This window comes from Corallococcus exiguus, assembly GCF_009909105.1.
Taxonomy (GTDB): domain Bacteria; phylum Myxococcota; class Myxococcia; order Myxococcales; family Myxococcaceae; genus Corallococcus; species Corallococcus exiguus.
This window is the reverse complement of sequence record NZ_JAAAPK010000001.1, coordinates 226,028-283,698: the sequence shown is the minus strand read 5'-3', so window position 1 is coordinate 283,698 and position 57,671 is coordinate 226,028. Positions and strand designations below refer to the sequence as shown.

Here is a 57,671-nt window from a genome sequence, read left to right as displayed (position 1 = left end):
GTGCGCCTGCGCTTGCACCACCTCTTCCTGGACGCACCCGACACCGTGGTGCGCGCCCTGGCCCTCTACGTGTCCGGCGACACCGCCGCCGGCGAGGTGCTGGAGGCCTTCAGCCACGCCCACCACGGCCAGGTGCGCCGGGAGCGCAGGCCCGGCGCCCCGCTGCGCACTCGCGGCCGTTGCTTCGACCTCAAGGCCGTCCACGCCCGGCTGGGCGCGGCGTACTTCGACGGGCGCGTGCACGCCGTGGAGGTGGGCTGGGCCCGCCGCCCCGCCCGCCGCACCCGCCGCACCATCCACCTGGGCGGCTACGACGCGCGCCTGCGCGAGGTGCGCGTCCACCCCGCGCTGGACCGCCCCTCCGTGCCCGCCTTCGTCGTGGACTTCATCGTCTTCCACGCCCTGCTGCACGCGGACCTCGCCGCCACCGACGCCGGCCCCGACGCCCACGACGACGCCGGCCGCTGCGCCGCGGAACACACCCCCGCCTTCGTCGCGCGCGAGGCCGCCTTCCCCCTGCGCGAAGCCGCCTGGCGCTGGCTCCTGGAAAACCTGTCATCGCTGCGGCGCGGGTGACCGCCCGTCCCACCCGCTGCCATGTTTCAGACATGTCACGGCCGCCGTGACACACCCTCCCGCCCCCACCCCGAAGGGAGTGGCCTGCGGAGGGCTCACACTGCATGCTGTCTCCTCGATGCGCTTTTTCAGCGTGGAAGAGGCCAGCCGGCTGGTGCCGTTGCTGACGAAGACCTTCGGGCGCGTGCGCCCCTGGGTGGAGCGCGTGCAGAAGCTGGCGGAGGTGCTGGACGGCCCGGAGGCTCCGCCCGACACCCTCGAGGTGCGCTCCTTCCGAGAGGAGCGCGACGAGCTGCTGGAGCGCATCCGCGGTGAGCTGGGCCCGCTCCAGGAGATGGGCCTGGAGATAAAGGGCGCGGACGGCCTGGTGGACTTCCACGCGCGGCGCGGCGAGGAGCCCGTGTACCTCTGCTGGCGCTACGGCGAGAACGCCGTGGCGCACTGGCATGACTTGAAGGCCGGCTTCTCCGGACGCCGCCCCATCGACAGCCCGGACGACTTCGAGCCCACCTACCTCAGCTGAAACACCCTCACTTCGACAGGCTCTGGTGCAACAGGCCCAGCTTGTTGCGCGCGGAGAGCAGCTGCTGTCGCAGCGAATCCGCCTGCCGGCCGATGTCGGTGAACTTCGCCTCCTCCGCCGCGAGAGTCAGCGTGGCCGCGTCGTCCGCCACCTCCGCCATGCGCGCCTGGAGCGCGGTGAAGACCTCCGTGAGCCGCGTGTCCTCCTCCGCCGTGCGCGTGGCCTGCTGGCGCAGCGCCGCGAACTCCTGCATGCGCCCGTTGAGGTCCGCCGCGCTCTGCCCCAGCGCCCCGTAGCGCGTGAGCAGCTCCTTGAACACCTCCGTGCGCTGCTGCAGCTCCTGCGCGCACACGTTGACCGCGTCCGCCTGCGCCTGCTGCCGGTTGCGCACCCCGGTGATGGCCTGCACCAGCGCGCCCACGCGCATCCGCAGCGCGTCGTCCAGGTCCGCCAGGTCCTTGAGCGTCTTCGACGCGCGCTCCAGGTGCTTCTCCGATGTCAGGGGCGCCTCCTTCAGCTGCTCCGACAGCGCCTCGAAGCGCAGCAGCTCTGCGTCGAGCGACTGTGCGGCGGAGACCAGCTCGGAGGACGGGGGCGTGTCACGCTTGCTCATGGGGCCGGGAGGATGCCATGCCGCCTGTCCCTCCCTTCCGGTCGCCTGCCTGCCTCGGGAGCCTGTGCTCGGGGGAGGACACTGCGGCTTCCAGACCTCGCCAATGGAAGGGAGCGTCTCCAGCTTTCCGTGACACGTCGCGTCCGGAGGTCTGAAGCCATGCCCGTGGATTTCTCCATCACCGTGCTCGTCACTGGCGCCACCGGCCAGCAGGGCGGTGCCGTCCTCCGCAAGCTCGCCGACCGGGGGCACCACGTGGTGGCGCTGGTGCGGGACGCGGACGCTCCGGCCGCCCGCGCCCTGCGCAGGCCCGGCGTCACCCTGGCCCAGGGCGACTTCGACGACCCCGTCTCGCTGGAGAGCGCCATGCGCGGCGTGGACGCCGTCTACGCCATGGCCACGCCCTTCGGCGCGGGCGGCGTGGACGCGGAGGTCCAGCACGGCAAGAACCTGGCGGACGCGGCGAAGCGCGCCAGCGTGCGGCACTTCGTGTACTCGTCCGTGGCGGGCGCGTCGGAGCTCACCGGCATCCCGCACTTCGACAGCAAGCACGCCGTGGAGCTGTACCTGCGGCGGCGGGACATGCCCTTCACCATCCTGGGCCCCACCTTCTTCATGGAGAACCTCCTCCAGCGGCCCACGCGCGACATGCTGGCGGCGGGGAAGCTGGCCCTGGGGCTGCCCGCGACGCGCGGCCTCCAGATGGTCGCGGTGGAGGACCTGGCCGGCTTCGCGATGCACGTGCTGGGAGACCCGGAGCGCTTCATCGGCGAGCGCATCGAAGTTGCCTCCGACGAGGTGACGGGCCAGCAGGCCGCCGCGCTGCTCTCCATGGTGAGCGGCCACCGCATCAATTTCGAACAGATTCCCCTGGATCAACTCCAACAGCAGAGCGAGGACCTGGCGGCCATGTTCGAGTGGCTGGACCGGGTGGGCTACCACGCGGACATCCTCACCCTGCGCAACAGCCACCTGCGCGTGAGCTGGCAGACCTTCGAGACCTGGGCGCGCCATCAGGACTGGGACTTCGTCAACGCGCCCGCCTGGCCCGCCACCGCCGCCGAGCCGGTGACGCCCCAGCCGTAGAGTCCCCGGCCGCCGGCCCCCCCTCCGGGTGGGAGCACGAGGCATGTCATGCCCTGAACGCCGCACGCCCTACCTTGAAGTACGAGGAGGCATACGATGCGTGAAGCATTGGGAGTGGGGGCCCTGGGGTTGATGCTGATGGCGGGCTGCGCGGCGGAGACGAAGCTGCGGCCCGTGCCAGAAGCGGGAGTCCTCCAGGGCGGCAAGAGCAGCGCCATCAAGGAACAGGAGGGCGTGCGGCTCACAGCCGACGGCTCGGCCTGGAAGGGCTCACCGTCCGACCTGGAGCGCCGGGTCACCCCTGTCTACGTCCGGCTGGAGAACAATGGGGACCGCCCGCTCCGCCTCCAGTACAAGGACTTCGCGCTGGTGGGCCAGGAGACGCACTTCCGCTACAGCGCGCTGCCGCCCCTGTCGCTGCGGCAGGCCACGTCCTCGAATGAGTCGGAAGCGCCCGCGCGCATCAGCCCGGTGATGTACCCCGGGGGCAGGGCGTGGGCGGGCGGCGGCTACGGCTACGGGCCCTGGCGCGGCGGCTGGGGACCAGGCTGGTACGGAGGGCCCTGGGGCTGGGGAGGCAACTTCTACGGGGGGCCGTACTACTACGATCCGCCACTGCCCACCGCGGACATGCTCAACAACGCACTGCCGGAGGGCACACTGGAGCCCGGCGGCACGCAGGAGGGCTTCCTCTACTTCCAGGGCGTGGCCCACCGGGAGGACGCGGTGACGCTCCAGTTGAACCTGGTGGACGCGGAATCAGGGGCGCCGTTCGGTTCGCTCGGCATCCCCTTCCAGGTGAGCACGAAGTAGCTAGTGCAGCAGCGTGCTGGGCGGCGCGTAGGGGGAGCGCCCCCCGTCGTGCGCCAGGTCGAGCAGCGGTGCGTCCTCCGGCTGCCCCAGCGCGCGCCGCACGTCCGCGCCCTTCACGGGCAGGCCCATCAACGGCCCCACCAGGAACAAGTCCAGCGCGCCGGTCAGCAGCGGCAGCAGGCCCGTCAGCGCCACCAGCGCGCCCCGGGGCGTGCCCGTGCCCAGCCCGCCCAGGACCATGCCCGTGCCCGCCAGAATCCGAATCCACCGTCCGTTGCGCGAATTGATGAAGCCGACCATGAACACCTCCCCACGCCGAAGATGAACACGCGGAAGGGAGCGACCACGGCCGGTGTCCACCCGGCGACCCTCCCCGCCCGGGGCCCGCCCGCCCGCTCGGCGTCCGGGGAGCCAGCGGGGGGACGCCCGCGCGGGCATACTGCGGCCCCGTGAGCGAGACCGAAGCGAAGGCCCCCACCCACCCCGGTGACCTGCGAGCGGCCCTGGCCGCGTGGCGGGAGGCCGTGGGCGAAGCGCACGTCATCCTGGAACCCGAAGCGCTGGAGGCCGCCCAGACGGCCACCTTCGCCACCACCCAGCGCATCCCCGCCATCGTGCGGCCGGCGGACACGGCGCAAGTGCAGGCGTGCCTGCGCATCGCCAGCGAGCACCGCGTGCCGGTGTACCCGGTGAGCGCCGGCCGCAACTGGGGCTACGGCTCGCGCGTGCCTCCCGGCGACGGCAGCGTGCTGCTGGACCTGGGGCGCATGAACCGCATCCTCGCGCACGACGAACAGCTCGCGTACCTCACCGTGGAGCCCGGCGTGACGTTCCGCCAGGCCTACGAGTACCTGCGAGACAAGGGCTCCTCCACGTTCATCACCACCATCGGCGGGTCGCCGGACGCGAGCATGGTGGGCAACGCGCTGGAGCGCGGTGACGGGGCCGGTCCCAACGCGGACATCTTCCAGCACGTGTGCGCGCTGGAGGCCGTGCTCCCCACGGGCGAGCGCGTGGAGACGGGCCACGCGCGCTTCCCCGGCGCCCGCTCCGCCCCGGTGTTCCGCTGGGGCCTGGGCCCGGTGCTGGACGGCCTCTTCAGCCAGTCGTCACTGGGAGTGGTGACGCGGATGACGTTCTGGCTGGCGCGCAAGCAGCCCTGGCTGCGCGACTTCTTCTGCGCCGTGAACGACGACGCCCAGCTCTGGGACATGGTGGACCGGCTCCAGGCCCTGGCCCTGGACGGCACGCTCAAGGGCAGCTTCTTCTTCTGGAACGACATCAAGGCCTACAGCATCACCCAGCAATTCCCCTACCCCTCCGTGGGCCGGGCGCCGCTGCCGGACTGGGCCCGCGAGAAGCTCCGCGAGGGCTTTGGCCGCTGGGCCATCAGCGGCACCCTCATCGCCCCGGACGCGGAGATGGGCGCCCTCTTGGAGAAGCGGCTCGCACGCGCCGTGGAAGGCGCCTTCCGCCCCCTGTCCTTCGGCCCGGTGGCCCCCTTCGGCGAGGGCACGCTCCAGGGCGTCCCCACCGAAACCAACCTCGCCATGGCCTACTGGCGAAAGCGCACGCCCAAGCCGGAGGATCCGCACCCGGACCGCGACCGCTGCGGCTTCATCTGGTGCTCCGTCGCCGTCCCCTTCACTGGCCCGGAGGCGAAGCGCGCCACGGACATCGCCGACCGCGTTCCCCGCCTCTTCGGGTTCGAACCCAACCTGGCGCTCCTCGCCCACTCCCCGCGCTGCGTCTACCTGGTCACCGCGCTCGCCTATGACCGGGACGTCCGCGGCGAGGACGCCCGCGCCCAGGCCTGCTACCGCGCCCTCTCCCGAGAACTGGCGGACGCGGGGTACCACCTGACCCGAGCCGGACTCCAGGCGCAGGACGCCGCACCGCCCGTGCGGGACGACTCCGCGGAGGTGCGAAAGCGGCTGAAGGCGGCGTTCGACCCAGAGGGAATCCTGGCTCCCGGGAGATCCGAGCCCTGAGGGCGCGGCGGATCAGAAAGAAAAAAGAGGAGCGGAAACTTTCTCGGGTGCGCCCCCGATACTCTCTCAAGTCACAAGATTTCCCACCGCGCATCGCGCCCGCCGGAGCCCCCTTCCATGGCCATCGAGACCAACCGCTACCGCCCCGTGTTCCGGAACCCCACGACGCCCGCTCCGGCCAACGGGACGCAGGTGCGCCGCGAGGTGCAGGCCCAGACGCAGAACCGGGCCCAGGGCGAGGCGACCATCGACCTGAACCGTGGCGTGCAGGGCAACCGCGTCACCACCAGCAACCAGGCCAACCCCAGCACCACGACGGACATCCAGAAGCAGCTGGAGACCAGCCGCTTCGACCAGACGGTGGCCTCCGGTGAGTGGAACAAGAGCTGGACCGCGGCTTCCGGCTCCCACACCTCCGGTGACGTGAACGGCAACTTCCACAACACCGTGGAAGGCCAGGCGCTGACGGCGGACGTGTCCGCGCAGGGCAACGTCTCCATCGACCCGCTGCACGGCAAGATTGGCGCCGAGGGCTCCGTCGACGTGAAGGCGGACCTGGTGCGCGGCTCCGTGGAAGGCCACGTGGACAGCGCCGTGGGCCGCACCGAGTGGGGCGCGGAGGGCAACGTGGGCGCCGAGGCGACCGCCACGGGCCAGGTGGTGCTGGACCCGCTGCACGGCCAGGCCGCTGCCTCCGTGCACGGTGAGGCCTTCGCCGGCGCCCGCGCCAGCGCGGAAGTCACGCAGGAGATTGGCCCCGCGACCGTCACGGCCGGCGCGGAAGCCTTCGCCGGCATCGGCGTGGAGTTCGAGGCCAACGTCGGCCTGAAGGACGGCAAGCTGTCCGCCAACTTCGACGTGGGCGCGGCGCTGGGCATCGGCGCCAGCGTGGAGTTCGGCTTCTCCGTCGACGTGGGCAAGGTCGGCGACGCCGCCAAGGCCGCCGTCGAGGGCGTGGGCAACGCGGTGCAGAACGTCGGCGAGGGCATCAAGAACGTCGGCGAGGGCATCAAGAACGTCGGTGAAGGCATCAAGGACGCGCTGAGCAAGTGGTAGTGGCGGGCCCCGTCCGGCCGCCTCCCACCTGAAGCTCTTCCCAGGGCCTCGTCCATCCGGGCGAGGCCCTTCCTTTTTCCCCGTTGCTCGACAGCCCCCGCCCCCTGGGGGACACTTTCCATCATGAACTCTCTGGAAACCCTTCTCGCGCAGGGTCAGGTGGCCCAGGCCAAGGCCGAGGCCGAGAAGCTCCTCGCGAAGAACCCCAACCACCGCGACGCGCTGGTCGTGATGGCCAAGCTGGCGCTGGTGGAGAACAAGGTGCCCCAGGCGGAAGGACTGCTCGCCAAGGCGGAGGCCCAGGGCGCCACGGCGGAGACCGGCCTGGTGCGCGCGAACATCGCCGCCCAGAAGGGCCAGCTCGACGCCGCGCTCAAGGCCTACCAGGGCGTGCTCGCGGTGGAGCCGAACCGCGCCGAGGCTCACTTCGGCAAGGGCATGATGCTGATCAAGCAGGACAAGGCGCCCCAGGCGCTGGAGGCCCTGTCCCAGGCCGCGAAGGCGGCGCCCCAGAACCCGGTGTTCCGCTACCGGCTGGGTCAGGTGCAGCTGGAGGCGGGCCAGACGGACGCCGGCCTCGCCACGCTGCGCGAGGTCCTCACGCTGGCGCCGCGCTTCGTGCCCGCGTACCTGAGCCTGTCGCACGCGCTGTCCGCCCAGGAGAAGCTGGTGGACGCGCGCAAGGTGCTGGAGCAGGGCCTCAAGGCGGTGCCCAACCAGCCGCGCATGCTCGCGTCCGTGACGGTGCTGTCCATGGCGCTGCGCGACCTGCGCACGTCGTACCAGGCGGCCTCCGCGCTCGCGGCCCAGCGCCCGAAGGACGCGGACGCCCAGGCGAACCTGGCGCAGCTGATGCTGGCGCGCGGTCAAATCGAACAGGCCCGGCACCTGTGCCAGACCATGGCGTCGCTGGGCGTCGCCAGCGAGTCGCTGAAGATGGCGGAGGCCACCTGCTTCGAGTCGCAGGAGCCGCCCGCGTACGACAAGGCCATCGCCGCGTACGAGCAGGGCATGGGCCTGGCGCCGGACGGCTGGCGCGCGGCGAACAACCTGGGCCAGCTGCTCCTGCGCGTCCCCGCGGAGCCGGCGAACGCCCACCTGCCGCGCGCGGTGACGGTGCTGGAGGAGGCCGTGCGCCGCGCCCCGGACCGCCCGGAGCCGCTGCTCAACCTGGCGCTCGCGCAGGCGCGCCTGGGCCAGGAGCAGAAGGCGAAGGAGCTGGTACAGAAGGTGCTCGCCATGCCTCTGGCGGAGGACACCGACCTGCACGAGGAGGCCGTGCGCCTCTCGCAGACGCTGTCCAAGGCCTGAAGCAGGCCGGACTGGACGGACGGCCCGCGCTACTCGTTGAAGTCGAGCGTGGGCACGTCCTCGTCGCCGGTCGCCGACTGGTACACGTGCCAGGCGGTGGCCAGGTCCTGGAAGGGCAGGCCCACCCCGGCGAACACCGTCACCTGGTCCTGGGACGTGCGCCCGGGCTTGAGGCCCGCGAGGACCTCGCCCAGCTCCGCGTGGATGGCGGCCTCCGTGAGCCCCACCGCGCCCGCCGCGCCGGTGGAGACACTCAAGCCGCGGTGGTCGCAGACGAACAGCGATTGCTCGAGCAGGTCCTGGGACAGCTCCGCCTTGCCCGGCTCGTCCGCGCCCAGCGCGGTGATGTGCGTGCCCGGCTGCACCATGCCCGCGTGCAGGAAGGGCTGGTGGCTCCACGTCGCCGTCACCACGATGTCCGCGTCCGCGACGGCCTCCGCCACGGACGTCTCCACTCGCACGGGCAGGTTCAGCTCCTGGTACATGCGCTGCGCGTAGGCGTTCGCGTGCGCGATGTTCGTGTCGTAGACGCGCACCTGGCTGAGCGTGCGCACCAGCCGCAGCTGCTTGAGCTGGAGCACGCCCTGGCGGCCGGCGCCAATCACCGCCACGCGCGTGGCGTCCGGCCGGGCCAGCACGTCCGCGGCCAGCGCGCCCACCACGCCGGTGCGCACGGCCGTGAGGTGGCCGGAGTCCATCACCGCGAGCAGCCCTCCCGTCACCAGGTCGTGCAGGTGCACCACGCCCTGGATGGCGGGCTTCTGCGCGGGGAACTTCGCGTGCACCTTCACCGTGTACGCGGGGATGCCGGGCACGCAGCCGGGGAAGAGCACCAGCGCGGTGCCCAACGAGTGCAGCGGCGCGCGCACGCGCTGCGGGGCCACCGTGCGGGCCAGGACGTCAGTGCGGAAGGCCTCGCGCAGGTCGTCCAGGAGCAGGAGCGCCTGGATGTTGCGGGCCACGGCGGAGCGGTTGAGCAGGAGGGTGGGCATGCTTTGACGGCCACCCTACCCGAGCATGCGCATGCCCTGGGGCGCGAACGTCCCCAGGGCTGGCCGAGCGCACGAAGGTGAACGGCGCGCCGGGCGGTGCGTCCGAGGCCTGGCCCGGGACCCGCGGCCGAGGGCTCGTGGCGGACCCCCATCCGACGCGAGGGCGAAGCGAACAGGGAGCACCATGCGCAGACTTTCCGCGAGGGGCGGCGCGACCGGGCGAGGGGCCCGGGGAGACGGGCGATGCAGGAGCCGGATTCACACTCCGTGGACGAGCATGCGCGCGGCGGCTCCCGCCTGCCCGCGGCGGAGTTCCTGCGCGCGAATCACGACGCGCTGCTGACCGACTGGCAGCAGGCGGTGTTCGAGCGCCTGAACCGGAAGGACTCCACCCGCCCGCCCTGGCTCATCGACCACATGCCGGAGCTGCTCACCGCGCTGACGGAAGCAATGGAGGTGGGGCCGGAGGCGCTGGACGAGCGCCTGGAGGCGGCGCACGCCGCGGCCCGCCTGGACGCGGGCTTCAACCTGGGCGAGGTGGCCCAGGAGTACGCGCTCCTGCGCCGCTGCATCCTCCACCGGCTGGAGGCGCTGGAGCAGCGGCTGCGGCCCGGAGACCTCACGCGGCTGGAGGAGACGCTCGACCGGGTGGTCACCCGGACGATGACGTTCTTCTGGGACATGAAGCAGCGCATCCTCCAGACGCTGGACCGCATGTCCGAAGCGACGCTGGACGATCCGGACATGGAGACGCTCCTGGAGCGCCTGCTCACCCGGCTGATGGAGTCCGCGCTCACCGTGGACACGGCGGCGGTGATGCTGCTGGAGGACGACGCGTTGGTGGTCCGCGCCGCGATGGGATTGAGCACGGACGAGGTGAAGGGCCTGCGCGTGCCGGTGGGCCAGGGCGTGAGCGGGCTGGCGGCTCTGGAGCGGCGGCCCTTCTTCGTCCGCTCGGCCGCCACCGACCCGCGCGTCCTTGTCGGGCCGCTGCGCCGCGCGGGGCTGCGCGCGCTGTACGGCCTGCCGCTCATGGACGGCGAGCGGCTCCTGGGCATGGCGTACATGGGCTCGCGCACGGCCTTCGCCTTCTCCGACTCGGACGTGCTGCTCTTCCACGCCGTCGCGGAGCGGGCGTCCGCGCACATCGCCCAGGCGGAGCTGCACGCGCGCGAGCACGCGGCACGCAAGGAAGCCGAGCGGTCGCTGGCCCTGCTGGACTCGCTGCTGGACGCGGCGCCCGTGGGCATCGCGTTCTTGGATCCGGACCTGCACTACCTGCGCATCAACGACACGATGGCGCACCTCAACGGCCACCCCGTGGAGGCGCACCGGGGTCGCACGGTGCGCGAGATGGTCCGTGAAGACGTCGTGGAGTCCGTCGAGCGGCCGATGCGGCAGGTGCTGGAGACCGGGCAGCCCGTGCAGGACGTGCTCATCCAGGGGCCGGATCCGGTGCGGGGCCGCGCGGGGTCCTGGCGCGTGGACTACTTCCCGGTGCGCACCCCGGACGGCGTGCTGCTGGGGGTGGGCAACACCGTGGTGGACGTCAGCGACTACAAGCGCGCGGAGACCGCGCTCCAGCAGGCCATCGACTTCCGCGAGGAGCTCATCGCCGTCCTGGGCCACGACCTGCGCAACCCCCTGCACGCGGTGAACGCGTCGGCGTTCATGCTGGGGAAGATCCCGGCGCTGGACACGCCGGCGCGCCGCTCCGTGGACCGCATCCGCAAGGCCACGGCGCGGATGGCTCGGATGATCAACGACATCCTCGACTTCGCGCGCAGCCGCCTGGGCGGGGGCATCCCGGTGACGCGCCAGCACGTGAACATGGAGGAGCTGTGCCAGGGCATGCTGGAGGAGCTCCAGGTGGTCTACCCGGAGCGGCCCCTCGTGCTGGAGGTGCACGGGGACGACCTGTGGGGGGACTGGGACCCGGACCGGGTGACGCAGGTGCTGGGCAACCTGGTGGTGAACGCGCTGCAACACGCGAGGAACGACTCGCCCGTCGTCACCACGCTCACGGGCGAGTCCGCGGAGGTGGTGATGCAGGTGCGCAACGAGGGCAACCCCATCCCGCCGGAGCTGCTGCCGCACCTGTTCGACCCGTTCAAGCAGTCGAGCGTCCCGAACGCGGGCAGCAAGCACCGCAGCCTGGGGCTGGGGCTCTACATCGTGAGTGAGATCGTCCAGGTGCACCGGGGCAGCGTCCGCGTGGAGACCGCCGCCGGAGATGGAACGACCTTCACCGTGCGCTGGCCCCGGGTCCCCCCACCCCTGGGCTACCTGACGCCGTGAGCCGCCGTCACGGCGCGGCCTTCACCTCGGACGGGGGCGCGATGGCGAGCGTGTGCACGGCCTCCGCGAGCATGCGCGTGCTCAGGTCCAGCGTCTCCAGCGCGATGGATTCATCCGGGGCGTGGCCGGTGTAGGGCTCGTTGGGGAACGCGGGCCCGAAGTCCACGGCGCGAGGGAACAGCCGCGCGTAGGTGCCGCCGCGGATGGAGCCGGGCACCGCGTCCGGCGCCTTGCGCTGCCGCTGGTAGATATCCATCAGCGTCTTCACCAGCGGACCGGACGTGTCCGCCACGTGCGGGTCGCCCAGGTAGCGGCCGGCGCCCTCCTTCACCTGGCCACCGGAGTCCTCGCCCACGCGCTTCGCGGCGGCGTCCAGCGACGCGTTGAAGGCCGCCGCGTCCTGGCCCTGAGGCCGGCGCATGTTGACGCCCAGGGACACGGTGCCGTCCTTCACGCGCAGCACGGTGGGCGCCACGAGCAGCGGGCCCATCAGCGCGTCCTGGTACTTCAGGCCCAGCTTCTCGCCGTGGTGGTCGCCGTCGAAGCGCTTCGACACCACGCGCAGCAGCGCCGCGATGCCGTTGTCCTCCAGTGACAGACGCGAGGCCACGGCGGACAGGTCCCAGAGCGCGTTGTGGCCCTCGTCCGCGGTGGACGAGTGCACCGCCACGCCGTGGGCGGTGAGCACCACGGTGTTGCCCTCGCGCTTCGCGTCGGCCTTCAGGTCCTTGCGGGAGGGGGACTCCTGGGCGATGGCCGCCTTCACGGCGGCGAGCACGGTCTCCGGCGTCTGGCCCTTCACGGGCGTGAGCTTCAGCGTGGCGGTGCCGGGCACCTGGGTGAGGAACTCGCCCGCGCTCACGTCCACGGCGCGCGCGACGGTGCCCTCCTTCGGCGTGGCGAGGGCCGTGCCCACGGGCGCCTCCAGCGTCCACGCGACGAAGCCGGACTGCGCGGCCATCACCGGGTAGCCGGAGTCCACGGAGATGACGTGCGTGGGCTTGGGCTGCGTGTCCGCGTAGTTCTTCATGCCGGACCAGTCGCTCTCCTCGCCGTTGCCGATGATGATCAGCACCTTGCCCTGGGGCTTGAGGCCCAGGTCCTTCGCCATGGCCAGCGCGACGAGCCCGGAGGCGATGGGACCCTTGTCGTCCTCCACGCCGCGGCCGTACAGGCGGCCCTTCTCCACCACCGGCTTGAAGGGCGCGCGCTTCCATTCATGGGCGGGCGCGGGGACGACGTCGCCATGGAACACGAGCCCCAGCAGCGGCTCGCCTTCACCCCAGGACAGCTCGAAGACGTCGTTGTCGCCCACGGTGCGGAAGCCGAAGCCGTGCTGCTTCGCCCAGGTCTCCAGGGCGCGGCCCATGGCGGCCACCTCCGGGTTCTTCGCGGCGGGGGCTTCGCTGCTCACCGTCTTGAAGCGGACGAGCGTCTGGGTGAGGGCCACCACGTCATCCAGTGCACAGGCCTGGACGTAGGCGGCGTAACGCTCCGCGGCGGAGGCGCCCTTCAGGGCGGCGTCGGAGAAGCGGGCGGCGCGGGCGGCGGGCTTGCCGGCGCAGCGCGGGTCCTTGGCGGCGAGGGCGGCGGTGGGGGCCAGGAGGCAGAGAGCGGCGAGGAGACGGGTGCGCATGGGAGGCCTGGGGAACCGTCGGGAGGACGGGGCATTCCTGGTGGGACGGGGGGCGGGAGGGCGGGCGTGCGCCGGGCGTGAAAATGGGGAGGCTCGGGGCTAAAGCTAGAGCATGTTCTTCACGTCCCCGAAGAAGTTGAGGCTCCCCACTCCGCAGGAGGCGCTGCCGGGCCGTCCGCAGGAGATGCCGGTTCCGCAGAAGCACACCGTGCTGGGCACCCCGCTGAAGGGGCCGGTGCCGGAGGGCTTTGAAACGGCCGTCTTCGGCATGGGCTGCTTCTGGGGCGTCGAGCGCAAGTTCTGGCAGGTGCCCGGCGTGTACTCCACCTCGGTGGGCTACGCGGGCGGGCTGACGCCGAACCCCACGTACGAAGAGGTCTGCTCCGGGCTCACCGGCCACAACGAAGTGGTGCGCGTGGTGTTCGACCCGGCGAAGGTCACGTACGCGCAGCTCTTGAAGGTGTTCTGGGAGAACCACGACCCGACACAGGGCATGCGCCAGGGCAACGACGCGGGCACGCAGTACCGCTCCGGCATCTACTTCGCGAACGACGCGCAGAAGCGCGCCGCGGAGGAGACGCGGCAGGCGTATCAGGCCGCGCTCAACGCGAAGGGCCTGGGCGACATCACCACGGAGGTCCTGCCCTCGCCGGCCTTCTATTACGCCGAGGATTACCACCAGCAGTACCTGCAGAAAAACCCAGGGGGTTATTGCGGCGTTGGCGGCACCGGCGTGAGCTGCCCGATTGGCATTGGCGTCAGCGCGTAACGCTCGCGCGCACGACGTGAAACACGCGCGCGGAGCGGATCCACCGTCACGGGTTCCGCTCCGCGGGCACCCTTCACGTAAGAGAGGAATCCTTTAAACTCGCGTTCGTCATGAACACGACGGATGCACCTTCCCGACGCGAGTTTTTGGAGCAGTACCTGCGTGATTCCCAGGTCGCTGCGACGCTGATCAACCCCGGCGCGGACATGCCCACGGTGCCGCTGGCGGCGGCGGCGCTGGGCGTGATGCCCGCGCAGATCGTCAAGACCATCGTCTTCGAGGGGAAGAAGGATGCGTCTCGCGCGTGTCTGGCCATCGCGCCCGGCGACATCCGCATCGCCACCGCGAAGGTGGCCGCCGCGCTCCAGCTCACGCAGCTCAAGCTGGCCAGTGCGCAGACGGTTTTGCGGCTGACGGGCTACGCCGTCGGCGGCGTCCCTCCGGTGGGGCACGCGACGCCGCTGCCCGTGGTCATCGACTCGCGCGTGCTCCAGTACGACGTCGTCTTCGGCGGCGGCGGGGATGATCAGCACATGCTGCGCATCTCGCCGCGGGACATCCAGCGGCTCACCGGCGCGGTGGTGGGCGACATCGCCGCGGAGGACGCAGCGGCTTCCCCGGTGGACGCACGATGAGCGCGCAGACCCTGGGCCGCGTTTCGCTGCCGCCCCACCCCGTCCTCTTCCGGCTGTTCTACGAACCGGGCTTCGCGGACGACCAGCGCACGGTGCTGCCGCACCTGTTGCGCATCGACGCGGCCCACCTGGTGATGCTCGCGCACCGGAGCATCCTCCCCGCGGAGACCGTGGCGCGCCTGTTGTCCGTCAACCGCGACCTGCGGCTGCGCTCGGACGCGGGTGAGACCGTGTTCGAAACGCCCGCGTCGCACCGCGGCCTCTACCTCACGTACGAGAACGAATACATCCACCGGCTGGGAGGCGAGGTCGGCGGATCCGCGCACGTGGCCCGCAGCCGCAACGACATCAACGCCACCGTGACGCGGATGCGGCTGCGCACGGAGCTGCTGGGCGTGCTCGCCGGCTGCGAGTCCCTGTCGCGCACGCTGAGCACGCAGGCGCACGCGCACGCGCGCACGGTGATGAGCTCCTTCACCCATCAGCAGCCCGCGCAGCCCTCCACGTTCGGCCACTACCTGACGGCGGTGCTGTCGGAGTTCGTCCGCGGCACCGCGTGGCTCGCCGCCAGCTACGGCACCGTCAACCGCAGCCCCATGGGCGCCGCGGCTGGAGGTGGCACGTCGTTCCCCATCGACCCGCACGAGGTCGCGCGGCTGCTGGGCTTCTCCGCGCCGGTGCTCAACTCCGCGGACGCCGTCGGTTCGCGGGACTTCGTCATCCAGGTGCTCGGGCCCCTGGCGCTCATGGGCACCACGCTCACGCGGCTGGCCAACGACCTGCAGGCCTGGGCCAGCATGGCCTACGGCTTCCTCGACTGGCCGGATGACCTGGTGAGCACCAGCTCCATCATGCCGCAGAAGCGCAACGCCTTCGTCCTGGAGCACATCCGCGGACAGGCGGTGCACCCCACCGGCGCGCTGATGAACGCCTTGATGGGCCTGAAGAACACGCCCTTCACCAACAGCGTGGAGGTCAGCGGTGAAGTCTCCGCGCACCTGTGGCCCGCGCTCCGGGGCATCAGCAAGGCGGTCCAACTGATGGACCTGCTGCTCCAGCACGTGCGCGTCCGCCCGGACGCGATGCGCGCCTTCCTGGTCCACGCGGACACGACGATGACCGCCGTCGCGGACCACCTGGTCGCGCGGCACGGGCTCGCGTTCCGCACGGCCCACGACGTGGTGGCCCGGCTCGTGGCGCGCAAGACGGGCGACGCGCCCCTCACCGCCGCGGAGGCCCGGCACGGGCTGGAGGCGTTGCTCCTGGAAGTCACCTCGCGCGCCTTCACGCTCGACGAGGCGGAGCTGGCGCGCGCGCTGGAGCCCGCCACCTGCGTGGAGGCGTCCGCCCATGGCGGAGGCCCCGCGCCCGCCTCCGTCCTGGCCCAGCTCGCCGCGCTGGAAGACCCGGGCCTCGCCGCCTCCCTCCAGGCATGGCGCGTCGAACAGGAAGACGCGCGCGGACAGCTGGAGCAGGCCGTCACCGCGCTTCTCACCGCCTCCGGATTCCCGACCCCCTAACCCCGCCCGCCCTCCGCCATGCTCAAGGTCTCGTCCGTCCTGGAGTTGATGAAGAACACCCCCCTCGTCTCGCTGCGGGGCCGCGCCGTGAACCGGCCGCGCGCGCAGCTGTGGGGCAAGCTGGAGCTGTCCATGCCCGGGCAGATGAAGGACCGGGTCGCGCTCAAGATGGTGACCGACGCGGAGGCCCGGGGCGACCTTCAGCCCGGCGGCACCATCGTCGAAAGCTCCTCCGGCACCATGGCGGAGGGCCTGGCCCGCGTGGGCACCCTCAAGGGCTACCGGGTCATCATCATCACCGACCCGCGCATCGACGTGAGCACCGCCGCCAAGCTGCGGGCGCTGGGCGCGGAGGTCCTGGTGGTGGACGCCTATCACCCCACCGGCGGCTGGCAGCAGTCGCGGCTGGAGCGCCTGCGCGACGTGCTGCGCGACGTGCCCGGCGCCTACTGGCCGCGCCAGTACGACAGCCCCAGCAACCCGGGCGCGTACAACAGCGCCATGGCCCAGGAGTTGACCGAGGCGCTGGGCGGCAACATCGCCGCGCTGGTGGCCAGCGTGGGCAGCGGCGGGTCCCTCAGTGGAACGGCCGCCGCGCTCAAGCAGCGCCTGCCGCACGTGCGCGTGGTGGCCGTGGACGCGGTGGGCTCCGTGCAGTTCCACCAGCCCAACCGCCCCCGTCTCCAGAGCGGCCACGGCAACAGCATCATCGCGGGCAACATCAACTACCGCGTCATCGACGAGGCCCACTGGCTGTCCGACGGCGAGGTGTTCCAGGGCTGCCGCGAGTTGGCCCGGCGCGAGGGCATCTTCGCGGGCGGCTCGTCCGGCGCGGTCTACATCGTGGGCTCGTGGCTGGCGGAGCAGTTCGGCCCGGACGCCCACGTCGTGGGCATCTTCCCGGACAAGGGCGACCGCTACGGGGAGACCATCTACTCGGACGACTATCTGGCGAAGCACCACATCGCCGGCCCGGAGTGCGCCGCCGCGGCGGCCCCGCACGCCATCCGCTACGGCGTGGACGTGGCCGAGCGCTGGAGCCACGCGCCGCTGCCCCACGACGGCGGCGTCCCGTACCACGCGCCCGACATCACCCTCAGCGGCGACCTCACCCGGGAGCTGGGGCTGTGATGCGCGCCCACTTCGCCTTCATCGAGAGCAACACCACGGGCACCGGCAAGCTCGCCGTGGAGCGGCTGGTGGACCAGGGACAGCAGGTCACATTCATCACCCGTCAGCCCGGCAAGTATCCCTTCCTCGCGAAGCTCGCGGGCAGCCCGGGGCTCCAGGTGCTGGAGGCGGACACGAACGACCAGGAGGCGATGGACGCCTGCGTGCGGGCCCTGACGGCGCGCACGCGCGTGGACGCGCTCCTGACCTTCTCCACGTTCTACGTGCCCCTTGTGGCCTGGCTGGCCGCCCGGTACGGCTTCCGCTACCTGCACCCGGACGCGGCCCGCATCTGCCATGAGAAGCACGAGGCCCGGAAGGTGCTGCGCGCCGCGGGCCTGCCCACCCCGGAGTTCTGGCTCGTCACCTCCGAGGCCCAGGCGCTCCAGGTGAGCCGCGAGGCCACCTACCCCTGCGTGGTGAAGCCCACCGCGGAGAGCGGCAGCACCGGCGTACGGCGCGTGGATTCGCCCGAGGCGCTGCTCGCGCACTACCGGGCGCTCGCGTCGCGCCGGGTGAACGAGCGCGGCCAGGCGCTGGCCGGCGAGGTGCTGGTGGAGGGCTTCCTCACCGGGCCCGAGTTCAGCGTGGAGACCGTGACGCTCGCCCGGGGCGACACGCGCGTCATCGGCGTCACGCGCAAGCACCTGTCCGCCCCGCCCCACTTCGTGGAGCTGGGCCACGACTTCCCGGCGCCCCTCGACGACAGTGAGCGCCAGGCGCTCGAGCGCGCCGTGGTGGCCGCGCTGGACGCGGTGGGCTTCGACCTGGGCCCCGCGCACACGGAGATCCGCCTCTGCGCCCAGGGCCCGGTGGTCATCGAAATCAACCCGCGGCTGGCGGGCGGGATGATTCCGGAGCTGGTGCGCCACGCGACCGGCATCGACCTGCTGACGGTGCTGCTGGAGCAGCTGCTGGGGCGGCCCGTGGACCTGACGCCCCGCCAGAAGGCCACGGCCTCCATCCGCTTCCTCACCGCGTCCGGCGCGGGGCGGCTCGCGGCGGTGCACGGCGTGGAGGACGCACGCCAGGAGGACGGCGTGCGCGAGGTGTCCGTGGACAAGGCGCCGGGCGTCACCGTGCGTCCACCGGAGAGCTCTGGCGACCGGCTGGGCCACGTCATCGCGAGCGGCGAGGACCGCGCCCACGTGGAGCGCGCGGTGACGCAGGCGCTGGGGCGGATCCGCTTCGACGTGGTGGCCCCGGAAGCGGCGGCGTGAAGGCCCGCGCGTGAGCCCCCGCATCGCCAGCCTCGCGGCCGCGGTCATCACCGCGATCACCGCCGCCCTCGCCCTGCACTTCGCCTCCGCGCCCACCGCGCTGCCCGCGACAGCGCCCCCGGAGGTGTTCTCCGCGGGGCGTGCGCGGGAGCACCTGGCGCGCATCGCGGCCCGGCCACACCCCGTGGGCTCGCAAGCCCACCGCGAGGTGCGCGAGTACCTGGTGGACACCGTGCGCGGACTGGGCGTCACGCCGGAGGTGCAGGCCACGGCCGCCATCCACCCGGACATGGAGGAGAACTCCATCCCGGGCGCCACCGTCCACAACGTGCTTGCCCACGTGAAGGGCCAGGACAGCCGTGGCGTCATCGCCATCGTCGCGCACTACGACTCCGTGCCCACGTCGCCCGGGGCCTCGGATGACGGGGCCGGCGTGGCGGCGATGCTGGAGACGCTGCGGGCGCTGCGCACGGGCCCGCCGCTGCGCAACGACGTCCTCTTTCTCTTCACGGACGCGGAGGAGACGGGGCTCGTGGGGGCGCGGGCGTTCGCGTTCCATCACCCGCTGGCGGACCAGGTCTCCGTGGTCCTCAACTTCGAGGCCCGGGGCTCGCAGGGGCCCTCGCTGATGTTCCAGCCGGGCCCCGGCAACCGCTGGCTCATCCAGCACCTGGCGCGCTCGGGGGCACCCGCCCAGGCCAGCTCGCTGTTCGACGAGGTGTACCGGCGGCTGCAGAACGACACGGACTTCACCGTCTTCCTCCAGAGGGGGAAGACGGGCCTCAACTTCGGCTTCCTCGACGGGTTCATGCGCTACCACGCGCGCACGGACGACCTCGCCCACTTCGGCCTGGACAGCCTCCAGCACCACGGCGAGGTGATGCTCGCGCTCGCGCGGCACCTGGGCGACGACGCGCTGGAGCCGGCGCCACCGGAGGACGCCGTCTACTTCAACGCCGGGCCCTTCCTCGTGCACCACCCTGCCACCTGGGCCCCGCCCATCGCGCTGCTGGCGCTGCTCGCAGTGGCGGCCGCGCTCGTCATGGGACTGCGCCGTGGCCGGCTGCGCGCGTCCGGACTGACGTGGGGCGTGGGCGCGTTGTTCGCGGCGGCGGTGGCGGGCGCGGCGGCGGTCCAGGCCGCGTGGTGGGGGGTGCTGCGCGTCGACGGGGGGCTGGGCGTGCTGCCGCAGGGCGACGCCTACCACGGCGACCTCTTCATCGCGGGACTGCTGGCGCTCACGCTGTCGGCGGTGGTCGGCGTCCAGGCACTCTTCCTGCGCAGGGCACGCGCGGAGGAGCTGGTGGCGGGGGCGCTCGCGGTGTGGGCCGTGCTGGGCGTGGCCAGCGCATTCGTGGCGCCGGGCCTCAGCTACCTGTTCGCGGTGCCTGCCCTCGTGGGCGCGTTGGCGCTCGGAGGACAGCTTCGCGGGTCGCCGGAGCAGCCCTCCGCGCGGGGCCGGCTGCTGCTGGCCTTGAGCGCCATTCCGGCCCTGATGCTGTGGGTGCCGCAGGTGCTTAACCTCTACGTCGCGCTGACGCTCGCCCTGGCACCAGTGGCGACGCTGGCGGTGGCGCCCTGGCTCGCGCTGCTGTGGCCGCAGGTCTTCGCACCGATGGCGCGCCCCGGCCGGACGGTGGCGCTGCCCATGCTCGCGCTGGCGTGCGTACTCCTGGGCGTGGGCGTGGTGCGGGAGCGCTTCGACGCGAGCGACCCGCGCCCCAGCAGCGTCGCCTACGCCGTGGATGCAAACCGGGGCGAGGCGTACTGGCTCTCCAGCGACTTCGAGGTGGACGCGTGGGCCTCGCGCTTCGTGAGCGCGGATGCTCCGGCGCGCCGCCTGGACAGCTACCTGCCCCGCTTCTGGCGCGACGTGCGCGTGGCGCCCGCGCCCCACCGGCCCCTGCCGGCCCCCAGCGTGCGCGTGTCGCGGGACGAGACGCGGGACGGACTGCGGCGGCTGGTGCTCCACGTGGAGTCCGTGGAGCGGGCGCCCCTGCTCCAGGTCCGGTTCGAGGCGGGCACGCCGCTGCGGGCGCTGACCATCGCCGGCCAGCCGGTGCACGCGAGCGCCGTGGCCCGGCTGCGCGACGTGCCGGGCGGCGGGCTGCTGGAGTACTGGGACGTGCCCCCGGGAGGCCTGCCGCTGGAGCTCACCGTGCCCGAGGGCACGAAGGTCCAACTCCGCGCGACCGCCGTGCGCTTCGACCTGGACCTGGCCCCCGGCGCGCCCGCGGCCCAACGTCCGGAGGACACCATGCCGGTGCCCTTCGGCTTCGCGGTGACCGACGAGACGCTGGTGAGCGTGACGGGCGAGTACTGACGCCTCAGAGTCCCGGCACGGCCCCGCGCAGCTTCCGCCAGAGCACCTGGATGACGGCGGGGTAGCCAGCGCGGATGAAGAGGTGCCCCCCGGGCAGCATGTGCTGGGAGAACGCGCCGCGCGTCCGCTCGCGCCACGCGGCCAGCTCCTCCCGGGAGACGGCCGCGTCATCCAGCCCTCCGAAGGCGGAGAGGGGAACGTCCACCGGCTCACCGGGCCCGGGGGCCGCGCTCTCCGCCAGTTGGAGGTCCGCGCGCAGCAGGGGGCCCCACGCCTCCAGGAGCCCCGCGTCCGGGAGCCCGTCGAAGGCCCCCGCGCCCAGCTGGCGCACCACCTGGAGGAACTCCGGCTCCGGCAGCGCGTGCAGCAAGGGGCCCGTGCGCGGCAGGCCGGGTGCGGGCGCGCCGGAGACGAAGAGGTGCAGCGGCGCGGGCCCGCCCCGCTGGCGCAGGCGCCGCGTCCACTCGAAGGCCACCAGCGCCCCCAGGCTGTGCCCGAAGAAGGCGAACGGCCGGTCCTCCAGCCAGGGCGACAGCGCCGCGTCCATTTCGTCCAGCAGCGCGGGCAGCGACGTGAAGGGCGCCTCCGTCAGGCGCTCCTCACGGCCCGGCGGCTGCACCGCGGCCAGCTCCATGCCCTCCGGCAGCACGCCGGCCCAGGGCCGGAACACGGACGCGCCACCGCCCGCGAACGGGAAGCAGAACAGGCGCACGCGGGTGCCAGCGCGGGCCCGGTGCAGGGGCAACCAGGAGGAAGTCACCCCTCTCTTCTACCCTTCCCCCCTGCACCCCTGGAATCATGGCCCCATGGCTCCCTCCAAAGACCTGCATGAAGCCAACCGGCGCTCGTGGAACGAGGCCACCCCGGCACACAACAGCCACAAGGGCGACCAGGCCCGCGCCCTGCGCGAAGGCCACTGCACCCTCTTCCCCGAGGAACAGGAGCTGGTGGGAGACGTGCGGGGCCAGTCGCTGGTGCACCTCCTGTGCAACAGCGGGCAGGACACGCTGAGCTTCGCCGCGAAGGGCGCGCGCGTGACGGGCGTGGACATCAGCGACGAGGCCATCGCGTTCGCGCGCTCGCTCTCCGAGGCGTCCGGCCTCCCGGGCACCTTCGTGCGGCAGGACGTCTACGACTGGCTCGCCGCCGCCTCCGCGGAGGGCACGCGCTACGACGTCGCCTTCTCCTCCTATGGCGCGATGTGCTGGCTGTCCGACCTGGGCGCCTGGGCCCGGGGACTCGCGGGCGTGCTCGCGCCGGGAGGCCGCTTCGTCGTCGTCGACTTCCATCCGCTGGCGCTCACGCTCGACGAACAGTGGAGGCTCCACTACCCCTATGGTGGAGGCGTGCACGTGGAGACCGCTGGCGTGACGGACTACGTCGCGCAGGCGCAGGACGCGCTCGTGCCCTGGGGCTTCAAAGAGGGCGTGAAGGACTTCCGCAATCCGCATCCGGACCACACGTTCCAGTGGGGGCTGGGGGAGATCATCACCGCCCTGTTGTCCGCGGGCCTGCGCCTGGAGGCCCTCCGCGAGTACCCGTACGCGAACGGCGCGCGTCTCTTCCCCCGCATGCGCGAAACAGAGGGCCGCCGCATGTGGCCACCGGAGGAGTTGCCCACCATCCCGCTGATGTTCGGACTCGTGGTGATCAAGCCAGCTTGAGCCCCGCGCCTACCCGGCACCTCCTTGTTCGCATCCTGGAATTTGTCTATTTCCAGACATGTGGGGATTTCCATCCGTGTGCGGGGACTGCACAAAGAGTTCGGTGATGTGGCTGCCGTTCGGGGCCTCGACCTGGAGGTCCGCACCGGCGAGTGCTTCGGACTCCTGGGCCCCAACGGCGCGGGCAAGACGACGACGCTGGAGATCCTCGAGGGACTCCAGACGGCCACCCGCGGCGAGGTGGAGGTACTGGGGCGCACCTGGGAGAAGGCCGGGAACGCGCTGCGCGAGCGCATTGGCGTGGTGCTCCAGGAGAACCTCCTCTCCGACAAGCTGACGGTGCGCGAGACGCTGGAGCTCTTCCGGTCCTTCTATTCGCAGGGGCCGGACACGGAGGAACTGCTGGCGCTGCTCCAGCTCACGGACAAGTCCGACAGCTGGGTGGTGCGGCTGTCCGGCGGCCAGCGGCAGCGGCTGTCCATCGCGTGCAGCCTGGCGGGCGACCCGGAGCTCATCTTCATGGACGAGCCCACCACGGGCCTGGATCCACAGTCGCGCCGGGCGCTCTGGCAGCTCATCTCCGCCTTCCGCGCGCGCGGGCGCACCGTGGTCTTCACCACGCACTACATGGACGAGGCGGAGCAGCTCTGCGACCGCGTGGCGGTGGTGGACAAGGGCCAGGTCATCGCGGTGGGAACGCCCGCGGAGCTGGTCGCGTCGCTGGGCGGAGAGCACGTGGTGGAGCTCACCACGCAGCCCGCGCTGGGCCCGCCGGACTTCGAGTCCGTGGCCGGAGTGACGGCCGCGCGCACCACGCTCACGGGCCGCCTGGCGCTGTCGGTGTCGCGGCCCCACCTGGCGCTGCCCTCCATCCTGGCGCGCATCGCGGAGCGCGGCGCGGAGCTGTCCGGGCTGACCACGCGCAACGCCACGCTGGAGGACGTCTTCGTGTCCCTGACGGGGAGGAACCTGCGTGACTGAGCCCACCATGGACGCGGTCGCTGGCGCGCGGCCCGCGCGGGGACGGCGCATGCCGCCGCTGGCGCGCCTGACGCTCACCCGGCTGCGGGAGTTCATCCGCGAGCCGGGCACCCTCTTCTGGACGTTCGTCTTCCCCATCCTCCTCACGGTGGCGCTGGGCAGCGCGTTCAACCACGGCGTGACGCCGCGCACGCGCGTGGCGGTGGTGGACGGTCCCGGCGCCGAGCGCGTCGCCGCGGCCCTGGCCGCCCACCCGGGCCTCACGCCCGAGCGCGTCCCGGCCTCCGAGGCGAACGCGGGCCTGCGGACCGGCCGGTTCGCGCTGCAGGTGACGCCTCCGGAGCAGACCGGGGGCGCGCTGGCCTACCGCTTCGACCCCACCCGCCCGGAGTCTCCCGCCACGCGCACCTTCGTGGACGACGTGCTCCAGCGCGACGCGGGCCGCGCCGACGCGCGCCCCGTGAAGGACGACGCGGTGAGCGCGCCCGGCACGCGCTACGTGGACTGGCTGGTGCCCGGCCTCGTCGGCATGAACGTGATGGCCGGCAGCATGTGGGGCATCACGTTCGTCATCGTCCTGGCCCGGCAGCGCCGGCTGCTCAAGCGCTTCGCGGCCACGCCCATGCGCCGCCCGGAGTACCTGCTGTCCTTCGCGCTGGCGCGGGTGGTGTTCGTGCTGTGCGTGGACCTGCCGCTCGTGCTGGGCTTCGCGCGCGTGACGTTCGGCATGCCCATCCACGGCTCGCTCGCGGCGGTGGCGGCGGTGGCCCTGGCGGGGACGTTCGCCTTCAGCGGGCTGGCGTTCCTGTGCGCCTCGCGCGCCCGCACCAGCGAGACGGCCGTGGGCCTCATCAACATGGTGATGGTGCCCATGATGGGGCTGGCGGGCATCTTCTTCGCCTCCAGCCACTTCCCGGACGCGGTCCAGCCGCTCATCCGGGCGCTGCCCCTGAGCGCGATGAACGCCTGCATGCGCGCCGTCATCAACGAAGGCGCGCCGCTGTCCGCGCTGCTGCCGGACCTGGCCATCCTGGGCACGTGGGGCTCCGCGTGCTTCGCCCTGGCCGTGCGCCTGTTCCGCTGGACCTGAGCACTCCCCACCATGCCTCTCGTTTCCCGTCCGCGTTCCACGGCGCCCGTCGTCATGGGGCTCCTCACCCTGCTCTGGGCCGCCGCGCCGCGCGCGGAAGGGCCGCCCGCTTCCGGGGCCATCCAGGCCCGGCGCACGCTCAAGCCCATCCAGTTGGACGGCCGGCTGGACGAAGCGGAGTGGGAGCAGGCGCCGCTGTTCGACCGCTTCGTGCAGACCTTCCCGAAGAACGGCGCGGCGCCCAGCGAGCGCACCGACCTGCGCGTCCTCTACGACGACGACAACCTCTACGTCGGCATCCTGGCGCGCGACTCGCAGCCCCTGCTCATCAACCGGCAGCTGGGGCGCAGGGACCGGCCCCCGGAGTCGGACTCCGTCACGGTGATGGTGGACAGCGCGCACGACCACCGCACCGCGTACGCGTTCACGGTGAACGCGGGCGGCATCCTCCGGGACGTCCTCTACTTCGAGGACATCAAGTACACGGAGGACTGGGACGCGGTGTGGGACGGCGCCGCCGCGGACCTGCCGGACGGGTGGTCCGCGGAGCTGGTCATCCCCCTGCACCTGCTGCGCTTCCCGGAGGCGCCCACGCACACCTTCGGGCTCGCGGTGCGCCGGCAGCTGGCCCGCACGCGGGAGGTCATCGACTCCACCCTCCTGCCGCGCAACGACAACGCCTTCGTGTCCCGCTTCGGGCACCTGGAGGGCCTGGAGCGCATCCCGTCCCGCAGCGGCGTGCAGCTGACGCCCTACGTCGCCGCGCGCTTCGGCATGAGCCCCCGCTACGCGGACCCGGCGCGGCCCACGCCCCGGCTGGGCTCCCCGTCCGCGGACGTGGGCGTGGACCTGCGCGCGGCGCTCACCAGCGACCTGACGCTCACCGCCACGGTGAACCCGGACTTCGGCCAGGTGGAGGCGGATCAGCTCATCCTCAACCTCAGCACCTTCGAGCAGTTCTTCCCGGAGAAGCGCCCCTTCTTCCTCCAGGGCATGGACGTCTTCCAGCCGGTGGGGGACTCCTCGCAGACGCTCTTCTACACGCGGCGCATCGGCCTGGAGACGCCCATCCTGGCGGCGGTGAAGCTGACCGGAAACCTCACCGACACGCTCCAGGTGGGCGTGCTGGACGCGGTGGTGATGGGCCCCTCCGCGCCCCGGACGGACCTGACGGGCGAGGACGGCGAAGCGCCGCCGGACCGGCGCATCCGCTTCCACCCGTCCCGGCCGCTGCACCTGGGCCCCAACAACGCGCTGCCCGCGCAGGCCGGCGCCGCGCAGAACTTCCTCACCGTCGTGCTGCGGCAGCAGCCCGTCACCGGCGTGTCCGTGGGCGGCACGTTCGCGGCGGCGACGCCCCTGTCGGACCTGTGCGCGGGCGGCCTGCCCCAGGACCCCGCCGAACGCGACGCCTGCCGGGTGGCCGGCGGGAACGCGGCGGCGCTGGACTGGGACGTGCGCAGCACGGACGGCGCCTGGGGCGTGCGCGGCCAGCTCACCGGCTCGCGCGTGGCGGGAGGCCCGGAGGCGGGGCGTGCCTTGCGCGACGGCACGCTCCTGCGCCCGGGGGACCTGGGCCTGGGCACCTACGTGAGCGGCGGCAAGCAGGGCGGTGAGCCCTTCCGCTTCGACGTGGGCTACGAGTACCTGTCGCCGCGCCTGGAGCTGAGCACCACGGGCTACCAGCCGACCCAGAACCTCCAGGAGGCGTCAGGCCGGGTGTCCTTCGTGCGGCCCACCGGCTTCGGGCCCCTGCTGGACTTCTCCTCCTCCGTGCAGGGCATCAGCAGCTGGACCACGGACGGGCGCGGCATCCGCCTCAGCCACAAGCTCACGGTGGGCGCGCTGGCCACGCTGCCCGGCTTCCACGCCGTGGAGTGCGAGCTGGGCCAGCTGACCGGGCGCAGCGACATCCGCGAGATTCCCCTCACCGGCATCCCCTACGAGCGCCCGCCGTACCGGTACGCGGCGTGCGCGGGCTCCACGGACAAGAACCGCGCCCTCTCCTTCCAGTTGGACGGCTACGTGGGCCGCATCTCCGCCCCGGCCCCCCTGCCCTCCAAGACGGGCGGCGGCGGCGCGGTGACCATGACGTGGCGCCCCACGCCGCGCCTGGAGACGCAGCTGACCAGCGAGCTGCTGACCAACCTGGACGGGCCCCGCTACGTGGGGGACGAGGACGGCCGGCTCGTGTTCGGCCAGCTGCACCCGCGCGCCGTGTCCTTCACGCTGCGCCAGCTGCTGGTGCTCACCCCGCGGCTCACGCTCCAGGCGTACGCGCAGTTCTTCTCCGCGTACGGCCGCTACGGCCCCTTCTTCGAAGGAACCCCGGACGCGAACGGCCGGCTGCCGCTCGCGCGGCTGACGCCCACCACGACCGCGCTGGACCCGGACTTCCACGAGTCCGCGCTCAACCTCAACGCCGTGCTGCGTTGGGAGTACCGGCTGGGTTCCACGCTGTACTTCGTCTACTCACGCGCCCAGACGGAGCTGCCCACCACGCCGGGCACCACCCAGGTGACCCGCCTGGCTCCCAACCAATTGCTGGACGGCGCCACCACGGACACTTGGTTGTTGAAGTGGTCCCACCAGTGGGGGCTTTGAGACGTATCAGGTCCGGCGCCCACCCCATCCCCCGCCGATGCAAGGGATTGGGCGGGCGCCAGCCCTCAAAGCCAACTCAAGCCGTGGGGCGCTCGTCTGAATACAGGGAACCCGCCAGGACATCCATGCTCCGGATGGCCCCGCGAATCTCTTCCAGGAAGGGACGGCTCAGGTCTCCCTTCAGGCCGTCCGTGCAGAAGCTGGCGTAGATGTCATTGACTACCTGCTGGAGGTGGTTGGCCTTCTCCACGGGGTTGTCCATGGGCTTGAGGAACTCCGCCTCCAGCCGCGCGAAGGCCTTGCGGCCCTGCTCGTCCACTCCCCGCTCGTTCGCCAGCTTCCAGGCGATGTGCTGGAGGCGGTAGTCGGTGTGGAAGTTGTCCGCCAGGAAGCGCAGGTACCGGTTGCGGCGGAAGCGCATGGTCAGCGCCATGCTGGTGTCCATGTACTCGAAGTAGTGCCACATCAGGGCGGGCATGAAGAGCGTCTCGCCGGTGCGCACCACCGCCTGATAACCCCCCACGTAACGCACGAAGTTGTCGTTCTCCTCCTGGCTGAGTCCTTCCGGGCTGAGCGCGCTGTTGTTACGCATGGGCAGGATCTTCCGCGACGACGTGGGCGGCACCAGCACCACGCGTTTCTCCCCCCAGAGCTGGTACTGGAAGATGTTCTTGTAGTCCGCGTCGAAGTGCATGTGGGTGAAGTTGCCCGTGTTACCCAACCACAGCATCGACATGTACTCGTCGGGTTCCCCCGGGTCCGGCTGACAGTACTCGGGGATGGTGTATCCAGCCTCCACCTTCTGGATCATCGACCGGGGGACCTCCGCGCAGACCAGACGGCTGTCAGGGTCCTTTGCCACCATCTCCAGGTAGCCGTTCACCGTGCTCTGGTTCTTCCCGATGTCGGAGAAGGTGAAGTCCTTGGAGATGAGCATCGACAGCATGCGGGTGAAGTATTCCTCGTGGCCCTCCTGCACCACGACGGGCATGTCCCCCAGTTCCTTGCGGGCGATTTCCAGGCTGGACAGCCGGCTGATGGGCTGCCCCTCGAACAGGTTCGTGATGATGACGGGCTTCTGCTTCCGCACGTACTCGTCGAGGAAGACTTCGCGAGTAGGGGCCTTGATGCGCTCGATGTTCTCGTACATCCGCTCTCCTAGAGGGACCCGGTGTTGGGATTGCGACCCGCATGGTCGTCTTTGGGCTGAAAACAACCAGTTCTCAAGGAATTTACAGGCTTCAAGCATATCAATGCAAGATTTGACATACACGACTTGGCCGTGACACATGAATGGTGTTTTCCAAGCCATACATCGCCTGGAGCCCAACGACATGTCGCCGGCCAGCCTGATTGAACTCCTGCGCATTCGTGCCACGGAAGCGCCAGGACATCAGGGCTACACCTTCCTGGTGGATGGTGAATCCGAAGAAGCAGCGCTCACCTATGGAGAGTTCGACCGGCAGGCGCGTGCCATTGGCGCCTGGCTCCAGGCGAACGGGGCGCGGGGGGAGCGGGCGCTGTTGCTGTTCCCGCCGGGCAACGAATACCTGACGGCCTTCTTCGGGTGCCTGTACGCGGGCGTGGTGGCGGTGCCGGCGTATCCGCCGGACGTGACGCGCCTCAACCGCAGCCTGCCGCGCCTGGAGGCGATGGTGCGCGACGCGCGGGCGCGCTTCGTGCTCACCACGGAGATGATCCACGGCATGGCCGGGATGCTCTTCGAGCAGGCGCCGGAATTGGCGGGGCTCACCTGGGTGGCCACGGACGCGCTGGCGCCGGGGCTGGAGGACGGCTGGAAGGACCCGGGCGTCACGGGGGACGCGCTGGCGTTCCTCCAGTACACGTCCGGCTCCACGGGCAGCCCCAAGGGCGTGATGCTGACGCATCGCAACCTGCTGGCGAACCTGGCGCTCATCCACCGCGCGTTCGGCCACTCGCGCGACAGCCGGGGCGTCATCTGGCTGCCGCCGTACCACGACATGGGGCTCATCGGCGGGCTGCTCCAGCCGCTCTACGGCGGCTTCCCCGTCGTGCTGATGTCGCCCATCGCGTTCCTGCAGCGCCCCTTCCGCTGGCTGCAGGCGGTGTCGCGCTACGGGGCCACGACGAGCGGCGGGCCCAACTTCGCCTACGACCTGTGCGTCCGGAAGGTCAGCGCCGAGGAGCGCGCGACGCTGGACCTGAGCCGCTGGAAGGTGGCCTTCAACGGCGCGGAGCCCATCCGGCCGGAGACGCTGGAGCGCTTCCACGAAGCCTTCGCGCCGCAGGGCTTCCGCAGGGAGGCCTTCTACCCCTGCTACGGGCTGGCCGAGTCGACGCTCATCGTCACCGGGCACGCGCTGGGCACCGCGCCGGTGACGGACGGCGTGAACCTGGTGGGCTCCGGCCGGGTGCTGGAGGGGAACACGGTGCGGCTGGTGGACGCGCGCACCGCCCGCGAGTGCGCGCCCGGCGAGGAGGGCGAAATCTGGGTGGCGGGCGCCAGCGTGGGCCAGGGCTATTGGGAGCGGCCGGAGGAGAGCGCGCGCGTCTTCCACGCGCGGGTGGAGGGCGGGGGCGCGGACGACGCGCGCTACCTGCGCACCGGCGACCTGGGCGTGCTGCGCGGCGGCGAGCTGTTCGTCACCGGGCGCATCAAGGACCTCATCATCCTGCGCGGGCGCAACCTGTACCCGCAGGACGTGGAGTCCACCACGGTGCGCGTGCACCCCGCGCTGAGGCCGGGCTGCACCGCGGCGTTCTCCGTGGAGCTGGAGGGCGAGGAGCGGCTGGTCATCGTGCAGGAGGTGGACGCGCGCCACGCCGGCACGGACCTGGAGGCGCTGGCCCGGAGCATCCGCGAGGCCGTGGCGCTGGCGCACGACGCCCAGGCCCATGACGTGGTGCTCATCCAGGGCGGCTCCCTGCCGAAGACGTCCAGCGGCAAGGTGCAGCGGTACGCGTGCCGGCAGGCGTGGCTCGCCGGGGAGCTGGAGGTGCTGGGCCAGAGCACGCTCCAGGCCTCCGTTCCGCCCGTGCCCACGCTGCGTCCGGAGCAGCTGCTCGCGCTCCCGGAGCCGGAGCGCGCGGCACTGCTGGAGGCGTCGCTGGTGGACGCGGTGGCGGCGAGGCTGCGCCTTCCGCGCGCGCACGTCGACGCGGAGCGGACGCTCATCAGCCTGGGGCTGGACTCGCTGGCGACGGTGGAGCTCAAGAGCGACCTGGACACGTGGCTGGGCACGGACACGTCCCTGGCGCGGCTGATGGACGCGGTGAGCCTGCGGGCCCTGGCGCGGGAGCTGGTGGGCTCGCTGGGACAGCGGCCGCTCGCGCCCACGGCGTCGGGGGACGCGCTGGGACGCCACCCGGTGTCCGAGGGACAGAAGGCGCTCTGGCTGGCGCAGCGCCTGGCGCCGGACAGCACCGCGAACCACCTCGCCTTCGCGGTGCGCTTCCACACGCCCGCGGACGTGCCCACGCTGCGCGAGGCGCTGGCACGGCTGGTGGCGCGGCACCCGGCCCTGCGCACCACCTTCCACCTGGAGCACGCGGGTGAGCTCGTGCAGCAGGTGCACCCGGCCCCGCGCACCACGCTCCACCTGGAGCACGGTGAGCTCGTGCAGCGGGCGGACGCGGCCAGGGGCGGAGGGCTCCTGGAGGACGCGACCTCGCTTCCGCTGGAGGAGGCTCCGCTGCGGCGCGCGCTGGCGGCGGACGCGTCACGCCCGTTCTCGCTGGAGCAGGGGCCGCTCTTGCGCGCCTCGCTGTACGCCCACGCTGGCGGCGGCCAGGTGCTGCTGCTCGCGGCGCACCACCTCATCCTGGACCTGTGGTCGCTGGCGCTGCTCGCGGAGGAGCTGCACGGGCTCTACCCCGCGTTGAAGGAGGGACGGGACTCCGCGTCCCCCGCTCCGGCCCTGCGGCCGTCGGACTTCGCCCGCTGGCAGCGCCCGTTCCTGGAGGGCCCCGAGGGCGAGCGGCTGTTCGCGTACTGGCGCCAGCGGCTGGACGGCGTGCCGGACGCCCTGGAGCTGCCCACCGACCGCGCCCGTCCCCCGGTGCGCGCGTTCCGGGGCGCCGCGTTCACCTTCCGGCTGGACGCGGACCTGACGCGGCGGCTGCGCGCGCTGGCGCGTGAAGAGGGCACGACGCTGTTCTCGCTGCTGCTCGCCACGTGGCAGGTCCTCCTCGCCCGGCATGCGGGACAGGAGCGCTTCGCGGTCGGCTCGCCCGCGGCGGGGCGCACGCGCGCGGGGCTGGAGGACGTCGTCGGCTACCACGTCAATCCCGTGGCGCTGGTGGCGGACCTGTCCGGGGACCCGTCCTTCCGCGAGCACCTGGGCCGGGTCCGGCGCACGGTGCTGGAGGCGCTGGAGCACCAGGAGTTCCCCTTCCCCCTGCTCGTGGAACGGCTGCGGCGTCCGCGTGACTCGAGCCGGTCTCCGTTGTTCCAGGCGGTGTTCGCCTGGGAGCAGCCGCACCGGCGCGAGGAGCTCACCCCGCTGGTGCTGGGCCTTCCTGGCGTGCGCGTGCGCTTCGCGGGGCTGGAGGCGGAGAGCGTGCCCGTGGAGCTGGGCACCGCGCAGTTCGACCTCGCGCTCCAGATGGCGGATGCGCCGAGCGGGTTGGACGGCGCGCTCCGCTACGACACGGACCTCTTCGACGCGGACACCGCCGGGCGCATGGTGGCGCGCTTCACGTGCCTGCTCGCGGGCATCGCGGCGGACGCGGACCAGCGCGTGTCGGCCCTGCCGCTGCTGCCGGACTCGGAGCAGGAGCGCGTGCGCACGTTCAGCACGGGGGCTCTGGCGCCCGCGTCCTTCACCCCCGTTCACCACGCCATCGCGTCCCACGCCGCGCTCGCGCCCGACGCGCTGGCCATCGCTTCGGGCGAGCGGCATTGGACGTACGGAATGCTGGAGCGCCAGGCCCGCGTGCTCGCGCGAAGGCTGCGCCAGCTGGGCGTGGGTCCGGACGTGCGCGTCGGCGTGCTGATGCACCGCTCGCCCGAGCAGGTGCTGGCGCTGCTGGGCGTCCTCAAGGCGGGCGGCGCGTACGTGCCGCTGGATCCGGATGCACCGCGGGCGCGGTTGGAAGCACTGCTGGAGGACGTGGGCGCGGCGGTGGTGCTCACGACGCCGGAGCTGCGCTCACTTCTGCCCGCGTCCGTGCGGGTGCTGGACGACGTGACGGCCGCGGCCCACGACGTGCCGGACACCTCGCTGGACGTCACGCCCGACGAGGATCACCTCGCCTACGTCATCTATACGTCCGGCTCCACCGGGCGGCCCAAGGGCGTGCAGCTCACGCACGGCGGACTGGCCCACTTCGCGGGCTGGTACCAGCGGACCTTCGGGCTGTCGCCCTCGGCGCGGGCCACGCACCTGTCCACGCCGGTCTTCGACGCGTCCGTGCTGGAGGTGTGGCCCGCGCTCATCGCGGGCGCCAGCCTGCACCTGCCCGGCGATGACGTGCGCGCCATGCCGGAGCGGCTCGTCGCGTGGCTTGCCTCCGAGCGCATCACCCACACCTTCCTCACCACGGCCCTGGCGGAGGGCGTGCTCGGCCAACAGTGGCCCCAGTCGCTCGCCCTGCGCGAGCTGACCACCGGCGGTGACCGCCTGCACCGGCGGCCCTCCACGCGCACTCCCTTCCGCGTCACCAACCTCTACGGTCCCACCGAAGGCACCGTGGCCGCCACCTTCGCCCCGGTCGAGTCCGGGGACGTGGCATCCGGCCTGCCCACCATCGGCCGGCCGCTGGACGGCGTGCGCGTGCACGTGCTCGACGCGGAGCTGCGGCCCCAGCCGCTGGGGGTCGCGGGTGAGCTGTGCATCGGCGGGCCGGGCGTGGCTCGGGGCTACCTGGACCGCCCCGACCTCACCGCCCGCGCCTTCGTGCCGGATCCCTTCAGCGAGGCTCCAGGCGCGCGCCTGTACCGGACCGGAGACCTCGCGCGCCTGTTGCCGGAGGGCGAACTCCAGTTCCTGGGCCGGCTCGACCATCAGGTGAAGCTGCGCGGCTTCCGCATCGAACTGGGGGAGATTGAATCCGTCCTCCAGCATCACCCGGACGTGCGGCAGTGCGTGGTCGCGGTGCGCGACGAGCCTCCCGCGGGCAAGCGCCTCGTCGCCTACGTCGTCGCCGCGCCGGACGCGGCGCTCACCGGAGCCGCGCTGCGCGAGCACGTGCGCCGCGAGCTGCCGGAGGTGATGTGCCCCGCGGCCTTCGTGCTCCTGCCCGCGCTGCCGCTGACCCTCACGGGCAAGGTGGACCGTCAGGCCCTGCCCGCGCCCGAGCTGGAGCGCTCCACGTCCCCGGAGGACGCTGCGCCGCGCACCGCCACGGAGCAGTCGCTCGCGGGCCTCTGGGCGGAGCTGCTCGGCGGAGCCGTGGGCCTGCACGAGGACTGGTTCGCGATGGGCGGCCACTCGCTGCTGGCCGCGCGGCTGCTCGCTCGCGTGCGCGAGGTGTTCGGGGTGGAGCTGCCCCTGCGCACGCTGTTCGAGGCGCCCACGGTGGCCTCGCTCGCCGCGCGCATCGACGGGGGCGTGCGCGCTCCGGCGCGAGGACCCACGCTGACGCACCGGACGGACCGCGCGCCGGAAGCGCCTCTTTCCTACGCGCAGGAACGGCTGTGGTTCCTGGACCAGTTGGAGCCCGGCGACGCGCGCTACCACTTGCCCGCGGCGGTGCGCCTCCAGGGCCCGCTGGATGTCGCGGCGCTGCGCCGAGGCCTGGATGAAGTGGTCCACCGCCACGAGGCGCTGCGCACCACCTTCTCCCAACACCAGGGCCGCGCCGTTCAGCGCGTCCATGCGCACGTCCCCTTCGAACTGCCCGAAGTGGACCTGGGTGGCCTGTCCCAGGAGGCGCGCGACGCGGAGGTGCACCGGCTCGCGAAGCATGAGGCCCGCACTCCGTTCCCGCTCGCCCAAGGCCCCCTGCTGCGCGGGCGGCTGCTGAGGCTGGGCCCTGACGAGCACGTGCTGCTGCTGACGCTCCACCACATCGTCGCGGATGGCGAGTCCGTCGCCGTGCTGCTGCGGGAGCTGGGCGCGCTGTACGCGGCGTTCTCCACGGGCGTCCCTCCGGCGCTCGCGCCGCTGCCGCTCCAGTACATCGACTTCGCGCTGTGGCAGCGGGAGTGGCTGGCGGACGGCGTGCTGGAGCGGCAGCTCGCGCACTGGAAGCAGCGGCTGGCGGGCGCCCCCGGCGTCCTGGAGCTGCCCACGGACCGGCCCCGGCCCGCGGTGCGGACACTCGCGGGCGGCCGTCACGCGGTCCATCTCCCGGCGGCGCTCGCCGGTGGACTCGCGGAGCTGAGCCGGCGCGAAGGCGCCACGCCGTTCATGACGCTGCTGGCGGCGTTCCAGACGTTGCTGCTGCGCTACACGGGCCAGGACGACCTCGTCGTGGGCTGCCCGCTGTCCAACCGCACGCGCGTGGAGACCGAAGGGCTCATCGGCTTCTTCGTCAACACGCTGCCCCTGCGCACGGACGCCTCTGGCAACCCCTCCTTCCGCCAGCTGCTGGGCCGGGTGCGCGAGTCCGTGCTCGCGGCGCACGAGCACCAGGACGTGCCCTTCGAGAAGCTGGTCGAAGCGCTCGCGGTGGAGCGCGACCTGGGCCGCACGCCGCTCTTCCAGGTCGCGTTCTCCTACCAGGACGCGCCCCTGCCCTCCCGCGCCCTCCAGGGGCTGCGCCTGACGCTCCTGGAGTCCGAATCCGCTCCGGCGAAGTTCGACCTGGACCTCGCGATGGAGCGCGGCGAGGACGGCGGGCTGACCGCGCGCTTCGAATACGACGCGGACCTCTTCGACGCGGCCTCCATCGCGCGCCTCGCGGGGCACTTCCAGGAGCTGCTGGCCAGCATCGCGGCGGATCCCGACGGCCGCGTGGGCGACCTGTCCCTGATGACGGCGGAGGAGCGGCATACGCTGCTCCACGGGTGGAACCCGCGCCCGGTGGCGCCGCCGTCCCACGTCCCCGTGCACGCGCGCTTCGGGACCTGGGCGGAGCGCGCGCCGGACGCGCTCGCGGTGGCCTTCGCGGGTGAGGCGCTCACCTACGGCCAGCTCGAAGCCCGCGCGAACCGGCTGGCCTGGCACCTGCGCGGCCTGGGCGTGGGGCCCGACGTGCCCGTGGCGCTCTGCCTGGAGCGCTCGACCGCGTTCGTCGAAGCGGCGCTGGGCGTCCTCAAGGCGGGCGGCGCCTACGTTCCGTTGGACCCTTCCGCGCCCCCGGAGCGGCTCCAGTCCATCCTGGAGGACGTCCGCGCGCCGGTGCTCCTGGCCTCGCGGAACACCGCCGCGCTGGCGCTTCCGCCGGACTGCCAGTGCCTGCTCGCGGAGGACGGCTTCGGCGCCACCGGTGCGCCCGAGCACGCCCCGCCGTCGCTCACGGGCCCGCGCCACCTGGCGTACGTCATCTACACGTCGGGCTCCACCGGCCGCCCCAAGGGCGTGGAGTTGGAGCACGCGGGACTGGCCCACCTGGTGGACTGGCATCAGCGGACCTACGCGCTGACGCCAGAGGACCGCACGACCCAGGCCGCCGGGCCCGCGTTCGACGCCGCGGTGTGGGAGCTGTGGCCCACCCTCACGGCGGGCGCCAGCCTCCACATCGTGGAGGACGAGGTGCGCGCCATGCCGGAGCGCCTCGTCGCGTGGCTCACCGATGAGCGCATCACCCGCTGCTTCCTGCCCACGCCGCTCGCGGAGGCGGTGCTCACGCAGCCGTGGCCCGCGCACGCGGCGCTGCGGACGCTGCTCACCGGCGGAGACCGGCTGCACCGGGGCGCGCCCGAAGGCACACCGTTCCAGTTGATCAACCACTACGGCCCCACGGAGTGCACGGTCGTCGCCACCAGCGGCCCCGTCTCCGCGGGCGCCATGAACCCGCCCATCGGGCGCCCCATCGCGAACACCCAGGCCTACGTCCTGGACGCGCGCCAGCAGCCCGTCCCCGTGGGCGTCCCTGGCGAGCTGTGGTTGGGCGGCCTGGGGCTCGCGCGCGGCTACCTGAACCGTCCGGAGCTCACCGCGCGCGCCTTCGTGCCGCACCCCTTCGACGCGCGCGACGGCGCCCGCATCTACCGCACCGGCGACCGGGTCCGCTTCCTGCCGGACGGGGCGCTCGAGTTCCTGGGCCGCGCCGACACGCAGGTGAAGCTGCGCGGCCTGCGCCTCGAACTGGGAGAGGTGGAGTCGCTCGCGCTGGAGCACCCCGCCGTGCGGCAGGCCATCGCGACGGTCCGCGAGGAGGGGCCCGGCGGCAAGCGGCTGGTGCTCCACGCGGTGGTGGCGCCGGGACAGGCGTGCACGGAAGGCGACCTCAAGACCCACCTGCGCCGCCGGCTGCCGGAGTCCCTGGTCCCGTCCGCCATCCTGTTCCTGGACGCGCTCCCGCTCACCCTCAACGGGAAGGTGGACCGTCGCGCGCTGCCCGCGCCGGACGCCACGCCCCGCGCGGACGGTGTGGCCCCTCGCGACGCCACGGAGCAGCGGCTGGCGGACATCTGGACGGAGCTGCTCGGGGCTCCCCGGGTGGGCGTCCACGACGACTTCTTCGAGCTGGGCGGCAACTCGCTGCTCGCCACCCAGGTCATCTCGCGCGTGCGCGAATCCTTCGGCGTGGACGTGCCCCTGCGCAGCGCCTTCGAGGCGCGCACCGTGGCCGCGCTCGCGCAGGTCGTCTCACGGCAGGCGGAAGTCCGGAAGCAGCCCCTCCTCACGGCACGCGCGCCAGCTGAGGCGCTGCCCCGGGTGGATGGGCTGTCCGAGGCGGAGCTGGACGCACTCATCGCTGAGCTCGAAAGCGGAGAAATCGAATCATGAGTGACGAGAAGCAGTCCTCCGCGTTGGAGGAGAAGCGCGCCCGCGCCCGGGCCCTCATCCAGCAGCGCGCGGCGAAGCCCCGGGCCTTGCCGCCCTCCTTCGCCCAGCAGCGGCTGTGGTTCCTGGACCGGCTGGAGCCGGGCAGCCACCACTACGGCATCCCCTTCGCCGTGCGCCTCAGCGGAACGCTGGAGAGAAGCGCCCTGGAGAAGAGCTTCCAGGAGATCGTCCAGCGCCACGAATCCCTGCGCACGACCTTCCAGGCCCGCGAGGGCGAGGCCGTGCAGGTCGTGGGTCCCGCGCCGGAGCTGCCGCTGCACGTGGTGGACCTGGGCGGGCTGGACGCGCGGGAGACCGCGCGCCGGGTGCGGGAGCTGACCGCCGAGGACGTGGCCGCGCCCTTCGACCTGGAGCGCGGTCCGTTGATCCGCTGGAAGCTGCTGCGCCTGTCGGACGCCGAGCACATCCTGCTGCTGTCGATGCACCACATCGTCTCCGACGGCTGGTCCATTGGCGTGTTCGTGCGCGAGCTGGCCGCGCTGTACGCGGCTTTCCTCCAGGGCGCGCCCTCGCCGCTCCCGCCGCTCACGGTGCAGTACTCCGACTTCGCCCGCTGGCAGCGCGACTGGCTCCAGGGCGACGTGCTGGAGGAGCAGCTCGCGTACTGGCGCGCGCACCTGGCGGACGCGCCCACCGCGCTGGGCCTTCCCACGGACCGGCCGCGTCCTCCGGCCCAGACCTTCCGCGGGACGCAGCTGCCCCTGGGTGTGTCCCCGGCCGTCACCGCCGCGCTGAACGTCCTGTCCCGTCAGGAGGGGGCCACGCTGTTCATGACCCTGATGGCCGCGTGGCTGGTGCTGCTCCAGCGCTACACGCGCCAGGACGACCTCGTCGTCGGCACGCCCATCGCCAACCGCAACCGCGCGGAGACCGAGGGGCTCATCGGCTTCTTCGTCAACACGCTGCCCCTGCGCACGAACCTCTCCGGCGACCCACGCTTCACGGACCTGATGGGCCGCGTGCGCGAGACGGCCCTGGGTGGCTTCGCCCACCAGGACGTCCCCTTCGAGAAGCTGGTGATGGACCTGCGCGTGAAGCGGGACCTGAGCCGCTCGCCGCTCTTCCAGACGATGTTCGTCCTCCAGAACGCGCCGCTCCAGCCGCTGGCGCTCCCGGGGCTCACGCTGACGAACCTGGACCTGGAGACGGACACCGCCAAGTTCGAGCTCACCCTCACGCTGGTCGAGACGTCGGGCGCGCTGACGGGCTGGCTCGAATACAACACGGACCTCTTCGACGCCTCCACCGCCCACCGGCTGGCGCGGGCCTACGAGCGCCTGCTGGAGGGCATCGCGGCGGATCCGGAGCGCCGCGTCTCCGCGCTGCCGCTGCTGGACGCGGCCGGCCGCCAACAGGCGCTGGAGTCCTTCCACCCGCCCGCGGTGCCGCTGTCTCCGCGCCCCCTGCACGCCCTCTTCGAGGAGCAGGCACGGCGCACGCCGGAGGCCATCGCGGTGGAGTGCGAGGACGACCTCCTCACGTACGCGGAGCTGGAGCGCCGGGCCAACCGGCTCGCGCACCTGCTGCTCGCATCCGGCCTGGAGCCCGAGGAGCGCGTGGCGTTGTGCCTGCCCCGCTCGACGGAGGTGCTGGTGGCGATGCTCGCGGTCATGAAGGCCGGCGGCGCCTTCGTGCCGATGGACGCCGGAGCCCCCACGCAGCGGCTGGCCCTGATGGTCGCGGAGTGCCGCGCCCGCTACGTGCTCGCGCCCGCCTCGCTCGCGGTCAAGCTGCCGGTGCCGCCGGAGGCGCGCCTGGAGCCCGGCGCGTGGCGACAGGAAGGCCTGCTGGAGACGCCTCCCGCGCGGACCGTCCACCTGGAGCAGCTGGCCTACGTGGTGCACACCTCCGGCTCCACTGGCGTCCCCAAGGGAGTGATGATCTCCCACGCGGGCATCGCCAACCGGATGCTCTGGGAACAGCACGCGCTGCCCATCGGGCCGGAGGACCGCGTCCTCCAGGTGGCCTCGTTCGGCTTCGACGCCTCCATCTGGGAGTTCTTCCGCGCGCTGCTCGCGGGGGCCCGCGCGGTGATGGTGCGCGACGGCGCGCACCAGGACAGCCGCTACATCGCGGACCTCATGGCCCGGCGCGGCGTCACGCAGATGAACGTGGTGCCGTCGCTGCTGCGCGTGGTGCTGGAGGAGCCCCGCATGGCGGACTGCCACGCGCTGCGCACGGTGGTCTGCGGGGGCGAGGCGCTGACGACGGACCTGGTGGACCGGCTGGCGGAGCACTCCTCCGCGACGCTCTTCAACTTCTACGGCCAGACGGAGGTGTCCATCGACGCCACGTGGTTCACCTGCGCGCCCGGCATGGCGCGCAAGGCGGTGCCGCTGGGCCAGCCGCTGGGCAACATGAAGATGCACGTGCTGGACGTGCGCGGACAGCCAGTCCCCCCGGGCGCGCCCGGCGAGGTGTACCTGGGCGGACCGGGCCTGGCGCGGGGCTACTTCCTGCGGCCGGACCTGAGCGCGGAGCGCTTCGTGCCGGACCCCTTCGGCCCTCCGGGCTCGCGCCTGTTCCGCACCGGCGACCTGGCCCGCCAGCTGCCGGACGGCGAGCTGGAGTTCCTGGGGCGCGGCGACCACCAGGTGAAGATCCGCGGCGTCCGCGTGGAGCTGGGCGAGATTGAAGCAGCGCTCCGCCAGCACCCCGCCATCCAGGACGTGGTGGTGCTCGCGCGCGAGCAGGCCGTGGAACCCGAGCCCCCCGCGCTGGATCCGCGCCTGCTCCCGCTGGAGCCGCCCCCGCGCGGCCCGTCCCCGCATCCCCTGCCCTGACCCTCACCCCCCGCGGAGAAGACACGCCATGCAACGCACCAACCTCCAACTGGCCTCGCAGCACCCGTCGCTGGTCCCGCAGTCCCAGTCGCTTCCGGTGGTCTCCTCGCACACCGAATGGGATCCGCTCGAGGAGGTCATCGTCGGCGTCGCGGACGGCGCCACGGTGCCCTCGTGGCACGTGACCCTCAAGTCGACCATGCCCCGCAAGCACTGGGGCTTCTTCCAGGAGCACGGCGGCAAGCCCTTCCCCCAGGACATGGTGGACGCGGCCAACCGGGACCTGGACGAGTTCGCCCACATCCTGGAGGCCGAGGGCATCCGCGTCCGCCGCCCCGAGCGCGTCTCCCACACGAAGCCCTTCTCCACGCCGGACTGGCACTCGCCGGGAGGCCTCTACACGGCCATGCCCCGGGACCTGCTGCTCGTCGTGGGCGACCACCTCATCGAGACGCCCATGCCGTGGCGCTCCCGCTATTTCGAGGTACATCCCTACCGGAAGCTATTGAAAGAGTACTTCCACGCGGGCGCGCGGTGGACCTCCGCGCCCAAGCCGCAGCTGACGGACGAGTCGTTCGACGACACCTGGGAGGTGCCGGGTGACGACGAGCCCATGCGCTACGCCCTCACGGAGTTCGAGCCGCTCTTCGACGCGGCGGACTTCGTGCGCTGCGGCCGGGACCTCTTCTACATCCGCAGCCACGTGACGAACGCGTTCGGCGTGGAGTGGCTGCGGCGGCACCTGGGCAGCGAGTACCGCATCCACGAACTGAAGTGCCGGGACACCAAGCCCATGCACATCGACACGACGTTCATGCCGCTGGCGCCCGGCAAGCTGCTGGTGAACCCGGAGCGCGTGGACGAGCTGCCGCGGATGTTCAAGTCGTGGGACATCCTCCGCGCGCCGCCGCCCTGCGCCTCGGACGACCTCATCCTCTACTTCAGCGGCAAGTGGCTGAGCATGAACATCCTCATGCTCGATGAGCAGCGCCTCGTCGTGGACAAGAACGAGCACACGCTGATCCGCGCGTTCAAGGACTGGGGCTTCAAGCCCATCACCTGCAACTTCACGAACTTCTACCGGCTGGGAGGTTCGTTCCACTGCGCCACGCTCGACGTGCGCCGCCGTGGCGTCCTCCAGTCCTACTTCTGAGCCAAGGCTGCGCGCCCGCGCGCCGCATTCCCTCCTTCCGCCGACCATCCTCCCGAGGACCGCTCCAACATGTCGTCCACGCACCCCCGGCTCTCCGAATCCCCTTCCGAACAGCGTGAACCGCCGGCCCGAAACCTGGCGCGGGAGGACGCCCCCGCCGCGTCCTCCCGGGAGCTGGTGGCCTACGTCGTCCCGCGCCAGGGCCAGACGGCGCCCACCTTCGAGGAGCTGCGCGGCTTCCTCAAGGAGCGCCTGCCGGAGTCGCTCATCCCCCAGGCGTGGATGCTGCTGGAGTCCCTGCCCCTCACCATCAACGGCAAGGTGGACCTGCGCGCGCTGCCCGCGCCCCTGCGCCCCCAGGCGGCGCAGGCCTTCCTGCCGCCCCAGGGCGCGACGGAGGAGCTCATCGCCGGCACCTGGGCGAGCCTGCTGCGCGTGCCCCGCGTGGGACGGCACGACAACTTCTTCGAGCTGGGCGGCCACTCGCTCCTGGCCACCCAGGTGATGTCCCGCCTCAACTCCGCGCTGGGCACCGAGCTGCCGCTGCGCATCCTCTTCGAGTCCGCCACGGTGGCGGGGCTCGCCACCCGCGTGGACAGCGCGCGCGCCGAGGCTTCGGGGGACGCCCTGCCGCCGCTGGTCCCCGCGCCGCGGGACGCGGCCCTGCCGCTGTCCTTCGCCCAGCAGCGGCTGTGGTTCCTCGACCAGTTGGAGCCCGGCCTCACCGCCTACAACGTCGCGGGCGCGGTGCGGCTGTTGGGTCCGCTGGACGTCCAGGCCATGGCGAAGAGCCTGGAGGCGCTCGTGCAGCGCCACGAAACGCTGCGCACCACCTTCGCGCTGGTGGACGGACAGCCCGTGCAGCGGGTGCACCCCACGGTGGAGGTGCCGGTGCACGTGGAGGCCCTGTCCGGCGCCAGCGAGGACGCCGTTCGCCAGCGCGTGGAGGAGGAGGCGCGCAGGCCCTTCGACCTGGCCACGGGTCCGCTCCTGCGCGCGCGCCTGCTGGACCTGGGCGGCATGGAGCACGTGCTGCTCGTCACGATGCACCACATCATCTCCGACGGCTGGTCCATCAGCGTCTTCGTGCGCGAGCTGGCCGCCTTCTACGGCGCCTTCACCTCCGGGCAGGCCGCCGCGCTTCCGCCCCTGGCCGTGCAGTACGGGGACTTCTCCGTGTGGCAGCGCCAGTGGATGCGCGGCGAGCGGCTGGACGCGCAGCTGGCGTACTGGAAGCAGCAGCTGACCGGAGCACCGCCCTCGCTGGAGCTGCCCACGGACCGGCCCCGCCCGGCCGCGCAGCGCTACCGGGGCGCGCGCCACGCCTGGAAGCTGGGCAGGGCGCTGACGGATGCGCTCCAACAGCTGTCGCGCCGCCAGGACGTGACCCTCTTCATGACGCTGCTGGCGGGCTTCAACGTGCTCCTGGGCCGCTACGCGCGCACGGAGGACGTCGTCATCGGCAGCGCCATCGCCAACCGCGGCCACGTGGAGACCGAAGGGCTCATCGGCTTCTTCGTCAACACGCTGGCCCTGCGCACGGACCTCTCCGGCGACCCGCGCTTCGTGGAGCTGCTGGGCCGCGTGCGCCAGACGACGCTGGGCGCCTACGCCCACCAGGACGTCCCCTTCGAGAAGCTGGTGGAGGCGCTGCAACTGCCGCGCGACCTGAGCCGCCCGCCACTCTTCCAGGTCATGTTCGCGCTGCAGAACATGCCCCCGCCCCGCCTGGAGCTGGACGGCCTGACGCTGACGCCGGTGGACGTGGAGACCGGCTCCGCGCAGTTCGACCTGACCCTGAGCCTCACCGAGGACAAGGACGGCCTGGTCGCCTGGTTCGAATACAACACCGACCTCTTCGACGAGGCCACCGTCCAGCGGCTCGCGGGCCACTACCAGACGCTGCTGGAGGGCGCCGCGCGAGACCCGCGCCAGCGCCTCTCCCGGCTGCCGCTGCTCCCCCCCGCCGAACACCAGCGCCAGCTGCTGGACTGGAACCGCACGGACGTGCCCTGGCGGCGCGACGAGTGCTTCCACGAGGTCTTCGAGGCCCAGGTGAACCGCACACCGGACGCGCTCGCCGCCGTGTGCGAGGGCCGCTCCCTCACGTACCGGGAGCTGGACGCGCGGGCCAACCGGCTGGCGCACCACCTGCTGGCCGCGGGCGTGTCCACGGACCGCATCGTCGCGCTCTTCCTGGACCGGGAGCTGGAGTTCCTCGTCGCCATGCTCGCCGTCTGGAAGGCGGGCGGGGCGTACGTGCCCATCGACCCGGCCCTGCCCCGGCACCGGCTGCGCTCCGTCGTGGAGCAGAGCCAGTGCGTGATGCTGCTCACGGAGGAGCGCCACCTCGCGGACGCCCGGGACATCGCCTCCGGCCGCCCCGTGGCGCGGGTGACGGAGCTGCTGGAACAGGACGCCCCCTGGACGCGCCCGGACGTGCACGTGCCGCCGGAGGCGCTCGCCTACGTCATCTTCACGTCGGGCTCCACCGGCATGCCCAAGGGCGTGATGATTGAACACGTCGGCATGCTCAACCACCTGCGTGCGAAGCAGCACACGCTGGGCATCACCGCCCGGGACGTGGTGGCCGAAATCGCCACGCCCAGCTTCGACGTGTCGGTGTGGCAGTTCGTCTGCGCGCTGCTCGTGGGCGCGCGCACGGCCATCTTCAAGGACGAGTCCGCGTGGGAGCCCGTCCAGCTGCTGGCGAAGATGCGGGACGAACGGGTCACCGTCCTGGAGACGGTGCCCACGCACATGCGCATCATGCTGGAGGAGATGGAGGCCAACCCCGGCCGCTACGACCTCTCCGCCATGCGCTGGTTCATCGTGAACGGTGAGCCGCTCCTGCCGGAGCTGTGCGCGCGCTGGTTCAAGCTCTGGCCGGGCGTGCCCATGGTGAACGCCTACGGCGCCACGGAGGTCTCCGACGACAGCGCGCACTACCCCATGCGGTCCGCGCCCTCCATGCACTGGGCCAGCCTGCCCATCAACGGCACGCTGCCCAACCTCCAGGCGTACATCCTGGACACCTTCCTGCAGCCGGTGCCCATCGGCGTCGCGGGGGAGATGTACATCGGCGGCGTCGGCGTGGGGCGCGGCTACCTGGGGGACCCCCTCAAGACGGCCCGCTCGTTCGTGCCGGATCCGTTCGCCACGGAGCCCGGCCAGCGGCTGTACCGCACCGGCGACCTGGTGCGCTTCCTGGAGGACGGCAGCATCGAGGTGCTGGGCCGCATCGACCACCAGGTGAAGGTCCGCGGCTTCCGCATCGAGATTGGCGAAGTGGAGTCCGCGCTCGCCCAGCACCCGGACCTGCGGGACTCGGTCGTCATCGCTCGCGGGGACAAGGGCCACGCGAAGCGGCTGGTGGCCTACGCCGTCCTCAAGGAGGCGGAGGCCGTCACCCCGGCCGCGCTCGCGGAGTACCTGTCCAGCCGGCTGGCGGACTACATGGTGCCGTCCGCCTTCGTGCTGATGGACGCGCTGCCGCTGTTGCCCAACGGCAAGGTGGACCGCAACGCGCTCCCCGCGCCGGGAGAGGGTGACCTCGGGTCGCTCACCGCCTACGTGGCGCCCCGCACGCCGCTGGAGCAGCGGGTCGCGGACGTCTGGGCGGACCTGCTGGGTCTGCCCCGCGTCGGCGCGGAGGACAACTTCTTCGCGCTCGGCGGGCACTCGCTGGTGGCCATCCAGTCCAACGCGAAGCTGCGCGCCCTCACCGGCGTGGAGCTGTCCGTGCGCGACCTCTTCGAGGGCCAGACGGTGGCGCGCATCGCGCAGCGCATCGAGGCCTTGCAGAGCGTCCCCGCGGACGGTGCCGCGCCGGCGGTGGCGCTGCCGCCCCTGCGCAGGCTGGAGCCCCGGGCGCACTACCCGCTGGCCACGTACCAGTTCCCCGAGTGGTACATGCACGAGCTGGAGCCGGACAGCCCGTTCTACAACGTGTGCATCGGCGACCTGGTGCTCACCGGCGACCTGGACCTGGACGCCTTCACCCGCGCCTGGCAGACGCTGGTGGACCGCCACGACATCTTCCGGCTGCACTTCGGCTACGTGGACGGCCAGCCCGTGCAGCGCGTCCGCCCACACGTGGCCGTCACCCGCGAGTCGCTGTACCTGGACCGGCGCGACGTCCCGGACGCGGACTTCCACGCGGAGGTGCAGCGGCTGGCGCGGCGGCACAGCGGCATGTCGCTCGACTTCGAGAACGGCCCGATGTTCCACGTGAAGCTCGCGCACTTCTCCGGCGGCCGCTTCCTGGTCCTCTTCCTCGTCCACCACATCATCTGGGACGAGACCTCCACCATGAACCTGGCGCGGGAGCTGAGCGAGCTCTACAACGCCTTCCGCGCGGCGCGCGCCCCGCGCCTGCCGGAGCTGCGGCTGGGCTACGTGGACTACGCCGCGTGGATCCACGACGCCGTGGCCTCTGGCGGCCTGGAGCCCCAGCGCCGCTACTGGCTCCAGAAGTTCGCCACGCTCCCGCCGCCCCTGGAGTTGCCGCTCGACTTCCCGCGCCCCGCCTTCCAGACGTTCAACGGCGCGGAGGTCCACAGGGTCATCCCGAAGGAGCGGAGCGCCGCCATTGACGCCTTCGCCCGCCGGCACCACACCACGCTCAACATCGTCTTCCTCTCCGCGCTGCACGCGCAGCTGCACCGGCTGAGTGGACAGCGGGACTTCGTGGTGGGCACGCCCATCGCCAACCGCGACGACGAGCGCGTGGCACCGCTCCTGGGGCTCTTCGCCACCGCGCTGCCCATGCGCTGCACCGTGCGGCCGGGCATGACCTTCCAGCAGCTGTTGGAGGACACGCGCCAGACGGCGGCGGAGGCGTATGACCACCACGTCTACCCCAGCGTGCTGGCCATCCAGGAGCTGAACCCGGACACGGACCTGTCCCGCAACCGCCTCTTCTCCGTGATGTACGGGTTGCAGAACAACAAGCTGCGGCTCGCCGACGAGGTCCGCTTCGACGGGCTCCAGCTGGAGTTCCTGCGCGGCATCGAGGTCGCCGAGAGCGAGACGTCCAAGTTCGACCTCACGTACATCGTGGACCACGTCGCCAGCGGCGTCATCGTCCGGCTCAACTACAACACCGACCTGTTCAAGGCCGCGACCGCGGAGCGGATGCTGGAGCAGTACCTCTCGCTCGTCGAACAGCTGGTGGCGGACCCCACCCGCGCGCTCGCGGACTACCGGATGCTGTCCACGACGTCGGAGCAGCGGCTGCTGCACGCGTTCAACGACACGGCGCTGCCCTTCGACGCGGACACTGGCGTGCACCGCCTGGTGGAAGCGCAGGTGGAGCGCACGCCGGACGCGGTGGCGCTCTCGTGGGAGGGCGGACACATCACGTACCGGCAGCTGGACCATGAGGCCAACCGCTGGGCCCACCACCTGCTGGCGCATGGCGTGGGCCCGGAGGACCGGGTCGGCGTGCGCCTGGAGCCGTCACCGGAGCTGGTGCTCGCGCTGCTGGCCGTGCTCAAGGCGGGCGCCGCGTACGTGCCCGTCAGCCCGGAGCATCCCGAGGAGCGCCAGGCACAGGTGCTGGACGCCGCCGGAGCCCGGCTGCTCATCACCGCGGGGCCGCTCGCCCAGAGCCTCCAGCGCCCGAGGCTGACGGTGCTCTCCATGGACGCGGAGCGCGCTGGCGTGGCGTCCCGGCCCTCCACCACCCCGGCGGGCTCACCGGGGGGCCGGGCCCTGGCCTACGTGCTGTTCACGTCGGGCACCACGGGCGTACCGAAGGGCATCGAAATCGAGCACCGGGGCATCGCCAACGTCGTCGCCTCCACCCAACGGGACTACGCGCTGGACGCGAGCGACGCGGTGCTGCTGCTCACCTCGTTCACGTTCGACCCGTTCGTGCTGGACCTCTACTGGCCGCTGACCGTGGGCGCGCGCGTGGTGATTCCGCCGCACGCCGCGGCCCGCTCGCCCCAGCACCTGGCGGAGGTCGTGCGCCGTGAAGCCATCACCCTGTTCCAGTGCGTGCCCCTGATGCTGGGGGAGCTGGTGGACGCGCGGCGTGCCGGACGCATCCCGGAGCTGCCGTCGCTGCGGCGGGTCCTCTCCGGAGGCGCGTACCTGCCGCGCGAGCTGCGCGACGCGTTCCTCGCGACGTTCCCCGCCCGCCTGGCGAACCACTACGGCCCCACGGAGGTCACCGTGGATGCCAGCCGCTTCGACTGCGCGCGGCCGGTGGAGGGCGACATCGTCCCGCTGGGCCGGCCCATCGCCAACACGCGCCTCTACCTGTTGGATGAAGCGCTGCGCCCCGTGCCCTTCGGCGTCACCGGCGAGCTGTACGTGAGCACGCCGGGGCTCGCGCGCGGCTACCTGGGCGACCCGGCGCGAACCGCGCGTGCCTTCCTGCCGGACCCCTTCCACCAGGAGCCGGGCGCGCGGATGTACCGCACCGGGGACCTGGGCCGGTACACCGAGGCGGGCGACGTCGAGTTCATCGGCCGCGTGGACAAGCAGGTGAAGGTCCGCGGCAACCGCGTGGAGCTGGAGGAGATTGAATCCCGGCTCGCCGCGCACCCGGCGGTGGCGGGCTGCATCGTGCGGCACTCGAAGAAGCCCGGCGGCGGCGATGGCCTGGTGGCCACCGTGGAGCTGCACGAGGCCGCGAGCACGCTCCAGGGGGAGGGCCTGCGCTACAGGATGTTCACGCTTGCCCAGCGCCCGGAGCTGAAGCGGGCCATGGACGACCTGCACGTGGGCGCGTGGCCGGACTTCTTCGCGGGGGACACCGTCCTGCGCGAGTTCTGGCCGCGGCTCGCGGAGGAGTTCGCCGCGCACCAGTTCGCGCTCGTCGACGAGGACGACGCGGTGGTGGCCGCCGGCAACGCGCTGCCCATCCGTTGGGACGGCACGCGCGAGGGCCTGCCCGCGGGCTGGGACGCGGGGCTGCGGCAGGGCTTCGAGGACGCGGCGCGCGGCGTGCCCTCCGACACGCTGATGATCCTCACCGGCGTGGTGGCCGAGGACGCCCTGGGCCGGGGGCTCGCCACGCTCATCCTGCGGGGCTTCAAGGCCCTGGCGCGCGCGCACGGGCTGGGCCGGGTGGTCGTCCCGGTGCGGCCCACCGGCAAGGCGTCGCGTCCCGACCTGTCCTTCGAACAGTGGTGCCACGCGCGCCGCGAGGACGGACAGCTCCAGGACCCATGGCTGCGCATCCACGAGCGCGTGGGCGGCCGGATGCTCCACGTGGAGTCACGCTCGCAGTACATCCGCGCGGACCTGGCTTCGTGGGAACAGTGGAGCGGCCAGCGGCTCGCCGCGTCCGGCGAGTACGCGCTCCCGGGCACCATGCAGCCGGTGACGGTGGACGTGGAGCGGGGCTTCGCCGAGTACCACGACCCGAGCGTGTGGATGGAGCACCCGCACGCGGAAGGCGAGCCCTCCGCCTGGCGACTCCTGGACGGCGCACGGCTCCAGGACTTCCTCGCGAAGACGCTGCCGGACTACATGCTGCCGGAGCGCTACCAGTTCGTCTCGCGCCTGCGCCGCAATCTCAGCGGCAAGGTGGATGAGCGCGCCCTGCCCCCGGCCTTTGGTGACGAAGGGCCCGCCGCGCCGCCGGTCGCGCCCCAGACGCCGCTCCAGGAGCGGCTGGCGGAACTCTGGAAGGACGTGCTGGGCCTGCCCAACGTGGGCATCCACGCGGACTTCTTCGAGTTGGGAGGGCACTCCATGCGCGCCCTCCAGCTGCTGGCGCGCATGACCGACCAATTCGGCGTGACGCTGGGCCTGCGGCAACTGCTCAAGCACCGCACCATCCACCGCCTGGAGAAGCTCGTCGGCGAGGCCCTGGCCACCCGGACCCGGGCCCCCACGCCAGACACAGCGCTGGCCGTATCTCATGAAGCCTCCCTCACGGCCGTGCCCGTGGTGGAAGCGGCCCCTGCGCTCTCCCCCGAGGGCCGGGGCGACGCCGTGGGCCACCACGGGGAGCTGCTCCAGGGCGTGTTCCGCGACGCGGACGGGCGCCTGCACCGGGGGCTGCTGTCGCTGCCCTGCGGCATGCTTCGCTCGGATGCGCGCTTCCAGCTCACGTCCGGCGAGGGGCTCACCGTGGAGCCCACGTGGAAGACGAAGGCGGCGCGGGCCGCCGCGCTCACCCTGGAATGGGCGGGCGTGGAGCCGCGCGGCGCGCACCTGGTGGTGCACAGCAACATCCCCGTGGGCTGGGGGCTGGGCTCCTCCACGAGCGACGTGGTGGCCACCATCCGCGCCGTGTCCGCGGCGCTGGGCCGGCCGCTGACGCCGGAGGACACCGCGCGGCTGGCGGTGAAGGCGGAGACGGCGTCGGACTCCACCATCTTCGGCAACAGCGCGCTGATCTTCGGTCATCGCGAGGGCGTGGTGCTCCACCGCTTCAGCGGCGAGGTGCTCGACCTGCGGGTGGTGAGCATCAACCTGGACCCCGGCGGCAAGGGCGTGGACACCCTGGCCCACGCGCCCGCTCGCTACGACAGCGAGGAGATCGAGGAGTTCCAGCGCCTGCGCGCATCGCTGGAGCGGGCGCTCGCGACAGGGGACTACCGGCTGTTGGGCGAGGTGGCCACGGCCAGCGCGCGCATCAACCAGCGCTTCCTGCCCAAGCCCCACTTCGAGCTGCTGCTGGAGGTGATGGAGGCCTCCGGCGCGGTGGGACTCCAGGTGGCGCACAGCGGAACGGTGGCGGGGCTGCTCTTCGACCCACGCACGTCCGACGTGGAGGCGCGGCTGTCGAAGTGCCAGGCGCTCCTCACGGAGCGGGGCTTCCCCGGCACGTGGCGCTTCTCCAGCCACGACCGGAGCCGGCCCGCCTCCGCCTGACGCGTGCTACGCGGGAGGCCGGTGCGCGGCGGCATGGCCGCGCATCACCTCCTGGAAGAAGCGCCGTCCGACGAAGAAGCCGCCCAGCGGAGCACCGGACCAGAGCGCTCCAGTGGACGGGTCGAGGATCCACGGCGTGATGTCGATGCCCTCCGCGCCCGAGGCCCTGCGCAGTGGTCCCAGCCGCGCCCGGTCCTCGGGCGTGGGCGGACTTCCCAGCTCGAACACCTCGATGGACGCGTGCCGCGCTGGGGAGCGCGCCGCGCCGGCATCCAGGCAGCGTGAAGCCAGCGCCGTCACCTCTTCGCGAGTCAGGGCGAAGCGCCGCGCCGGGTCCCGCGCGCGGTCCACCATGCACGCCAGCTTCAGCCCGCGTGCGTCCCACCGGTGCACCACCACGTCCGCGGCGTCCGCCAGGGCCTGGGCTCCGTCGGGGGCGCCCCAGACGAAGCCGCGCTCGGCGACAGCGCGGTGGGCGAAATAGGAAGCGAAGGACGCGGCATCACCGCGCTGTTCAGGAGAGGTCGTCATGGGAGGCAGCACACGCCGCCTCGATTCTGTTTCCAACAGCCCCCCACGTCGGCCGAGCGAAGCCCACCCCTCTCGTCCCATCCGACGCTTGGATTCCGGCCGCATCACGCACCGACACCAGGCCCCAGGAGGCCCGCGCATGATGGACGACGCATCCCGGCTGTGGACCCGCAGGCGCATGCTGGAGGCCACGGGGGGACTCCTCACCGCGAGCGCGTGGATGCCCCCGGTGCTCGCCGCCGCGCCGCAGGTGAAGCTGCCGGACACCTTCGCCAAGACGGAGCGCGAGCGTCCCGGTCCACCCAACCCACAGCCCGAATCCGAGCGCGTGGGCTGGGCCGTGGTGGGCCTGGGCCACCTGTCGCTCGAGGAAATCCTCCCCGCCTTCGGACAGATGAAGCGCGGCAGAGTGGTGGCGCTGGTGAGCGGCGACCGCGCGAAGGCACAGGCCATCGCGAAGCAGTACGGCGTGCCGGACAAAGGCCTCTACGACTACAAGTCGTTTGATCAGCTCAAGGACAACCCGGAGGTGCAGGCCGTCTACATCGTCCTGCCCAACAGCATGCACGCGGAGTTCACCGTGCGCGCGGCGCAGGCGGGCAAGCACGTGTTCTGCGAGAAGCCCATGGCCAACACCTCGGCCGAGTGCCAGCAGATGATCGACGCGTGCAAGAAGGCGGACCGCAAGCTGGGCATCGCCTACCGCCTCCAGTACGAGCCGTACCACCGCGCAGTCATCCAGATGGCGCGCAACAAGGAACTGGGCACGCTCAAGCTCTTCACCGCGAACAACGGCCAGAACCAGGGCGAACCCAACCAGTGGCGTCACAAGAAGGCACTGGCGGGCGGCGGCGCGCTGCCGGACGTGGGCATCTATTGCCTCTCCGCCGCGCGCTACTTCAGCGGCGAGGAGCCCACGGAGGTGCAGGGCTTCAGCCAAAGCACGCCCAACGACCCGCGCTTCAAGGAGGTGGAGGAGTCCTTCGCCTTCCACCTGCGCTTCCCCTCCGGCTTCCAGGCGCACTGCACCAGCCACTACAGCACGCATGAGACGAAGGACCTGCGGCTGATGGGTACGGACGGCTGGGCGTCCATGGACCCTGGCTTCGCCTACAGCGGGCTGCGCCTGCGCGTGGGAATGAAGTCCAAGACGTTCCCCAAGGCAGATGACACGGTGGAGCGAAGCTTCAGCCAGCCGAGCCAGTTCGCCCGGGAGATGGACCACTTCTCTCGCTGCGTGCAGGAGAACACCGTCCCGCACACGCCGGGCGAGGAGGGCCTCGCGGACGTGCGCATCATCGAAGCGCTCTACCGCTCCGCGCAGGAGGGCAAGGTGGTGAAGCTGGAGGCCGCGAAGAAGCTGGATGCCTTCCGCGGTCCGCCGCCCAAAGAAGAAGGCTGAGCCCCATGCAGGCCACCAGCGGTCCGTGACCAGGCCCTGCGCCCCGAAGTTCTCCGCGAGGACGCACGCCTCACGGAACGCTGCGATGGGGTGCGTGCACGGACGGCAAGTCGGGAAACGGGCAGAGGCATCTGCCCGGGCACCGCTGCCTCAAAACCTGCCCGACTGTCGGACAGATTTCCGCGGCGTGGGGCCTGTGGCCGCGCTGGTTCGTTCGGCAGGGCGCGACGTCGTGAGTGCGCGAACGCCAACATGGGTCACGGATGGAGGCGCCCGCCCGGGGCCGGTTGCCTCAAAACCTGTCCGACAGTCGGACAGGTTTTTCTCCGACCGGGCCGGAGGGTGCCCCCCTGGCTGGCAATGAGAATGGTGGGCTCGCACGTCCATGTCAGACCCCTGTGGTTGGATGGCGATGCTGGGACGAGGAGGGGGAGTGGGGATGGAACGGCGAGGACTCGTGGCCTATGTGGAGGCGCAAATCGAGCGCGATATCGCGCTGGGGCGGCTGCACCCGAGCGGACAATTCGGCTCCGAAGCGAAGCTGGCGCGCCGCTATGAGGTGTGTCGGGGCACCATCCGCGAGGCGCTGCGGCGGCTGGCGGCGCGAGGCCTGGTGGTGCAGCGCCCCGGACGCAAGACGCGCGCGGTGGCGTTGGATGAGTCACTGACGCTGGAGAATCTGGGGCTGGCGCTGCATGACGCGAGCAACCCGGATGCCCGGTGGCTTCTGGAGGGCTACTTCAGCCTCAAGCGGCAGGTGCTGGTGGAGCTTCTGGCCGACTGCTGCGCGAGGGCCTCGGACCTCGACTTGGACCGGCTGGGGAGCACGTGCTACCAGCTCCAGGACGCGGCGCGCTGGGAGTCGGGGGAAGTCTGCGCGCAGGCGGAGTTCGAGTTGCTGCGGCATGCGGCGCGGGTGGCGGCGCGTCCGGGGCACGTGCTCCTCGTTCAGTCCCTGCAGCGGGCCTTCCTGGGAGGAGCCGCCCAACTGCTGCCGCTCATGGGCGGAGAGGCGCTGCGCGAGTGGGCCTTCCGCGTGATGGCGATTCTGAACGAGCGCGACGTGCAGGCACTGCAGCATGAGCTGCCAGCGCTGCTGAAGGTGCGCGATGAGCGCGTACTGAATGCCTTTGCCCCTGCTTCCCAGGAGAAGGCTTCACCTGAGGCCCACGTTCCCCCCGTGACATCAGCCACGCAGGACTCTGCGCCAAAGACACACCCCTGCACGGAAGAGCGTGACCCCGGCGCTCCTACGTCAGCCCCTGGGCAGGACGCGTCGCAGACACACCACTGCGTGGAGGAGCATCGATTCGACGACCTCGTGTCGACCGCGGAGCAGGACACGGCACCCGAGGACCGCCTCGTGAAGCCGAACAGCGGGCAACCACCGCCTCCAGCCGCTCCGGGATGCTCCACCTGCGAGTTCCGAGGGGAATGCACTGAGAAGAGCGTGGCCGATGCGGCCTTGGAAGACCCGTTCGACTGTCGGTCAGGTTGAGGCATCGCGCCTCCAACGGACCGCTCACTCCCTACTCACGCCCGGCGGTGGCTGCGCCGGTACGCGCCGGGAGCGGTCCCGTCCCAACGCTTGAAGGCCCGGTTGAAGGACGCCTCGCTCTGGTAGCCGATGGCAGGAGCGACCTCGCTCAAAGGCAGCTCGCTTTCGCGCAGGAGCTGGGCGGCCTTGATCATCCGCCATCCCACCAGGTACTCCAGCGGCGGTTCCCCCACGAGCTCGCTGAAGCGCGCGGCGAAGCCGGACCGCGACAGGGCCACGGCGGACGCGAGGCTCTCCACCGTCCAGGGCTCCTCGGGGCGCTCGTGGATGAGCGCGAGCGCCTTGCCAATCTGCGGATCCGCCAACGCCCGCAGCCCGCTCTCCCGGCACGACACCTCCGACTTCATGATGTGCGCCCGCAGGGCCTGCACCAGCAGGATGTCCGCGAGCCGGCTCATGATGACGGTGGCGCCCGGGTGCGACGACGCGCTCTCCGTCAGCAGCAACTGCACCGTGGACGCCAGTGACGGCGCCGTCGCCGCGTCGTCCGCGGCCAGGTGGATGACGCGGGGAAGCTCCTTGAAGAGGAGCGTGCGCGGCGCGACACCCAGCTGGAACGACGCCGCGACCAGCGTCGTCCGCTCGCCGTCGCCCCCCAGCCGGATGGAACCCTTTCCACGTGCGTTCGCGCAGGCCCCATGCGCCAGGACATGAACGGGGCTGTCTTCCGCGTCGCGCAGCGTGTGCCCTCCGCCATGCGGCAGCACCGCCAGGTCTCCCGCGCACAGCACCAGGGCCCCCGGAACACCCTCCACCTCCAAACGGGCCCCGCCGCGCGCGACAAGGATGATGTGCGCACCCGGGGACGTCCCGAACTGGAGCCCCCACGGGGCGAACAGCTCGAAGCGGCCGTGCATCCGGGTGGACAGGCGCAGGGTGTCCAGGACGTCCGCCAGGACATCCGCCCCCTGAACCTCCAGCGAATCTGGACGATCGGTCAATTTGTTTGGACTGGATGCCATGGCACGTCCATAGCGCCTGGAGCATTCAACGGCCATGGCAAATACACTCAAGCTCCTCTCCCCCCTCCGCCTGGGCCGGCTCGAACTGAAGAACCGGCTGGTGATGGCCCCCATGACCCGCAGCCGGGCGCTGGTGGACGGCAACGTCCCCAACCCGCTGGCGGTGACCTATTACGAGCAGCGGGCGTCCGCGGGCCTCATCGTCACCGAGGGCACCCAGGTCAGCCCCCAGGGCGTCGGGTACATCCGCACGCCGGGCATCCACTCGCCGGAGCAGGTGGCGGGCTGGAAGAAGGTGACGGACGCGGTCCACGCGGCGGGCGGACTCATCTTCGCGCAGCTGTGGCACGTGGGGCGCGTCTCGCACCCGGACTTCCACGGGGGCGAATTGCCGGTGGCGCCCTCCGCGATTCCGGTGGAGCAGGAGGTCTTCACGTTCCAGGGCAAGAAGCGCGCGGTGACGCCCCGGGCCCTGGAGACGCATGAGATTCCCGGCGTCGTCGAGCAGTTCCGCCAGGCCGCTCGCAACGCGAAGGAGGCCGGCTTCGACGGCGCGGAGCTGCACGGCAGCAACGGCTACCTGTTGGACCAGTTCCTGCGGGACGGCTCCAACCAGCGCACGGACGCGTACGGCGGCAGCATCGAGAACCGGGCGCGCCTCCCGCTGGAGGCGGCAAGGGCGGTGGCGGAGGTGTTCGGCGCGGACCGCGTGGGCTACCGGCTCTTCCCGCAGAACTTCCCGTACACGGGCATGCACGACTCCACGCCCACGGAGACCTTCACGTATCTGGCCCGCGAGTTGGGCAAGCTGGGCCTGGGATACCTGCACGTGACCGAGCTCGTCACGGGCCCCGCCGCTCCGGCGCCCGAGCAGCGCATCACTCCGGCGATCCGCAAGGCCTTCTCGGGCGTCATCATCGCCAACGGGGGCTACGACGCGCAGGCCGGTGAAGCGGTCATCGAGCGCGGCGAGGCGGACCTCGTGGCGTACGGCGTGCCGTTCCTCGCGAACCCGGACCTGCCGGAGCGCTTCCGCCGGTCCGCCCCGCTCAACACGCCGGACGCGTCGACCTTCTTCCAGGGCGAGGAGCAGGGCTTCACGAGCTACCCGGCGCTGAGCTGAACCGAAAGGAGGGAACCGTCATGAGCACGCAGCGAATGGATGTCCTGGAGCGAAGGCTGGCGCGGATCATCGACCTACCCGAGCCCACGCAGGGGCAGTTCGGGCCCGCGCACACGGTGGTGCCGGTCATCTCACCGGAGGACTATGCGCGGTCGGATCCGTTCATCCTGTTGATGGATGACCGCATCGACGGCAAGCCCATTGGCGGGCCGCATCCGCACGCGGGCTTCGAGACGGTGACCCTCGTGGTGAAGGGCGGGATGACCCACGACAGCGGCAGCCTGGGCGAAGGCGACGTGCAGTGGATGACGGCTGGCAGCGGCGTCATCCACGGCGAGGGCCTGGAGGGCGACCTGGGCCAGGCGCGCATCCTCCAGCTCTGGCTCACCCTGCCCAAGGCACAGCGCTGGGTTCCCGCGGGCTACCAGGACCTGCCGTACGCGGAGCTTCCGGTGCGGCGCGAGCCGGGCGTGGAAGTGCGGCTGTACAGCGGCACGTCGGGGACGGTGCGGTCAGCGACGAAGAACTATGTGCCCGTCACGCTGGCGGAGCTCCAGTTGGAGCCGGGTGCGTCCATCGCGCAGGACCTGCCCGCTTCGTACAACGGCTTCTTCTACGTGCTGGCGGGAGAGGTCGCGGTGGGGCCGGACCGCCAGGCGCTGAAGCCCGGGCAGGTGGGCTGGCTGGACCGGCCGGTGTCGAGCGGAGACAGCACGGTCCACGTCACCGGGACGACGCGGGCGCGAGTGCTGCTGTACGCCGGTCAACCGCAGCGCGAGCCGCTGGTGAGCCACGGGCCGTTCATCGGGGACACCCAGGAGGACATCATGAGGTCCTTCGCGGGGTACCGCGCGGGCCGCTTCGGTCCGCCACCGCAGAGGTAGTGGACCGAGGCTTCGCGAACGTCAGCGGCTTTCGACGGGGGCCGGCGCCAGGGTGGCGGCGGCCGGCGCACCGGAGTTCGCGCGCTCCAGGTGCGGACCCAGCTGGCCCATCAGCATCAGCCCGGCCATGCGGAAGTCGGAGATGAACGACCAGAGCGGGTACTTGAAGGTCGCGGGGCGGTTGTGCTCGATCTTGAAGTGGCTGGCCCACGCGAAGCCGTAGGCGCACACCAGGGCGGCGGGAATCAGCGCGCCGCGTCCGGTGACGGCGGCGGTGATACCCAGGCCCAAGCCCAGGCCGGTGCCGACGAAGTGCAGCCAGCGTGTCGACGCATGCGAGTGCTCGCGCAGGTAGAACGGCCAGAACTCGGCATAGGTCTGGATGCGGTCGGACATGAAGTGAAGTTGTGTCCAGCTGCCCGCCTCTCGTCAACCCATGCGGGCCACCTTCGTGCCTGCACCGACGCAACCCGGACGGGACCGAGGGCAGGAGAGCAGCCAGGCGGTCCCCGACGCGGCCCGTCGTTTTCGGACGGACCGGGAACAATCCGGTGAGGACGGCCCTGACGGAGAGAGGCGCGAACCGAGCGTGTCGTGAAAGACTCGGGGGCGCGCATGAGTGACTGGACGCCCAAGCTGAACCCGACGGTGGACCTGCGGCGGCTCCCGCTGAACGCGGAGGAGGGCTTCGTGCTGTCGCGGCTGGATGGCCACACGCGAGAGAAGGACCTGCCCGCCCTGACAGGGTTCCCGCCAGACAAGCTGCGGGACATCCTCGCGAGGCTGGTGTCCCAGGGAGCGCTGCTGCCGGGCACGGAGGTCGCGAGTCCCGTGAACACGGTGCGACCGCCGGAAGCTCCGGCCCCGTTCACGGATCATCCCGCGCCGTCGCTCGACGCGAGCGACACGGAACCGCTGCCGGAAGCGGAGTCCTCGGACGGCGCCGACGACGATGACGCCGGTGCCACGGACGACGTGCCGGAGACGGTGCAGGGCGACTACCGCAAGCTCTTCGAGACGCGGCTGCACGCGCTGCCGGAAGACCAGCGGGTGGCGCTCGCGCATGGGGCGGAGGACCCGGAGCTGTCCGCGCTGTGCTTCGACCCGGTGCCCGCCGTCATCAAGGCCGTGCTGGAGAACTCGCGAGTGGGCCTCGCGCACGCACGGCTCATCGCGAGGCACCACCGCAACCCCGTGGGCCTGGAGGCGCTGGTGGCCCGAGCCGCCTTCGCCGCGGACACAGGCGTGCGCCGCTTCCTCGTGCGCAACCCACAGCTGCCGGCCGCCCTCTTCCGCCGCCTGTGGGCGATGCGCCGCCTGATGGAGCACCACAAGCTCACGGTGGACCGGGACGTACCGGAGCAGACCCGCCGCACCGCGCGCGAGCTGTTGCGCCAGCGCTTCTCCACCGGTCCGTCCGAGGAGAAGGTGGAGCTCATCCTCAACACGGAAGGCCGGGCCCTGGGCGCGCTCGTGGGAATGCCGGTGGACGGCAAGACGACGTCGCTCTTGTGCGGACGCACGTACCGCTCGCCCATGCTGGTGCAGAACATCGCGCGCTGGAGCGCCGCGCCGCCCGCGCTCATCGCGCATCTGCTCAAGCAGGAGCTGGTCCGCCGTCAGCCCCAGCTGCGCATGATGCTCGCGCGCCACCCCAACGCCCCCGCGGACGCGAAGCGCGCCTG

At 71.9% G+C, this 57,671-nt stretch carries 36 protein-coding genes (2 of these 36 running past the window's edge); 27 read left to right on the top strand and 9 right to left on the bottom strand.

What is annotated here, in order from left to right:
* Both GTZ93_RS01160 and GTZ93_RS01155 read left to right on the top strand, forming a co-directional pair.
* A protein-coding gene (locus GTZ93_RS01160; RefSeq protein WP_139922918.1) for a hypothetical protein crosses the window boundary here: on the top strand, positions 1-576 show its 3' portion. Its footprint begins 183 nt before the window's first position; 576 of the gene's 759 nt are visible here — the last part of the coding sequence; the start codon falls outside the window, past its left edge; the stop codon is at positions 574-576.
* A 118-nt stretch (positions 577-694) separates the two neighbouring features.
* Positions 695-1,099: a DUF2203 domain-containing protein gene (locus GTZ93_RS01155; protein ID WP_120581637.1), complete on the top strand. Its 405-nt coding sequence runs from the start codon at positions 695-697 to the stop codon at positions 1,097-1,099.
* Positions 1,100-1,106: 7 nt separating this feature from the next.
* On the opposite strand, the gene GTZ93_RS01150 is transcribed toward GTZ93_RS01155, so the two are convergent.
* Positions 1,107-1,712: a hypothetical protein gene (locus GTZ93_RS01150; protein WP_139924134.1), complete on the bottom strand. Its 606-nt coding sequence runs from the start codon at positions 1,710-1,712 to the stop codon at positions 1,107-1,109.
* A 159-nt stretch (positions 1,713-1,871) separates the two neighbouring features.
* On the opposite strand from GTZ93_RS01150, the gene GTZ93_RS01145 reads away from it, so the two are divergent.
* Both GTZ93_RS01145 and GTZ93_RS01140 read left to right on the top strand, forming a co-directional pair.
* Positions 1,872-2,798, top strand: coding sequence for an NmrA/HSCARG family protein (locus tag GTZ93_RS01145; RefSeq protein WP_139924136.1), 927 nt, complete (start codon positions 1,872-1,874; stop codon positions 2,796-2,798).
* Positions 2,799-2,894: 96 nt separating this feature from the next.
* The gene (locus GTZ93_RS01140) at positions 2,895-3,611 is read left to right on the top strand and encodes a hypothetical protein (RefSeq protein ID WP_257979598.1); all 717 of its coding nucleotides are present in this window, start codon (positions 2,895-2,897) and stop codon (positions 3,609-3,611) included.
* On the opposite strand, the gene GTZ93_RS01135 is transcribed toward GTZ93_RS01140, so the two are convergent.
* Complete coding sequence (locus GTZ93_RS01135; RefSeq protein ID WP_167547784.1) at positions 3,612-3,911, bottom strand: hypothetical protein; 300 nt, start codon at positions 3,909-3,911, stop codon at positions 3,612-3,614. It lies immediately after the preceding gene.
* Between the two features lie 149 nt (positions 3,912-4,060).
* Here GTZ93_RS01135 and GTZ93_RS01130 point away from each other — a divergent pair, with 149 nt between their 5' ends.
* The 3 genes from GTZ93_RS01130 to GTZ93_RS01120 all read left to right on the top strand — a co-directional run bounded on the left by GTZ93_RS01130 (position 4,061) and on the right by GTZ93_RS01120 (position 7,969).
* Complete coding sequence (locus GTZ93_RS01130; protein ID WP_139922649.1) at positions 4,061-5,602, top strand: FAD-binding oxidoreductase; 1,542 nt, start codon at positions 4,061-4,063, stop codon at positions 5,600-5,602.
* Between the two features lie 117 nt (positions 5,603-5,719).
* Positions 5,720-6,658: a hypothetical protein gene (locus tag GTZ93_RS01125; RefSeq protein ID WP_139922644.1), complete on the top strand. Its 939-nt coding sequence runs from the start codon at positions 5,720-5,722 to the stop codon at positions 6,656-6,658.
* Between the two features lie 123 nt (positions 6,659-6,781).
* On the top strand, positions 6,782-7,969 hold the full coding sequence (locus tag GTZ93_RS01120) for a tetratricopeptide repeat protein (protein ID WP_139922641.1): 1,188 nt from the start codon (positions 6,782-6,784) through the stop codon (positions 7,967-7,969).
* A 29-nt stretch (positions 7,970-7,998) separates the two neighbouring features.
* Here the strand turns inward: GTZ93_RS01120 and GTZ93_RS01115 are convergent, their stop codons facing one another.
* On the bottom strand, positions 7,999-8,961 hold the full coding sequence (locus GTZ93_RS01115) for an ornithine cyclodeaminase family protein (protein WP_139922638.1): 963 nt from the start codon (positions 8,959-8,961) through the stop codon (positions 7,999-8,001).
* Between the two features lie 267 nt (positions 8,962-9,228).
* Between GTZ93_RS01115 and GTZ93_RS01110 the strand changes: the two genes are divergently transcribed.
* Complete coding sequence (locus GTZ93_RS01110; RefSeq protein ID WP_257979481.1) at positions 9,229-11,259, top strand: ATP-binding protein; 2,031 nt, start codon at positions 9,229-9,231, stop codon at positions 11,257-11,259.
* A 7-nt stretch (positions 11,260-11,266) separates the two neighbouring features.
* Here the strand turns inward: GTZ93_RS01110 and GTZ93_RS01105 are convergent, their stop codons facing one another.
* Positions 11,267-12,895, bottom strand: a complete 1,629-nt coding sequence (locus GTZ93_RS01105) for a Sapep family Mn(2+)-dependent dipeptidase (RefSeq protein ID WP_161662607.1) — start codon at positions 12,893-12,895, stop codon at positions 11,267-11,269.
* A gap of 112 nt (positions 12,896-13,007) precedes the next feature.
* On the opposite strand from GTZ93_RS01105, the gene msrA reads away from it, so the two are divergent.
* The 6 genes from msrA (at position 13,008) to GTZ93_RS01075 (ending at position 20,532) form a co-directional block, all read left to right on the top strand.
* A complete protein-coding gene (gene msrA / locus GTZ93_RS01100) occupies positions 13,008-13,664 on the top strand; it encodes a peptide-methionine (S)-S-oxide reductase MsrA (protein WP_121756173.1) in 657 nt (218 codons plus the stop codon).
* Between the two features lie 110 nt (positions 13,665-13,774).
* Positions 13,775-14,299: an aminoacyl-tRNA deacylase gene (locus GTZ93_RS01095; protein WP_257979571.1), complete on the top strand. Its 525-nt coding sequence runs from the start codon at positions 13,775-13,777 to the stop codon at positions 14,297-14,299.
* Positions 14,296-15,819 carry an argininosuccinate lyase gene (argH, locus tag GTZ93_RS01090; RefSeq protein WP_167547783.1) on the top strand — a complete coding sequence of 508 codons (1,524 nt, stop codon included), beginning with the start codon at positions 14,296-14,298 and terminating at the stop codon, positions 15,817-15,819. Before GTZ93_RS01095 ends, argH begins: the two co-directional genes overlap by 4 nt.
* Positions 15,820-15,867: 48 nt before the next feature.
* On the top strand, positions 15,868-16,950 hold the full coding sequence (locus GTZ93_RS01085; RefSeq protein WP_249346822.1) for a cysteine synthase family protein: 1,083 nt from the start codon (positions 15,868-15,870) through the stop codon (positions 16,948-16,950).
* The gene (locus GTZ93_RS01080; protein ID WP_139919197.1) at positions 16,950-18,209 is read left to right on the top strand and encodes an ATP-grasp domain-containing protein; all 1,260 of its coding nucleotides are present in this window, start codon (positions 16,950-16,952) and stop codon (positions 18,207-18,209) included. Before GTZ93_RS01085 ends, GTZ93_RS01080 begins: the two co-directional genes overlap by 1 nt.
* Before the next feature lie 10 nt (positions 18,210-18,219).
* A complete protein-coding gene (locus tag GTZ93_RS01075) occupies positions 18,220-20,532 on the top strand; it encodes a M20/M25/M40 family metallo-hydrolase (RefSeq protein WP_139919198.1) in 2,313 nt (770 codons plus the stop codon).
* Positions 20,533-20,536: 4 nt separating this feature from the next.
* On the opposite strand, the gene GTZ93_RS01070 is transcribed toward GTZ93_RS01075, so the two are convergent.
* On the bottom strand, positions 20,537-21,292 hold the full coding sequence (locus tag GTZ93_RS01070; RefSeq protein ID WP_139919199.1) for a thioesterase II family protein: 756 nt from the start codon (positions 21,290-21,292) through the stop codon (positions 20,537-20,539).
* 46 nt (positions 21,293-21,338) lie between these two features.
* Here GTZ93_RS01070 and GTZ93_RS01065 point away from each other — a divergent pair, with 46 nt between their 5' ends.
* The 4 genes from GTZ93_RS01065 (at position 21,339) to GTZ93_RS01050 (ending at position 26,871) form a co-directional block, all read left to right on the top strand.
* Positions 21,339-22,196 carry a class I SAM-dependent methyltransferase gene (locus GTZ93_RS01065; RefSeq protein ID WP_139919200.1) on the top strand — a complete coding sequence of 286 codons (858 nt, stop codon included), beginning with the start codon at positions 21,339-21,341 and terminating at the stop codon, positions 22,194-22,196.
* Between the two features lie 108 nt (positions 22,197-22,304).
* Positions 22,305-23,177: an ABC transporter ATP-binding protein gene (locus GTZ93_RS01060; RefSeq protein WP_233597186.1), complete on the top strand. Its 873-nt coding sequence runs from the start codon at positions 22,305-22,307 to the stop codon at positions 23,175-23,177.
* Positions 23,170-24,267: an ABC transporter permease gene (locus GTZ93_RS01055; protein ID WP_257979241.1), complete on the top strand. Its 1,098-nt coding sequence runs from the start codon at positions 23,170-23,172 to the stop codon at positions 24,265-24,267. Before GTZ93_RS01060 ends, GTZ93_RS01055 begins: the two co-directional genes overlap by 8 nt.
* Positions 24,268-24,279: 12 nt before the next feature.
* Positions 24,280-26,871, top strand: coding sequence for a DUF5916 domain-containing protein (locus GTZ93_RS01050; RefSeq protein ID WP_139919201.1), 2,592 nt, complete (start codon positions 24,280-24,282; stop codon positions 26,869-26,871).
* Between the two features lie 76 nt (positions 26,872-26,947).
* Here the strand turns inward: GTZ93_RS01050 and GTZ93_RS01045 are convergent, their stop codons facing one another.
* Entirely contained in the window at positions 26,948-28,021 is a 1,074-nt protein-coding gene (locus GTZ93_RS01045) for a cupin-like domain-containing protein (protein WP_161662606.1), read from the bottom strand.
* 184 nt (positions 28,022-28,205) lie between these two features.
* Here GTZ93_RS01045 and GTZ93_RS01040 point away from each other — a divergent pair, with 184 nt between their 5' ends.
* From GTZ93_RS01040 to GTZ93_RS01025, 4 genes are all read left to right on the top strand, one after another.
* Positions 28,206-36,692 (top strand): non-ribosomal peptide synthetase, encoded by an 8,487-nt coding sequence (locus tag GTZ93_RS01040; protein ID WP_161662605.1) that lies wholly within the window; start codon positions 28,206-28,208, stop codon positions 36,690-36,692.
* Positions 36,689-39,535: a non-ribosomal peptide synthetase gene (locus tag GTZ93_RS01035; RefSeq protein ID WP_161662604.1), complete on the top strand. Its 2,847-nt coding sequence runs from the start codon at positions 36,689-36,691 to the stop codon at positions 39,533-39,535. Before GTZ93_RS01040 ends, GTZ93_RS01035 begins: the two co-directional genes overlap by 4 nt.
* A gap of 28 nt (positions 39,536-39,563) precedes the next feature.
* Complete coding sequence (locus GTZ93_RS01030; RefSeq protein ID WP_172814664.1) at positions 39,564-40,688, top strand: amidinotransferase; 1,125 nt, start codon at positions 39,564-39,566, stop codon at positions 40,686-40,688.
* A gap of 69 nt (positions 40,689-40,757) precedes the next feature.
* Positions 40,758-49,526, top strand: coding sequence for a non-ribosomal peptide synthetase (locus tag GTZ93_RS01025; protein ID WP_139921535.1), 8,769 nt, complete (start codon positions 40,758-40,760; stop codon positions 49,524-49,526).
* A gap of 6 nt (positions 49,527-49,532) precedes the next feature.
* Here the strand turns inward: GTZ93_RS01025 and GTZ93_RS01020 are convergent, their stop codons facing one another.
* On the bottom strand, positions 49,533-50,057 hold the full coding sequence (locus tag GTZ93_RS01020) for a hypothetical protein (RefSeq protein ID WP_139921537.1): 525 nt from the start codon (positions 50,055-50,057) through the stop codon (positions 49,533-49,535).
* Between the two features lie 139 nt (positions 50,058-50,196).
* Between GTZ93_RS01020 and GTZ93_RS01015 the strand changes: the two genes are divergently transcribed.
* Positions 50,197-51,459, top strand: a complete 1,263-nt coding sequence (locus tag GTZ93_RS01015; RefSeq protein WP_139921539.1) for a Gfo/Idh/MocA family protein — start codon at positions 50,197-50,199, stop codon at positions 51,457-51,459.
* Between the two features lie 433 nt (positions 51,460-51,892).
* Positions 51,893-52,957, top strand: a complete 1,065-nt coding sequence (locus GTZ93_RS01010) for a FadR/GntR family transcriptional regulator (RefSeq protein ID WP_315967307.1) — start codon at positions 51,893-51,895, stop codon at positions 52,955-52,957.
* Between the two features lie 35 nt (positions 52,958-52,992).
* Here the strand turns inward: GTZ93_RS01010 and GTZ93_RS01005 are convergent, their stop codons facing one another.
* Positions 52,993-53,958 carry an AraC family transcriptional regulator gene (locus tag GTZ93_RS01005; protein ID WP_257979091.1) on the bottom strand — a complete coding sequence of 322 codons (966 nt, stop codon included), beginning with the start codon at positions 53,956-53,958 and terminating at the stop codon, positions 52,993-52,995.
* A gap of 55 nt (positions 53,959-54,013) precedes the next feature.
* On the opposite strand from GTZ93_RS01005, the gene GTZ93_RS01000 reads away from it, so the two are divergent.
* Together GTZ93_RS01000 and GTZ93_RS00995 are read left to right on the top strand one after the other, a co-directional pair.
* Positions 54,014-55,102: an alkene reductase gene (locus GTZ93_RS01000; protein WP_139917124.1), complete on the top strand. Its 1,089-nt coding sequence runs from the start codon at positions 54,014-54,016 to the stop codon at positions 55,100-55,102.
* Between the two features lie 20 nt (positions 55,103-55,122).
* Positions 55,123-55,986, top strand: a complete 864-nt coding sequence (locus GTZ93_RS00995) for a pirin family protein (protein WP_139917126.1) — start codon at positions 55,123-55,125, stop codon at positions 55,984-55,986.
* 21 nt (positions 55,987-56,007) lie between these two features.
* Here GTZ93_RS00995 and GTZ93_RS00990 read toward each other — a convergent pair whose 3' ends face one another.
* Positions 56,008-56,382 carry a DUF962 domain-containing protein gene (locus GTZ93_RS00990; RefSeq protein ID WP_139917128.1) on the bottom strand — a complete coding sequence of 125 codons (375 nt, stop codon included), beginning with the start codon at positions 56,380-56,382 and terminating at the stop codon, positions 56,008-56,010.
* Positions 56,383-56,601: 219 nt separating this feature from the next.
* Between GTZ93_RS00990 and GTZ93_RS00985 the strand changes: the two genes are divergently transcribed.
* Positions 56,602-57,671, top strand: the 5' portion of a protein-coding gene (locus GTZ93_RS00985; RefSeq protein ID WP_167547781.1) for a hypothetical protein. Its footprint extends 1 nt past the window's final position; the window shows 1,070 of its 1,071 coding nt (coding positions 1-1,070); the start codon lies at positions 56,602-56,604; only part of the stop codon is in view: it crosses the right edge, with 2 bases visible at positions 57,670-57,671.

Bases quoted from the DNA above. Each gene is read 5' to 3' on its own strand.
- GTZ93_RS01065 (WP_139919200.1), top strand. From the start codon at position 21,339: ATGGCTCCCTCCAAAGACCTGCATGAAGCCAACCGGCGCTCGTGGAAC.
- GTZ93_RS01140 (WP_257979598.1), top strand. From the start codon at position 2,895: ATGCGTGAAGCATTGGGAGTGGGGGCCCTGGGGTTGATGCTGATGGCG.
- GTZ93_RS00990 (WP_139917128.1), bottom strand. From the start codon at position 56,382: ATGTCCGACCGCATCCAGACCTATGCCGAGTTCTGGCCGTTCTACCTG.
- GTZ93_RS01045 (WP_161662606.1), bottom strand. From the start codon at position 28,021: ATGTACGAGAACATCGAGCGCATCAAGGCCCCTACTCGCGAAGTCTTC.
- GTZ93_RS01125 (WP_139922644.1), top strand. From the start codon at position 5,720: ATGGCCATCGAGACCAACCGCTACCGCCCCGTGTTCCGGAACCCCACG.
- GTZ93_RS01120 (WP_139922641.1), top strand. From the start codon at position 6,782: ATGAACTCTCTGGAAACCCTTCTCGCGCAGGGTCAGGTGGCCCAGGCC.
- GTZ93_RS01025 (WP_139921535.1), top strand. From the start codon at position 40,758: ATGTCGTCCACGCACCCCCGGCTCTCCGAATCCCCTTCCGAACAGCGT.
- GTZ93_RS01115 (WP_139922638.1), bottom strand. From the start codon at position 8,961: ATGCCCACCCTCCTGCTCAACCGCTCCGCCGTGGCCCGCAACATCCAG.
- GTZ93_RS01145 (WP_139924136.1), top strand. From the start codon at position 1,872: ATGCCCGTGGATTTCTCCATCACCGTGCTCGTCACTGGCGCCACCGGC.
- GTZ93_RS01155 (WP_120581637.1), top strand. From the start codon at position 695: ATGCGCTTTTTCAGCGTGGAAGAGGCCAGCCGGCTGGTGCCGTTGCTG.
- GTZ93_RS01015 (WP_139921539.1), top strand. From the start codon at position 50,197: ATGATGGACGACGCATCCCGGCTGTGGACCCGCAGGCGCATGCTGGAG.
- GTZ93_RS01080 (WP_139919197.1), top strand. From the start codon at position 16,950: ATGCGCGCCCACTTCGCCTTCATCGAGAGCAACACCACGGGCACCGGC.
- GTZ93_RS01040 (WP_161662605.1), top strand. From the start codon at position 28,206: ATGTCGCCGGCCAGCCTGATTGAACTCCTGCGCATTCGTGCCACGGAA.
- GTZ93_RS01050 (WP_139919201.1), top strand. From the start codon at position 24,280: ATGCCTCTCGTTTCCCGTCCGCGTTCCACGGCGCCCGTCGTCATGGGG.
- argH (WP_167547783.1), top strand. From the start codon at position 14,296: ATGAGCGCGCAGACCCTGGGCCGCGTTTCGCTGCCGCCCCACCCCGTC.
- msrA (WP_121756173.1), top strand. From the start codon at position 13,008: ATGTTCTTCACGTCCCCGAAGAAGTTGAGGCTCCCCACTCCGCAGGAG.
- GTZ93_RS01095 (WP_257979571.1), top strand. From the start codon at position 13,775: ATGAACACGACGGATGCACCTTCCCGACGCGAGTTTTTGGAGCAGTAC.
- GTZ93_RS01085 (WP_249346822.1), top strand. From the start codon at position 15,868: ATGAAGAACACCCCCCTCGTCTCGCTGCGGGGCCGCGCCGTGAACCGG.
- GTZ93_RS01020 (WP_139921537.1), bottom strand. From the start codon at position 50,057: ATGACGACCTCTCCTGAACAGCGCGGTGATGCCGCGTCCTTCGCTTCC.
- GTZ93_RS00995 (WP_139917126.1), top strand. From the start codon at position 55,123: ATGAGCACGCAGCGAATGGATGTCCTGGAGCGAAGGCTGGCGCGGATC.
- GTZ93_RS01105 (WP_161662607.1), bottom strand. From the start codon at position 12,895: ATGCGCACCCGTCTCCTCGCCGCTCTCTGCCTCCTGGCCCCCACCGCC.
- GTZ93_RS01000 (WP_139917124.1), top strand. From the start codon at position 54,014: ATGGCAAATACACTCAAGCTCCTCTCCCCCCTCCGCCTGGGCCGGCTC.
- GTZ93_RS01030 (WP_172814664.1), top strand. From the start codon at position 39,564: ATGCAACGCACCAACCTCCAACTGGCCTCGCAGCACCCGTCGCTGGTC.
- GTZ93_RS01135 (WP_167547784.1), bottom strand. From the start codon at position 3,911: ATGGTCGGCTTCATCAATTCGCGCAACGGACGGTGGATTCGGATTCTG.
- GTZ93_RS01150 (WP_139924134.1), bottom strand. From the start codon at position 1,712: ATGAGCAAGCGTGACACGCCCCCGTCCTCCGAGCTGGTCTCCGCCGCA.
- GTZ93_RS01035 (WP_161662604.1), top strand. From the start codon at position 36,689: ATGAGTGACGAGAAGCAGTCCTCCGCGTTGGAGGAGAAGCGCGCCCGC.